This window comes from Bacillus sp. 7884-1 (assembly GCF_002272245.1).
Lineage (GTDB): Bacteria > Bacillota > Bacilli > Bacillales > Cytobacillaceae > Neobacillus.
This window is the reverse complement of record NZ_NPDD01000063.1, coordinates 1-57671: the sequence shown is the minus strand read 5'-3', so window position 1 is coordinate 57671 and position 57671 is coordinate 1. Positions and strand designations below refer to the sequence as shown.

Below are 57671 nucleotides of genomic sequence, written 5' to 3'. Positions count from 1 at the left end.
TGGAATTTTCCAAATAACTCTGGCATTCTTATTTTTGTTTTAGATACGGAAGCAGGTCAGAGAATCAAACCCGATATTGATACCCAAAGATTAGAATTGGAAGTAGGCAGAATCAGCTTATTGGTAGAAAAGGTACCTGATAAAATTATTACCTGCCCGATATCACCATCCATCTTCCTTATTGAAAGAAGAGGTATTCTTATTCAAATAGAAAAAGCATTAATTGATAAAGGATTTGAAAACGAACTTAGATTCACTAAAGATGAATTGGAGAAAAGTTACTTTCACCGATATGGCGGGTTTGAAGACATTTTTCATAAATCTGTCAGGGACATTTTTATAGACTGGAACTTTAAGGAAGATAAATCGTTAATGGCTTTTATCTTAAATTCCTAGGAAAGAGAGTCTTTCATTAAGAAAGACTCCCTTAGATTTAGAATGGTATGGTTACCGATTATTAAAGTAGACAGACAAGGCATTTGAAATGTCATCGTCTTCGCGATTGACGTGAATCGTATAATGATCACCATCAACGGAAGTGATAAAGTCACTGAATCCTTGATTTCGCAAAAAGTCGTCAATATCGGATAGATCCTCACCTTGGGTTTTAAGTGTTTTATGCCCAACAAAAACCCCATTCACATAAACTTCGTATTGATCTTCATTTAATTTCACATCACTGTTTGAATCAATATCTACATTAATTAACGGTAACATATTATTACCATTACTATCAATCATCTGAGAACCTCCTTCTGCATAATATAGTTACTATTTCCTTATAACGGGATGTGTATGAGTATTTCTGTTCTTCTGAATAAATAAAAGCTGTCCAAGTTTAATGGACAGCTTTTTTGATGGAAAAATTAATTAGGATCTTCGTTCTTTGATTTTATTCTTTAAATTATTCAACTGCTTCATTAACTGCTCATATTCCTCAAGCTCTATCTGACAGGATTGAATAACTTCAGCAACCTTATTGGTAATGGTTAACTTTTCTGCTCGAGCTTTCTCTTCTAAATAGATAAATACTTTCCTTTCATCTGCTTTAGACCGTTCTTTCCTAAGCCAGTTATTTGCTTCCATTCGTGAAACCATGGGAGTTAATGTGCCGGTGCCTAAATTCAATTTCTCTCCTAGTTCCTTTACCGTCACTCCGTCCTTTTCCCATAAAGCCAATAAGACTAAATATTGAGGATAAGTTAAACCGAAAGGCTGAAGAACACTAGAATATAACTTATTAAATTCTCCTGCCGTTTCATAGACCGCAAAGCATAGTTGTTTTTTTAATGTCATAAAGTCTTCCATACAGGCCGCCTAACTAAGAAAGTAACTTTTCTAAATCGCTTTCCATTTTTAATGGTTCAGTTGTTGGTGCATAGCGTTCTAAAACCTGTCCGTTCTGGTCGACAAGAAATTTAGTGAAGTTCCATTTGATGTTTTTGGAAAGAATTCCTTTTTTCTGTTCTTTTAAGAAAGAGAATAAAGGGTCCGTGTTTTCACCATTTACATCAATTTTTGCGAAAATTGGAAAGGTAACACCGTAATTTAATTGGCAAAACTGAGTGGTTTCATCAATATTATCAAATTCTTGATTATTGAATTGATCACATGGGAATCCTAAAATCTCTAAACCTTGGCCCTTGTATTTTTCATATAATTCTTGAAGGCCTTTAAACTGGGGAGTCAATCCACATTTGCTGGCAGTATTAACAATTAGTAAGGGTTTACCTACGTATTCCTTAAGTGATTTTTCCTGACCATTCGTCATTTTTACAGTAAAGTCATATACCGTTGTCATTGTAATTTCCTCCTAATATTGGATGGTAGAAGTAATTATATTTATATTAATCGCATACGATTCAATCTTACACGACTTAATTAAATTTGGCAATAGATCAAAAAAAGCAGTATCCCATTTATGCTGGGATACTGCTTTAATAAAATTTAGCGAATACCTTTCATTAGGCCCTGAATTTTCGGAGCTAATGCAAATAGAATAATACTTAGTACGATAGCTGCCCCGCCGATAACGCCAAAGTACGCCATTTCATTCTCAGGTGAGTAGAATTTAACGACTTGTGCATTAAGGGCTTGAGCCGCAGCGCTTGCTAAGAACCATAAACTCATGGTTTGTGCTGAGAATGCTGCAGGAGCTAATTTTGTCGTTGCGGATAAACCTACAGGTGACATACACAATTCGCCAAATACAACAATTAAATAACTAAGAACAAGCCACATTGGGCTAACTAAGGAATCCGTACCTCCAAGGTATGCCGGAATAAGAATGACAAGGAATGACAAACCAGCAAATAATAAGGATAATGAGAACTTTTGTGGTATTGTTGGCTGACGTTTTCCTAGTTTAACCCATAACCCAGCGAAGATTGGCGCAAAAATGATAATAAATAATGGGTTTAAAGATTGGAACCATGCTGGAGAAATGTCGATTCCCATCCAATCTAATTGAGTACGTTTGTCTGCATAACTTGCAAGGATTGTTGAGCCTTGTTCTTGAATCGACCAGAACATAACAGCGGCAATAAATAATGGAATATAAGCAATAATACGTGAACGTTCTACAGTTGTAGTTTTAGGGCTGCGGTACATAACGATAAAGTAAATAGTAGGAATTAAGATACCTAGGAATGTAACGATATTAATAAAGCTTGAGAACGTTAATACTCCCATTGGAATTAAAACAGCACATAAAACAGCTAGAACCACTACACCTAATCCGATGATAGTAAAAGTCTTTTTCTTTTCCGTTTTTGAAAGCGGGTTTGGAACAGTTGTACCTGCAAGACCAAGATTTTTCTTTTTTGTTAGTACAAACATTACTAGTCCAAGGAACATACCAACGGCAGCAATACCAAAGCCTAAGTGGAAGTTATAATCCATAACACTTCCGACAATTAGTGGTGCTAAGAATGCCCCAGCGTTAATTCCCATATAGAAGATTGTAAAACCTGCGTCACGACGATCGTCTGTTTCGCTGTACATTTCACCAACTACGGTAGAAACATTCGGTTTTAACATACCTGTACCAAGAACAATCAATACCATGGATACAAAGAACATTGCTACGCTTCCAGGTATTGCAAGGACAATATGACCAAACATAATCAGTACTCCACCGTAGAATACTGCTTTAGATGTACCAAAGATCCGGTCAGCTAACCAGCCGCCAATGATACCGGACATATAAACGAGTGATCCGTAAATAGACATAATGGAAAGAGCTAAGTTTTCATCGAGCCCTAATCCGCCTTTTGAGACCTCGTAGTACATATAGTAGACTAGGATGGCTCTCATTCCGTAGTAAGAAAAACGCTCCCAGAATTCTGTGAAGAACAGAGTGAATAATCCTTTTGGATGTCCAAAGAAACCTTTCTGAGGGACACTATCCACAATTTTCTGCCTATTATAATTCGACATAATTCTACCTCCCTTTATTATATTATAATACTTTCGATTGTTTTCAATTGTCAAAAACTATTTTTTTGTAAATATGATTATTATGGTTATTTATATTGTTGCAACGGGAATCTTAGTAGTGTCTAAGAGAAAAGAAAGTTTTTTCAAAATAGTAATTCTATTTTGATGAAATAGACTATTATGAAAACGATTACAAGATATTTTTAAATGTGATATAAAATGTTATCGCTTTCACTTGTGTTTTCTTGTTTAAATGGTATGATTGTATTAATAATGAATAGTGATCACATGTTACTGATAATTTTCAGGCATGGTGGTAAATAAAAAGGCGCTTCTGCCCTTTTATTGTACCCCCATGCCTTTTTTTATTTTTAAAATAAAGGAGAAATTAGTATGGTATTTAGTTTTTTAAAAAAATCAAAGTTGCAAATTATTGCGCCTGTTAATGGAGCCATTATTCCATTAGAGGAGGTACCAGATCCTGTATTCAGCCAGAAGATGATGGGGGAAGGGATAGCTGTGATTCCAACCTCTGGTAATATTCATGCGCCTGTCAATGGAACGGTCATACTCATTGCTGCAACAAAACATGCTATTGGTATTCGAGCGGACGATGGGACAGAAATCCTTATACATGCAGGATTAGAAACGGTTGCTTTAAATGGAAAGGGTTTTGTGGTAGCCGTCAATGAGGGTGATAGGATTTCAGTTGGCCAGCTGCTCATCGAGGTTGATTGGGACTATATCCAAAAACATGTGAAAAGTACGGTAACACCAATCGTGATTACAAATAGTCAGGAAAAAGGTAGGCAGTTTACTTTAACAAAGGAAGTCAATGCAATTCTAGGAAAAACTGTAATAATCTCAAGCCCCTGAGGGATATCCTATAAGTAAAGGAGGTGATAGACTTCAGATATCTAGAATGTAATCGTGTTGTTGTGTTGGCCGGCCATGGGAACTCAATTTGCTAAAAGGATAGATAATTAGTAATTTCAAGTTACAAAGCCCTTATATATATATTTTGCAGCTGTTTTAGGCTGGAAATGAAGTTATTGAATCCTGGTTATAGTGAATTGATTCAAATCTTGTAATAGTTAATAAAAAGATAGGGGGAATAAATAATGATGAAATATCTTCAAAGACTAGGTCGTTCCTTAATGCTGCCAGTAGCTGTTTTACCTGCAGCAGCGATCTTGATGGGAATCGGGTACTGGATTGACCCTACAGGCTGGGGTGCTGGCAATCCAGTTGCGGCTTTCTTAATAAAAGCAGGCGGTTCGATTATTGATAATATGGCAATCCTCTTTGCTGTTGGTGTAGCACTAGGAATGTCAAAAGATAAGGATGGCTCGGCAGCACTAAGTGGTTTAGTTGCTTATCTCGTTATTACCACTGTATTATCAACAAACTCAGTAGCTTTGCTTCAAGGTGTTGCACCTGAAGATGTGAATGCAGCCTTTGGAAAAATCGGTACTCAATTTACAGGGATTCTATCTGGTATTATCGCTGCCATTATGTATAATCGTTTCAGTCATGTGAAGCTACCAGATGCGTTATCGTTCTTTAGTGGTAAACGACTTGTTCCGATTATGACATCGGTAGCGATGTTAGCAGTGTCATTAGTCATGTTCTTTGTTTGGCCAGTGGTTTTCTCTGGACTCGTTTCTTTTGGTAAAGGGATTAGTGATCTAGGTGCAATCGGTGCAGGTATATATGGTTTCTTCAACCGTTTATTAATTCCAATCGGTCTACACCATGCCTTAAATTCCGTATTCTGGTTTGATGTGGCAGGAATTAATGATATTGGTAATTTCTGGGCTAGTAAGGGTGAGCAAGGTATTACCGGTAGGTATCAGGCTGGTTTCTTCCCAGTTATGATGTTTGGTTTACCAGCAGCTGCATTAGCCATGTACCATACTGCTAAATCTTCAAAGAAAAAAACAGTGGCTGCCTTAATGCTGGCTGCAGGTGTAGCTTCATTCTTTACTGGGGTTACAGAACCCCTTGAATTTGCGTTTATGTTCGCTGCTCCTGCACTTTATGTAACACATGCTGTATTAACAGGTATTTCATTAGCTGTTGCAGCTGCGTTCCAATGGACTGCAGGATTTGGCTTTAGTGCAGGATTGGTTGACTTTGTGTTAAGCTTAAAAATTCCAATTGCAAATCAGCCATATATGTTACTTGTACAAGGTCTAGTTTTTGCGGTCATCTACTATGTCCTATTCCGCTTCATCATTACAAAATTCAACTTAAACACACCTGGTCGGGAAGAAGAAGAAGTTGATGAAGAGTCATCAGAAGGTCAGGAAGCAGGTAATAAATTTGCTGTAATGGCTGCTAAAATTTATGAAGGTTTAGGCGGAGACGCAAATGTAACATCTGTGGACAATTGTGTAACACGCTTACGCTTAGAAGTGAAAGATATGAGTGCTGTAGATCAGAAGAAAATTAAATCTACTGGCGTACCGGGAATAAATGTTGTCGGTAAAAACAGCATACAAGTCATTGTTGGTACCAATGTCCAATTCGTAGCAGATGAAATTATGAAAATTCGTAAGGAAAAATAATGGAAAACCGCCTGGACTAATGGTCCAAGCGGTTTTTTACGTTTATCGATTTCTAATTCTTTCTATATGGATGGTTATGTAACCGAGTTCTTGTTCAGGAAGTTTGATACTATGGTTTTTCGCGAGAAGCTTAGCAACCTTCTGTGAAATTTTGTAGGAATTTGCGAATTTTTTCTTAAGCATGGCCAGCATTTCATCATCCATAATTGGCTGTGATTCATCATGGAGCCGAGATAGAGTATATCTAAGATGGGTCATTAACCGCTGGTAGGAAAGATCATCTTCCTCTATAGATATATGAAGTGAATCTTTAATGGTTTGAATCATTTCACCTATGATAGCGGTCTGCCTTAACGTTTGTTTCATATCGCCGCTCTGGGGCTTTGAAGTATGTATATGCAAGGCAATATAAGCAGCTTCATCTACAGGCATTTTAACCTGTGTCTTTTTTTCAATATGTCTGATTGCCCACATACCGATATCAAACTCTTTTTTGTAAAGAATCTTTATTTCATCAAACAGCTTATTTTTAAGATGAATTCCTTGTGTAGCTCTTTCGATGGCAAAAGACAAGTGGTCGGTAAGACCAATATGGATATGCTCATTTAATTTTAAACCCAGACATTCTTCTGCATAAGAGATGATTTCTTCCGAGATAGAGAAGTGTTCTTCGGGTATTTGCTGCAAAAGCTGTTGGAACTTTTCATTTTCCTTCATAACAAATAGCTTTTCTATTTTACCTGGATTTATGACGTCATTTTTCCGCTTTTGAAAGGCAATGCCAGCGCCAATTGCTATTTTTTCTTCATTATTGTCTGAAACCACAACCGCATTATTATTGAGGATTTTTTTGATTTTCACAAAACGCCAACTCCTTGTAAAAGCCCTTACTTCCATCTTACATTTTAAAACAAAATGGGTCTACCTTTTAAAAAACAAAGCTATACAAAACTGCATAAAGCAGGTAAACTAAAAGATAATAACCAATAATCCCAATAAGAAAGGTGGGTTTTGTTTGTCCGATAAAGTACGTTCTATACCAAGGCCACTTGTGAAAACAAACCAATGGGTCATTGTTATTAGTGCCGTTTTAACGCTAGTTTTCGGTGAGGGTTGGTTTTTAATCGTCCCATTACTTGCAGGAATATCAGGAATTGTTTTTAAATATAATCCGATAATGAATATTGCAAAGCTTTTTCTAAAGAAAAAACCAGAAGAGTATATCCAGGAGGACTGGGAGCAGCAGCAATTTAATCAAAAAATCGCTGTATTTTGTTTGGCAGCTGGGTTCATAGGTTTCCTGATTGGCTGGAATACAGTGGGGTATGTGTTCACAATTATGGTTGCGACCGCGGCATTTGTAGCTATCCTCGGATTTTGTATTGGCTGTTTTATTCATTATCAGTGGAAAATGTATCAATATAAAAGAGCAAATTAAAAAGACTGATGCGATCATGCCGCATCAGTCTTTTCTTTATTATACAACTGCTTTTGTTTTGAGTGAACGTTTTTGCCAAGTAAAGGTAATGAATAAGGTAACGATTAATAAAACAAATCCTAAGATAAATGGATAGGTAATTTTGACATCATAAAGCAATCCAGCTAATGTCGGTCCAAGTACGTTACCGATACTCATATACGCATTATTCATACCCATTGCAAAACCCTGTTCGTTCCCCGCAAGCTTAGAAATCAATGTATTCAACACCGGACGGAGAATTGAGGTGGATAGGAAAATAAATAGTGAAATGACAAAGAATAAAGTGTAGCTGGATGCGAACAGCGAAAATAGAAATCCAGCTGCGGCAACAGCGATAAATACATTCAACACAGATCGTTCACCGTATCGATTCACAATTCTATCAACAACAAAGAGCTGAACGATAACACTGACAACTCCTGTTGCTGTAACCATTATCGCAATATCCTTCGCGGATGATTGAAATTGATTATCAAGGTATAACCCTATAACCGATTCGTAGGCAATTAATCCGAAACTCATCACTAAAGTAATTATTAGCGGGATAAAATATGGCATTTTTACTGAGCGGGCAATTTTGCGAGTCATTGACTCATCCGTTAGAATTGCTGAAGTTTCTCCAGATGAAGCTGGTTTGCTCTCCTTTAAAAGGAGAATAGAAAATAAAACGGAAACAAGAGAGACAAGTGCGGATACTAGGATAGGAAATTTCAATCCGAAGCCTGCAAAGAAACCGCCAATTCCAGGACCCACAACAATCCCAAGAGACATCGCTGCTGATACTAAGCTATTCCCTTTCGCGCGTTGATCCATCGTCGTAATGTCTGCGATATAAGCGAAAATTGCTGGTACAAGCATAGCGCAGCCAATTCCCCCAACCGCACGAGAGGCGTAAAGTACCCAGATTGAATTAGAGAAGTAAAAAATGAACATCGAAAGAGTAAGACCTGCTAGTCCATAAATAATCATCTTTCGGCGTCCATATTGATCTGTCCATTTACCTGCAATTGGAGAAAAGATAAACTGAGCTCCAGCAAAGATAGCAATGAACAGTCCTGCGGCAGTGCCGCCTTGATTAATGGACTCCAAATAGGCTGGTAAAATGGGAATGATGATACCAAAACTCCCTATTGCTATAAACATGTTGATCATCAACATGGTGATTTTTTTTCGTTGATCTCCTGTCATATAAAGCCACCTTTCTCATAAAGATAACACACTTGATTATAGTGTTAACCTTTTACACTGCTTACTATCATATATAGGTATACAGGCCTTTGTCAAAGAGAAAGTTTATTTAGAAAAGATTAGGGTAGTGACTTGTTAGGAAATTGTTAAAAGATTAGTGATTTTATGATTAGATTCTGTGATATGTTCTAACTAAGAACACAGTTGGGTAGTAGATCTACCCTTGTTAAAGGGGGGTTACGTTCAATGAATAGGCAATTAAATACAGGTCCAAACATACTAAAGGAAAAAGAAATGGTTACAAAGATGATTGAGTTATATTGTCGTAGAAAGCATCAACATCGGGATGATTTATGTAAAGAATGTCAGAATTTAAAAACCTATGCGCATATGAGGCTTTCACTATGTAGATTTGGAGAAGAAAAAAGTGCCTGCTCTAATTGTTCTGTACACTGTTATAAACCAAACTACCGGCTAAAAATGAAATCGGTCATGCGTTATTCAGGACCATGGATGCTGTTGTACCATCCGGTCTATTCCGTAAAGCATTTGCTCAATAAACCCAATAAACAATTAAAAAGTGTGGAATAGCATTTTCTATGCTTTTATTTTTTGATAATTCTGTACAAACTATTTCTAGAATTTGGTATTATTTATCTAGAAGGCAAGAATATTTTGTACCAGAAGAGGAGGGAGTAGTATGACGGGGACGATTGCAGTTATTATGGTATTCTCGATTCCAATCATTGCTATTTTGACGGCCCATTTTCAGAAGCAGAATAAAATAAAATATAAAATGATTCAAGGGGAACTTGAACTAGAAAAACTAAAACATCAGAATTATTTAATTGAAACAGAAAGAATGAGACTCGAACTTGAGCATATGAAGCTAGAAGAGCCTAAAGATAATATTAAATTAGGTTAAATCCAATAAAAATAGGTTCTATCTAATAGATAGGACCTATTCTTTATTTAGCGGGTTTGGATTTTGGATTTATCTTCGTTAATGTCTCTTTATCGCAAATAACAAAAAGCTGAGCATCGTCCGGAATAGGTTCGTCGAGTTTTTGATTGATATGAAGGTTCCCTCGGTCGGCTACGAGTGTTGCTCCTTTATCGAGCAAATCCTTAAAGGCATCCCGGTACGTTTTCCATTCGGCTTGTTTCGATATTTCATACATGGATTCTTCATACTGACTGCTCATTAGCTCCGAATACATATTTGTGACTCCATGAGAAAACAGTGAACGAACGGCTGCATGCGAAATCATTTCCTGAGTTGGAATAAATTCATCCACCTTTACTCTCTTGAATAAATGGATATGTTTTTGATAAATGACTTCAGCTGTGACATGGATATTCGATTTAAGCTTTTTTTCAATCGATGTAATGGCTGTGGCAATCAGTAAAGTCTTCCCATCGACAAGCAGCGTATCTTTGGTAGCAAAATTGTCCTGTGTGATCTGATCAGCAAAGATAATAACACCCTTTGCTTCTGGTAAATTTGCTTGGAAGAGTGTTTCCTCATCGGTTGCATCGCCGCGGACATAATACAACTGTTTCTCCACCATTGGTGCCTTTTCTAAATCATCAATAATCACGATATCAACTGATTTATCCGATTTTAAAATTTCTTGAATGGCGAGCTTGGATTTATCACTCCAACCAATAAGTATAATATGGTTTTTCCCAGTATATTTCATTTTTCCACCAACTTTAAGTTTATCGAGCAGATAGACCGATTTTATGACCTTTCCAATAAAAACACTAACGAGTCCGATTCCAGTGATATATAGAACAATTGTAAAGGCTTGTCCTGCCTGTGTGACTGGCGCGAAGTCTCCAAAGCCAACGGTTGCAAGTGTTGTCAGGACCCAGTAAATCGCAGTAAGATAGGTTTTAAAAGTTTGTGGTTCTAAATACAAAGCGATGTAGGCAGCAAATAAGATATATAAAATAGCTATAGGAAAGAAAATCCTGTCTCTTAATTTGATTAAGTAATAAATTATTCTTTTAAAATGCATCCCCTGCAAATCACCCCAACCTATATTTCTTCGGATAAACTTATATTCCCAAAAAAAGCTAGAAAATAACCATGATTGGTTTTATGGATTAGAAAGCTTATAATGGTATCAATATTATTTGCCCGTGGGAGATGAAATCTGTTGCCAAACCATTCATTAAGAGAAAACAATATTGTCTTTATTGGTTTTATGGGTGCTGGAAAAACGACGATTGGGAAACTGGTTGCTAAAAAACTTTATCGAGATTTTATTGATATTGATGAAGAAATTGAAAAAGAGTATAACATGCCAATTCCAAGAATATTTGCTGAAATTGGTGAGAAAGCCTTTAGAGAAAAGGAAAAAGAATTAATCCAGAATCTATGTCACTATAAACTGAAAATTATCTCAGTGGGGGGCGGAGCATTTCTTCAGGAAGAAATCCGAAAGGTATGCCTCAATTCTAGTATCGTATTTTATTTAGATATTACCTGGGATGCTTGGAAGAATCGATTAAATTCGATTATTGACAGCCGTCCGGTTCTGCAAGGTAAGTCAATGGATGAAATAGAAGAGTTATTTTATAAAAGAAAAGAAATTTATAAAAATAACTATCACTCAACAATTGAAATAAGCAATCAAAATATGGATGAATTAGCTGATAGCATTGTAAAAACCCTGAAATTATCTTGGGAATTGCATGAGACCAAGTAAAAGGTTCGAGTGGAGTGGAGGAGAAGATGAAAAGAAGTGTTACCGTTAAGGGGATAACGATTGGAGAAGGAGCTCCGAAAATATGCGTTCCTATGGTAGGTAAAACGATACCAGAATTAATAGAGGAAGCAGAGTTCCTAAAAACAACAGATCTAGATGTAGTAGAATGGCGTGTTGACTTTTTTGATGATGTGGAGGATTTGGAGAAGGTTAAAGTTGCATTGAATGAAATTCGTTCTATCCTGCATGATATACCGCTTGTTTTCACTTTCCGCAGTGCAAAAGAAGGCGGAGAAAAGGAAGTTAGCACGGAATACTACTTTGACTTAAATAAGGCGATGGCAGCCAGCGGCCAAATTGACATCGTTGATATTGAACTATCCAATGATGGTGAAGAGATAAAGTCGGTTATATCCGCAGCACATGACAACAAGGTGTATGTCATTATTTCAAATCATGATTTTGATAAAACACCGGATAAGGAAGAAATCATTAGTCGGTTACGCAAAGCACAAAACTTAGGCGGTGACCTTCCGAAAATTGCCGTCATGCCAAAAAGCGCAGCTGATGTTTTGACCCTTTTAGATGCTACCAATACTATGAATGAGCAATACGCGGACAGACCGATTATTACGATGTCGATGGCAGGAAAAGGAGTTATCAGCCGCTTGGCAGGTGAGATATTTGGATCCGCCTTGACATTTGGCGCGGCTAAGAAAGCGTCTGCCCCTGGGCAGGTGCCTGTCACCGAATTACGGAACATTTTATCACTCATTAATAGAAGTTTATAATTGTTTCCTTTCACCAAAGGGATAAATATCTAGTTCACTTAGGCAGTAGCCCTGTAATTTAAGACAGAACATGAGAGATCCTCATGACTGTCTATTTTTTTGCATAAATTAGTAAATTTCCTAGGTTTGGGTTGGTTCATTAAAGACAGTTGTCCATAGATTCTAGTGGATTTATTGAAGAAAGGGGTACAAACCCAATGCCTGTGCACGTCATGATACATATAAATAAAGTACACTCTGACAACAGGGATAGATGGAAGGGGGGGACATGAGCGGACTTGGACCTTGAGGAGGTAGAGTCATCTCATGGGACATCATGAAGAACTAACTAGATTGGAAGGCGAAAAAAATGATTCAACCTATGGTTTGGATGACCATTTTAGCTTTTGTGGCTACACTCATCTTTATTCTGTGGAGACCTAGAGGAATTAACGAAGCCATTCCTGCCACAATAGGTGCGATATTTGTTTTAATCAGTGGAAGTGTTTCGCTTACAGACCTTGGAGTTATTACCGAAACCATCTCGGGTGCAGCCATTACCATTATGGCAACCATCGTTATGGCAATTGTTTTAGAAAGTTTTGGATTTTTCAATTGGGTGGCAGAGAAGCTCGCTGCAAAAGCGAAGGGGTCTGGTATCCGCTTATTCTGGTATGTTAACCTTTTATGCTTTCTCATGACACTTTTCTTCAATAATGATGGAAGTATTTTAATCACGACTCCGATACTTGTCATGTTATTGAACAATATGGGGTTGAAAAATCATCAGAAGATACCTTATTTATTATCAGGTGGTTTAATTGCAACTGCCTCAAGTGCTCCCATTGGTGTCAGCAATATCGTCAACCTCATTGCTTTGAAAATAGTAGAAATGGACTTGTGGCTGCATACCGCGATGATGTTTGTACCAGCAACGCTCGGTCTTTTGTTACTTGTAGGACTTCTGTTTCTTCGCTTTAAAAAAGTGATACCAAAAACGGTTCCTGTTAAAGTAACCGGCTTGACTAAAGCAACCTATCATCCACTTAAACCTGGACCAACTTATTCCTCTGAAAAGGAAAGAACTCGGTTTATGCGAAATGTTCTGCTCTTCGTATTTGCCGTACGTCTCAGTCTTTTTGCCGCATCATACTTTGCCATTCCTGTTTCGGTAATGGCAGTCATTGGGTCCCTTATCCTTTTAGGATGGAGATGGGCATATTTAAAAATATCACCGGTCGATATGCTGAAAAAAACCCCATGGTATATTCTCGTATTCGCCTTTAGCATGTATGTCATTATTTACGGTCTGCATAATATCGGTTTGACAGATTTGCTTATTGATTATATGCGTCCAATGGTATCGGGAAGTCTGCTCCATGCGAGTGTCATGATGGGGGTACTATTAACGGTTCTGTCTAACATCTTTAATAATCACCCGGCACTCATGGTCGGAACGCTTACGTTAATGAATATGGACCTTAGCCCGCTAGCCTTAAAAGTCTCCTATTTAGCAAATGTGATTGGAAGTGATATGGGGTCATTATTACTGCCAATGGGGACGCTCGCAACGCTAATGTGGATGCACATTGTTAGAAAAGGAAAAGTCATTATTACATGGTGGGAATACGTAAAAATCACCTTTGTTGTCATTCCACCAGCGACGTTGTTTACTTTAGTTGTTTTATATTATTGGGTTTCATGGTTATTTGGAGGAGCCCTTCAGTAAAGAGAAGATACGAATAAAAGGAGAATATAAATGAATGCGTATAACGAATTAATGGGGAAAAATATTGAAATAGAGATTTCCGGGGGGAATTTTCATACGGGGACTTTGGTTGATTCAGGATTGGATATTCTTGTTTTATATGTGGGTAGAAGTCAAAGGTTCCATTACATTCCAGTCGTTCATATTCAACGGGTGAAAGAAGCAGAACAAGACCAAAATTCAATTGTGTATGAACCGCCTTCAGAAAAACCGATTGAACCTGATTCCCTTTCTATTTCATTTCGTGGAATATTGACGAATGCCAGGGGAAGGTTTGTAGAGGTATATGTAACCGGTAATAAATCCATACACGGCTATTTGACGAGTATCATGAACAATCATTTTGTCTTTTACTCACCTGTATTCAAAACCGTGTTTATTTCGATGGATCATGTTAAATGGCTCATTCCCTATCCAGATCATAGTTCACCCTATTCCATCAACAATCAGACCCTTCCAGCAGCTCCTGCCTCCATTCCATTAGCGAGAAGTTTTGAAGATCAGTGCAAAAAATTAGAAAATCAGCTTGTTGTTATTGATGGTGGTGACAGCAGTGAAAAAATAGGTTTACTTCAAAAGGTCTCGAATAACCAATTAACACTCATTACGGCAGAAAGGGATATCGTTTATCGAAACTTAGAGCATGTCAAAACGATACATTTCGCATGAATACTATGGGAATTAAGTCGATTATTAGAAAGAAAACAAAAAGTAATCCAAGCTTGTATGGCTGACAAGGATGGATTACTCTTTCGCTCAAGCGCGAGAATATTGAACCGTGGTATAAGGGGGACCGCGGTTTTTTTTGTTATACTTATGGTAGTAATAAAATATGATTTGATCATTCACTTTGTTCAGGATTTAAGATAAAAATGTTGTTAAGGGGAATTGTAATGTGGAAATTTGCTCATAGCGGATATAATCAACCTAACGCTGATATAATTCATTTATCGCGGATATATCTAATTAAGAGCACCAACCACTCCAAAAAAGGGAGGAAAAAGCTTGCCTCATAAGCTATGGATAGCAGTAAATAGTATTTTAATTGTGTTTTCGTTTATTTATATTTGGTTTTTCCGTCCGCATGACAGCAATTTGGTAATAATCGCTCAGTTTCTCGCACAAATGGCAATGATTCTGTTTTTAGTTAATATCAATATGTATTTCATCTTTTTAGTGATACGCAAATCTTCCGTTAGACAGATAAAGATACGTCTTGCCAGATTCTCAAGAGCCATGATGAAATGGCATATTAAGATAGCAATCACCGCTACAACGATTATTATTAGTCATGCGGCAATCAATTTATATGAAATTGCACCAGTTATCGGGTTTGGCGACCCAAAACTAGTCAGTGGCTATCTAGCCATATCCATCCTGCTTTTTACATTATCTGCAGGTTATTTGCGCCATAAAAAGTCATCTGGATTTAGACGAAAGTTCCATCTGACGACTGCGATGGTGTTTTTTCTAGTTTTCCTTATACATATGTTTATTCCAATATAATGGAGGTAGGAACTTGCAATGAAGCCGACTGAGGGTAATAAACGAATAGATATACTCGATTATTTACGGGGCTTTGCATTACTAGGTATCATTCTTGTGAATATCCTGCCGCTCTTGGCAGTTAAAATGCCTGAACCGGGATCAGCGGATGCAATTTATCAACGATTTCTCTTTTTATTTGTTGAGGGCAGATTTTATACACTTTTCTCGTTTTTGTTCGGTGTTGGCTTTTATCTATTTATTTCAAGAGCGAACTCGAAGGGGAAAAATGGCTATGTTTTGTTTTTAAGAAGAATCGCAGCTCTATTTATCTTAGGCTGGTTCCATGTGAAATTTCATCCTGGAGAAGCGTTAACAGTTTATGCGGTTACTGGGCTCCTTTTACTCCCATTTTATAAAGTGAAAAAAGAAATTAACCTTGGTATTGCTCTAATATTCCTGATTGCCTTGAGTTTCATGGCATTTAAACTATTTATGGTGGTACCGTTAATGCTTCTTGGGATTACTGCAGGTCAATATCGACTATTTGAAGATTTGGCAGAAAAGTTAAAAAAGGTGTCAATCTTTACAGCTCTTTTGCTAATCGTAAGTATTGCGGGGCTTATTTATCAATTTCAACATGTTCCGGCTTATCCATTTGGTTTTTATTCAGGAGTGGATGAAGCAACTTACCAATTTTTAAGTATAGGAATCATGATTGGGCCACTTGTCTCAGCTTTATATGTTGGGGTCCTGATTTTGCTGTTGCAATTACCGTTTGTTCAAAAGCTGTTATCCCCTTTGAAAAGCTATGGGCGGATGGCGTTGACAAATTATATATTTCAAACTGTCTTTATCTACTTAGCTGCTTATCTATTCAACTTGTTTGAGTCATTAACCTATCTCCAATCTCTGATTCTTTGTCTAACGATTTATGTTATCCAGCTTATCTTTAGTGTCATCTGGCTTCGATATTTCCAATATGGTCCTTTGGAATGGATTTGGCGTATCGTCACTTATTTAGAGGTTCCATCAATGAGAAAACGAGTAAAAGAAGGACCTGCATCCTAGCATGCAGGTCCTTTACTCATTCATCTGTTTGTTCTTTACGGATATAATCCGAGTACTGCATGATGGATAAGGTGTTATCCATTCTTTCTTGAAGTCGATTGGTATTCTTTGTTTTCTTCATTGTTTTTCGGTCGTAGATCGACGCAGGAAGCTTTGCACTTGGTGCTGTGTAAAAGGTTTTATCGCTGATAAACGAACCCCCAGGCAGGTAATAACGCATTCCTAACAGATTCTTTTTATAGTGAAAAAGATTGTGCCCGATCATTTGTGAATCATGTTCTATGCCTAGCAAGTTTAATAGAGTCGGCATCAGGTCAATTTGACCTCCAAGATGGGAATAGGTTTCACCCTTAAAGAGACCAGGTACCGTAAATAAAACCGGTACAACAAAGCGGTCCTGCATATTGTATTCATGTCCTAGGACTTCTTTTAAAAGAATTTTATCGTTATCGGTAACGGGTGCACCGTGCAGGCCAGAGTGATCACCATAAATCAGAATCACCGACTCATCGTAAATACCAAGCTTCTTTAACTGATTAATGAATAACCCAATTTGTTCATCCGTATAACGAACAGATTGGAAGTAGTTGCCGACGTAGGTATCCTTATAGTTTTCCGGCAAGTCTAGAAACTCATATTCCTCTGGCATTTCAAATGGTGTATGACTTGTGAGTGTGATGATGTTGGAATACATCTTGTCGTGTGTCTTCAGCTGTTTTGGCAGCTGTTCCCCAACAAAGCTAAACAGCACTTCATCTGCAGGACCGAAGCCAATTTCCTTTTCGTCAGGAATCTCGCTGCTTGTATAGATATAATCAAATCCCAGTGCTGGATATAATTTATCGCGATTCCAATAAGTAATATCATCAGCATGGTAGGTTGCAGCACCGTAGCCGTTCTTCTTCAGCGTCCAAGCAAGTGCTGGAATTTCCGTACCCTCCAAGGTATTTACTGTGGGATCCATGCCTTCCGGATACAAGGAAGTATGCATGAGCCATTCTGCGTCTGATGTATTACCAGCTCCAATTTGTTGATACACGTTATCGAAATAAGCACTTTCTTTTATAAGAGCATTTAAATACGGCGTGATTTCCTGTCCATTAATTCTTTGATTGATGGTGAATTCCTGCAAGGACTCCACTTGGATAATAAAAACATGACGGTTTTTTGCAAGCCCAAAGGTGTCGTGTTTATCAGCAGGAACAAAGGTATTGCCTTTTAGCTTTTCAAGCTCCTTTTCTGACAGGTGCTCTTGACTGGCAAAAGCTGTTCCAAGGCTGTTTTCATAGGCCTGAACGAATTGTGATTGGATATAGCCATGCTTTTTTGCAAAATAAGAAACATCAATCAATGGATAGCGAAAAGCGATAATCGTCATAATGAGTCCAATACAGCCAAAGCCAATGGCAAATCTTTTTGCCGAAACAAAGGATGCTGCGTTTTTCTTGAAGTACCAAATAAGTGGAAGGACCAAGACAACATCTAAGAAAAATAAAAAGTCATATGGACTTCCGAGGAGGGCAACGGTTCCGCCAACGGAGTTTGATTGATAGATTTGTTTGACGTCGTAATAGGATGGAACGGTTGAGAAATAGCGAGTATAATAAACGACGACGATAAACAGAACCGATAAGAATAGGTTATAAAGCCAAATAGCTAACCAGGTCCGTTTTTTAAAAAAGATCATAAGGGCTGATAAAGCAAGGGCCCACATCGGAAACTCAACAAGGATGACATGAAAAAATGATGTGTTTTCAAAAACTACAACCTGAAATGCATAAATTTTTATAAACAAAACAACCAATAGTAATACAATTGGATGAAGAAAATCGGAAACTGAAATCTTATTCATAAAAAACACCTCTATAAGATACTCTTCTCTCGTGAATAACCCTTCCTTATCGACCTTCTGGTCAGATTGAAGAAGAGGCTTCCTGTTTCATCGACCGTAGCATAGTGGGAATTTCCCAATATGTCTTACACAGTCTCCATAGGCGTAGATTATACTGATTGGACATAACCTTGCCCTACAGTTTGTGATATTTAGTTTGTCACTAGCAATTCATCTAAACCTCTCTGTAAGATGTTCAGACTTGCGTTATAATCCCTATCTAATACCGTTCCGCATTTCGTACAGACATGAGTACGAATGGAGAGGGATTTCTTTACTCGATTGCCACAACAAGAACAATCTTGTGAAGTGAAATTTGGTTCTATTTTTATAAGTACACCGCCATGCTTTTCGCATTTATATGCCAACATATTACGGAACATACCCCATCCGGAGTCAGAAATAGACTTTGACAATTTTCTGTTTCTAACCATATTTCGGATATTTAGATTTTCTACAGAAATAACTGAATAGTCTTTCGATAGGTTGTAGCTTAGTTTATGAAGAAAATCTTTGCGTTGGTTTGCTACTTTCTCATGTAATTGTCGAATTCGTTGTACCTGTTTGATGTAGTTGGCAGAACCTTTTTTCTTTTTAGAAAGGGTGCGTTGTGCTTTCTTTAGTTTTTTTTCTTTCTTGCGAAGAAACCTAGGATTCTCGTACTCTAAGCCGTTAGAAAGAACGGCATACTTATTTAGTCCAACGTCAATTCCTATTGAGTTACTCGTATCAATAATAGGTGATATCGCTAGTCTTTCGACACAGAAAATAGCGTACCATCTTTTACCTTGACGTTTGAGGATAAGTTGTTTGATTGTTCCTTCTATGGGTCTATGAAACAGAATATCTATTTTGCCTAGTTTTGTATTGTATAGCTTGCTATTATCAGAAAAAGACATGGCCATCCTTTTGCCCTTATTATTGGATCCAAATTGAGGAAACGTCATACTCGTATAATCTTTATACTTTTTTTGTTTGGGATATTTTGCATCTTTACGAAAGAAATTATCAAACGCCTTTTTTAACCGTACAAAAACTTCCTGTATAAGTTGAGAAGGTACTTCTTTTAGAAACGGATATTTCTTCTTATCAGAAGTTTGTTGTCTTTGCATGTCGTATCGATTGTATTTTTCTTTGGCTTTTTTATATTTGCGTTCTTTGTCTAGAAGTGCAGAATTGTAGGTTTGACGACAGAATTGTAGCCAACGGTCTAACATTTCTCTTTGTTTTTCTGTTGGAAAAATCTCGTGTTTTTGATTCAACAACACTGTCATCACCTCCAGTTATTTTTGTCCTTGCGTTTCAATATATTGTTTTAGAATTCCTAACGGTGCTCCACCTACAGTTAGCAGGCAATAGCTTTGAGACCAAAAGTATTCTTTCCATAATTTCTGTCTGATTTTAGGAAATTCATTTTTAATCTTTCTTGAACTGGCACTTTTATAAGCATTAATGAATTTTGAAAGCTCTGTATTAGGCTTAGCTGTAATAAGAACATGAACGTGGTCAATATCGTGATTCCATTCTTTAATAGTAATATGATACTTTTCCCCAATATTTTCAAATATGGTTTTTAATCTTGTTGAAATAGTATCATCAATTACACTTCTTCGATACTTCACAACCATGATAAGGTGATAATTTAACTTGAATACTGAATGATTATTTGTGTCTAATTTCACTGTTTTAACCCCTATTTTATTATACGACTGAGCAGTGAAGAACACAAAGCAAAGCCTTCGGCATACGCTAACCGAAATTCATCCCCTCCCTATCCTTGAGCTTGAGGAAGGGGAATTCTTTCGGAAATTCGTTAAACTTATCAAAACTCTACAATTCTATCAACTAATAGTAGAGAAATAAATATTAATTTTCTGAAACCTTGGTATTCCGCTGAAATAAATTTTCCAATATGATATGATTATGCAGAATTTTGGCAAAAATAACTTTATAACGTTCTTAGGGAGGAATAAGATGGAGGTTAATAATCAAGAGGGGTCAGTGACGCTTCCAACAGGAAAGCCTGCAGGAAGTATTTTTAGCAATAGAATTGTTTTAGCTATTATGTCTTCAAACTTTTTACTGCAGTTAGGAATTTGGATAAGAAACTTTGCCATTTTACTTTATGTTACCGATATTACTAATAATAATCCGGTATATGTTTCATTAATTTCTGTAGTTGAATTTGCACCGATCTTTATCTTTTCTTTTATTGGCGGAACATTTGCAGACCGTTGGAAGCCTAAACTAACAATGGTTTGGTGTGATATGTTATCTGCTGTCTCCATTGGGTTAGTGTTGTTAGCACTTCTATATGGGTCTTGGCAGGCAATATTCTTAGCAACACTCGTTTCAGCCATTCTATCACAGTTTTCCATGCCTTCGGCAATGAAGCTATTAAAGCAGCATGTTCCTGGTGAGCAATTACAATCTGTTATGGCCATGTTCCAATCGTTGATGGCAATTTTTATGGTAATTGGTCCTGTTATAGGAACACTCGTCTATCAAAGGTTTGGAATCTACGTATCAATCGGCGTTATGGGAGCGATGTTTTTACTTTCCGGGCTTGTATTAATGTTCCTTCCCCGTGATTTAGAGAAGGAAAAATCGAATGCTGAGAATAATTTTAAGAAAGAGCTCGCTGATGGTTTCCGCTATGTCCTATCCAAAAAGATATTAAAATCAATGGGCAGCGTTTTTACAGTTTGTGGTTTAGCGGTGGGACTGATTTCACCCCTTGCGATATTTGTAACAATGGAGAAATTGCAAATGCCAAAAGAGTTTCTACAGTGGTTATTAATGGCAAATGGTGCTGGTATGTTACTTGGCGGCGGAATTGTTATGGCTTTTTCCAAGAAAATTTCTCCGCAAAAGCTCTTGGCACTTGGAATCTTTGCAAGTATGTTTTTTACGATTGGGGTAGGCTGGTCTACCAGTGTTGTATTGACGCTTGTTTTACAAGTATTAAACGGCATGTTCTTCCCATGTATTCATATTGGAATTAACACGATTATTCTTAAGTATACAGAAGAAGCGTTCATAGGGAGGGTAAATGGTGTACTTAATCCATTGTTTATGGGAACGATGGTAATTGGAATGTCAGTGGCAGGAGTAATAAAAGTTCCCATGACGTTATCTGGGGTCTACACCCTTTCAGGTATATTATTTTTGCTTGGTGCTTTACTAATCGTTCCTCTTTTTAAAATAAAAGAGGAGGGGGCAAATCTGTCAATGACAGAGAAGCAGCCTCAGGTCTAGGATGAAAAAGGTGCGTTAAGCTTAGCTTAATGCACCTTTTTTGTATTTTCTTGACTTGTTAGTTGTTGTTCTGCAAATTCACGGTATAAATCATGGAATTGTGTTAATTCGTGATGGGTGCCAATTCCAGTTACTCGCCCTTTTTCGATAAAAATGATCTTATCCGCATCCACTATGGTTGATAGGCGGTGAGCAATGACAAAGGTAGTACGGCCTTCCATTAATCGGGATAAAGCCTGCTGCACAATTCCTTCTGATTGGCTGTCTAAGCTTGCCGTTGCTTCGTCCATCATTAAAATCTTAGGGTCACGTAAAAAGGCTCGTGCGATGGCAATGCGCTGTCTTTGCCCGCCAGAAAGTTTTACCCCGCGTTCACCAACCTCTGTGTCTAATCCATCCAAAAAGGATTTAATAAATTCACTTGCATACGCCATCTCACAAACTTCCCAAAGCCGTTCATCAGAAATAGATTCATCACTCGTCAGCCCGTAACATAAATTTTCGCGGATGGTTCCTGCCATCATCGCACTTTCCTGTGAAACATAACCAATTTGACTGCGCCAGGTTTCAGCTGATAAATCAGTGATTGGGATATCGCCAACTATTATTTTGCCTGAGGTCGGTTCGTAGAAGCGTTCAAGTAAGCCGAACATGGTAGTTTTCCCGCCGCCGCTTGGTCCTGCAAATGCAATCATTTCCCCAGGCTGGGCTTCAAATGACACATCTTCAAGAACAGGTTCATCTTCACTATAGGAAAAAGAAACATTCCTAACTAGAATAGGTTTATTACCGATGTCTAATTCCATTCCTTTTTGTCCTTCTTCAAGAGGAAGGTTTAAAATATCAATAATCCGTTCGGTGGCTCCTTTTGCTTTTTGTAATTGTGTAAAGAACATAGCGAAGCTTGTAATTGGAAAAATAATTTGAAAAAGATAAAGTAAGAATGCAACAAGTGACCCGGTGGACATCGTTCCATTTGCCACTCGCATGCCTCCGTATCCAATAATCATCACGATTACAATCATGACAACAAGGTACATGGTGGGAGCGATTAAAGCCGTAATCCGTGCTTCTTTTAAACCAAACCCTAGTAATTTTTCGATTCCTGATAATCCTTTTGTCTCTTCATGCTTTTCTGCTGTTGAAGCCTTCATTAATCGGATTTCGCTCAACGTTTGTTGAATATTACCGGTAAAGGTGGCCGTTTCATCCTGTAAACCACGAGAAATCTTCGCCATCTTCCTGCCAAGCGGCATCATAATAATAAAGGTAAGAGGAACAGATATTAACATTAATAATGTCATTTTCCAATCCATAATCAGGAGAATTGTAATGGCGCCGATAATCGAAATAATACCTGTAATGAATTGTGGGAAGTGATTTGAAATTAAATCACGGACAATACTCGTATCGTTGATAACACGGCTGACGGTTTCACCACTGGATTGTTTATCAAAATAGCTTACGGGTAAACGGATTAATTTGACCCACATCCGTTCACGGAGCCGGGCGACAATTTTTTGACCAACAAAGCTTAAAAGGTAAATCGATACCCCGTTTATGACCGCTTGGAAAATAAAAGCTGCTCCAATTCCAATCATAAGCGGAACACTTAAGGAGGATACCGAGAAGCCATCTACTAAGTTTTTGGTTAGTACAGGAACAAGAAGGCCCGCAAGTGTGGTAATTAGGCTTGCAGTCAATCCGATACCTAATGCAAGCTTGGGGATTTTGGCGGATAAAATAAGCGAAATAAATGGCTTTAAACCATCTTGTTTAGGGTTCATTATGTATGACTCCATTCCAAAAAATGACTTCAATTAGCATGATACTTACATATGAAGTGATATGCAAATGATATTTTGATAAGATGGAGCAAGGTAAAGAAAGAGAGGAAATATAGATACGATGAATGAATCAAAAACAATAACAAATTCAAATACAGCGAGTGAATCCAAAGCATGGTTGTACGTTATAATTGCAGGATTTCTTGAGGTGGTCTGGGCAAGCGGGTTTAAATATGATGAAGTTCCTTCCCTTGTTGTTCTTATAGCCATTTTATTAAGTTTTGATTTAATTATTAGAGCTACAAGAGTTATTCCGGTTGGGACGGTATACGCTGTTTTTGCCGGGATTGGTACTATAGGAACTGTCATTGTCGAGGTTATCTTTGAAAATGGCTCTGTCAGTCCATTAAGAATACTCCTTATTTTATTACTGTTGGCTTGTATTATTGGCTTGAAATTAACAAATAAGGAAGGTGAGATTTAATGGATTGGCTGATGCTTATTTTAGGAGGATGTTTTGAAGTTGTTGGGGTTATCGGTTTGAAAAGAACGGCCGATAAAGGTAACATTGTGAATTATCTCATACTAATTGGAGGATTTATTATGAGTTTCCAGCTGCTCGTTCAAGCAATGGAAACGATACCGCTATCAACGGCCTATGCCGTATGGACAGGGATTGGAACGGTTGGGGCAGCAGTTGTTGGAATGGTATTCTTTAAGGAATCAAAAAGCTGGCTTCGAACAGCGTGTATTCTAGGAATTATTTTCTCAGTCGTGGGTTTAAAGCTCGTTCATTAATAAAACATCTCTCGAATAATCGGGAGATGTTTTCGTTTAATGCGTAGTTAACTTTTCAAGCTCTGAAAATACAGCTTCGTAATCCTCTTTTTTATCTGCTTTAAAGGAAGTGTTGATATAGGTGATCATTCCATCTCTATTGATAACAAAGACGGAGCGGATGGCGACTTCACCTTTTTCGTTAAACACCTTGTAATCTTTGATTGTCTGCCTCTTCCAATCGGAAGCTAGAGGATAGGGCAATGTCCCCATACTGGCAGCAAAAACTCGGTGCGAGTGAATATGGTCGGCACTGATTCCAATCACCTCTGCACCTAACTGTTCAAATCTTTTGTAGTCCTCTTTCCAAGAGGCGATTTCTTTAATTCAGCCTGGAGTAAAATCCATTCCATAAAAAGCAACCACCAGATTCATCTTTCCTCGATACTCTGAAAGAGATAGGGGGTCCTTTGTGGTTGCGGGTAATGAAAATTCAGGGGCCATGTCCCCAACTTTCAAGTTTGCTTCCAAGAAAAATCACTCCTTTCTAAAAATTATATCCATTGCTAGGTTTTCCATTATCAAGAAAAAATAGACAAAAAAAAGATGGTGACAGGCACCATCTTTTTTTCAATACGTTATAGCCTGGCTTCCGAATTGGGCCCAGCTTGTTACAAAGTTTTGAAAATCTGCAGATCTATTTTGGTCGGGAAAAAAGGGATCATTAAAATACACATGGTTTTCATCATACCCCGTTACAAGGACCGAATGGACTTTTCGCGTGATTTTGATTTCACCCTCATTTGTAGTCCAAGTTACCCAGTGTTTCTCCGGTAAATAGGTATATGTGCTGCCGACTATCACCCAAACGGGTTTACCATCGTTAAGCTTTTTTTGCACAGAAGAAAAAGGATCTCCGGTTATATTATCAATTTGGTTCGGGAGGTATTGATTTGCAAGGTCCTCGATGACCTCATGATAAACACCTAATCCAGGTTCATTATAGGTGTACATATTGCCGACAAATCCTTGATGGGGATTTCCATAAATGCCATCACTTAGATAGGGTACCTTGGGTATTTCATCTGCAAGAGTGAGCTTGTCAACTGGAACTCCTGCAAAATTTAATAACATTGCCAGGCTGGTCACTTCACAGCCACGTGGAAGTTCAGGAAATTGCATTAATGCTGGAACGGATAATAATATGCTTTCTTTCATAAGGGTCCCCTTTTGATATACAACTACTGTCCGATCCACGTGAACATCCGATTTATATTCTGCGCTCGTTTTTATCGGAGAGATAGAAGCATAGTAGATGGGAAAGATTAAAAGGAGGCTTACCAATGCTATTTTTGGGGGTTGATGATTTTTCATGTAAGGAGCTCCTTTTCTATATCTCTAACTATCTAAGATTCTAGAAATTAATGCAGTGACCGCTGAGGCTAAGCTATTACTTTTTACCTAATTATTACTAATTCCCCATTGAAAGGGATTTCTCCTCCAAATAGTATTTTAATCCTTAAGGTAAAGCACTCTATTGAAGATTTACGAGGTTAAAACCATATTTATGTCACAAATTATTCAGAAATCAGTGAAAATAGTTCTTGATTGTTTATTGACTATACAAATTACACTGTTTATAATCAAATGTATAGGACGTTGATAATGATTTTCAATGTCATTTATTTTTGTTTCTAAGTGATAAGAATTCTCGATTAGAATGAGAATGAGAGAATAATAGAAATGTTGGGGACTGCGATGATGAAGAAAAGATATTTACTACTAGGATTAATACTCTTATCTGCTGTTTCCTTGTTTGTTGGGGTCAGCAGTATATCACCATTGGACTTGTTAGATTTCCAATCTGAGGAGACCCAGATTTTCCTTATCAGCCGACTGCCAAGGCTAATAGCAATCCTGCTTGCAGGAGCTGGGATGAGTATTGCAGGTTTGATTATGCAACAGCTCAGCCGAAACAAATTTGTTTCACCGACGACGGCAGGAACTCTTGACGCAACAAGGCTTGGTATCCTTGTTTCTATGCTGTTGTTTGCAAATGCAACCATGCTTGAAAAAATGGCAGTAGCCTTTGCTTTTGCACTTGCAGGTACATTTTTGTTTATGCAAATTCTTGATCGAATCAAGTTTAAAGATGCTATTTTCATCCCGCTTGTTGGGTTGATGTTTGGGAATATTTTGTCCTCTGTAACGACTTTTTTCGCGTATCGTGCTGACGTCATTCAAAATATGTCTGCTTGGCTTCAGGGTGATTTTTCAATGATTATGAAGGGAAGATATGAACTCCTTTACATAAGTCTACCGATATTAATCATTGCTTATTTCTATGCTAACCGTTTCACTGTGGCTGGTATGGGTGAGGACTTTTCAAAAAATCTTGGGCTTGCTTATCGCCGGATTGTAAATATTGGTCTGATATTGGTTGCACTGGTGACCACGACGGTTGTTTTGACAGTGGGAATCATTCCGTTTTTAGGCTTGATTATTCCGAATATCATATCCATTTTCAAAGGCGATCATTTACAAAAAACATTGCCGCATACCGCACTCCTAGGAGCTATATTCCTTCTGATTTGCGATATATTGGGCCGGGTGCTCATTTATCCATATGAGATTTCGATCAGTCTCATGGTTGGTGTAATCGGAAGCGGAATTTTCTTATTCTTACTGTTCCGGAGGAAGGCATATGCGTAACTCATTAAAATTGGTCATACTCGCACTGATCGCTGCGGGAGCTTGTGCCATCTATTTATTTCATGATTTAAACGGCAGCTTTGGATACGCCCTGCCAAAACGAACGATAAAAGTGCTGGCAATGGTTTTAACAGGTGTAACAATCGCTTATGCAACGGTTGTGTTTCAGACGATTACCCATAATAAAATCTTAACACCGAGCATCATGGGATTGGATTCCCTATACATGCTCTTACAAACATTAATTATTTTCTTTTTGGGCTCCGGTCATATGTTTATCGTCAATAAACAGGTGAATTTTTTACTCTCTGTTGTCGTAATGATCGTATTTGCACTCTTTTTATATAAGTTTCTATTTAAAAAGGGCAGTCAGCCAATCTACTTTTTATTACTTGTGGGAATCATTGTAGGAACGTTTTTCTCTAGTATCTCTACTTTTTTCCAAGTGTTGATTGATCCAAATGAATTTCAGATTGTTCAAGACCGCATGTTTGCGAGTTTTAATAATATTAATTCAGACTTAGTCTGGCTGGCTATTATCATCGTTACCCTTGTGATGATATATGCATGGCGTTTTTTAAGGTATTTAGACGTCTTGTCTTTAGGCAGGGATACAGCGATTAATTTAGGGGTTCCGTATGATTCGATTGTCAAGAAAATGCTTGTAATTGTTGCAGTTTTCATTTCAATTTCAACTGCATTGGTAGGACCGATTACCTTTTTCGGATTAATTGTAGCCAATCTATCTTATCAATTTTTCAAAACATACAAACATACCACCCTGATAACGGGCTCGATTCTTATGAGTATCATCGCCCTGGTTGGCGGACAATGGGTGGTTGAAAGAGTCTTTACTTTTTCAACAACGCTAAGTGTCATTATTAACTTTATTGGTGGAGTGTACTTCATCTATTTACTTCTAAAGGAGAGGAAAGCTGCATGATACAGGTCCGAGCTTTGTCAAAGTTATATGGTAAAAAGTCGGTCGTTGAGGATGTAACCGTTGATATTCAGCCGCGGAAAATCACGAGCTTTATTGGTCCAAATGGAGCAGGCAAATCGACTTTACTATCAATGGTAAGCCGTCTTCTTGATTCAGATACTGGTGAAGTGCTGATTGACAAATTTGATGTGAAAAAGATGAAGTCTAATGATTTTGCCAAGAAGGTTTCGATTTTAAAACAGTCCAATTACATGAATGTTCGTTTGACGATTCGTGAACTAGTATCCTTCGGACGTTTTCCTTATTCTAAGGGACGATTAACAGAAGAAGACGAACGGATGGTTGAGCAATCGCTTGAATATATGCACCTAACCGATATGCAGGATAACTTTTTAGATGAGTTATCAGGTGGTCAAAGGCAGCGCGCATTTATCGCGATGGTTATCGCTCAGGATACAGAGTACATTTTGCTTGATGAACCCTTAAACAATTTAGATATGAAGCATTCCGTTCAAATTATGAAAATACTGCGCCGTCTGGTTGATGAGCTTGGTAAAACTGTTGTCATCGTGCTTCATGATATCAACTTTGCGTCTGTTTACTCCGATCGTATTGTAGCGATGAAGGATGGTAAGGTTGTGAAAGATGGACCTACAGAAGAAATTATTGAATCAGCCGCATTAAAAGAGATTTACGATATGGATATTCCCATTCAGAAAATGGATGGCTGCAGAATTTGTGTTTATTTTAGCTCATGAAAAAAGGAGAGATTTAGGGATGAAAAAGTGGAGTTTTTTAGTTTTAATGGCATCAATGATTTTATTATTAGCAGCTTGTGGGTCAAAGGAAGAAAGCAAAACAGAAACAACCGATGCAAAACCTGCAGCGGCTGAAAAAATGACGATTGAACATAAGTATGGCAAGGTGGAAATTGACAAAAATCCAGAGAAAATAGTTGTTTTTGACTTTGGAATTTTAGATACACTAGATGAACTTGGTGTGGAAGTAATTGGAGTTCCACAGACAGCAGTCCCTGCCTACTTAGAAAAATACGCTGGTGAAGGATATACGAACGTTGGAAGCTTAAAAGAGCCTGATTTTGAAGCGATTCATGCGATGCAGCCGGATGTTATTTTCATCACTACGCGCCAAGCTGAATTATACGAACAGTTTGCAGAAATTGCTCCAACTGTTTATGTGGAATTAGATTATACAAAATACATGGAGTCATTTGAGAAAAACATGAACCTTGTTGGTGAAATTTTTGACAAGAAGGATGAAGTGGCTAGCAGAATAGAAGAGATTAAAGCAAGTGTTGATGAGTTAAATAAAAAAGCTTCTGCACTTGATAAAAAAGGGTTAATCGTCTTAGCAAATGAAGGAAAAGTAAGTGCCTATGGACCAAGCTCACGTTTTGGCGTCATTCATGATGTATTTGGTTTCGGAGCAGCAGATGAGAAAATTGAAGTATCAACGCATGGTCAAAGCATTACCATGGAATACATTATGGAGACAAATCCAGACGTATTGTTTGTCATTGACCGTAACACAGCAGTAGGCGGCGAAGCCGGTGCTGAAAAAGTAATTGAAAATGAACTTGTCAAAAAGACAACTGCCTTCAAAGAAAATAAAATCATCTACTTAGATCCAGATGCTTGGTACCTAAGCGGAGGCGGACTACAATCTGTAAAACTTATGGCTGAAGAAATCGAAGCTGCATTATAAAATTACGAGCCAGGTATCCTACCTGGCTTTACTTTTAGGGAGGGTTTTTATGTTTTATCAAATTAGAAGAATTGTAGTGAAAGAGGGATTTAGTGAGCAGGTAGTCGAGAACTTTTCAAATCGTGGCGGCTTGATGGCTCAGCGGCCTGGATACATTGGAAAACAGATTTTGGTGAAAAAGGTTCGTCGCGGTGAAGAGGAAGTAATGGTTATGATTCAATGGGAATCTGAAGAGGATTGGAAAAATTGGGAGAAGAGTCCAGAGCATATCGCCGGTCATAAGGCGAAGCCCAAGGCAGAGAAGCCTGAGTATGTTGTTGAATCCAGTCACGATCTTTATTATGTAAAAGGATAAATTATGAATGACGTCAAAAGAGGCTGACATGAATGGTCACATGCTGTGATCGCATTCTGTCAGCCTCTTTTGTTTTATTTCTTTTCAATCTCCACGTTATTTTCTTGTGCCAATTCATCTAACTTTTTATTATAGTCTTCAATTTGCAGACGACCTTCTTCTAATAATTGGTTGGCTTCTTCAATCATATTTGAATCTTGTTTCTCTATAGCTTCTTTAATTTTTTCAAAGGCACTTAGCTGAAGATTTGCTCCAGAAAGGTATATCTCATGGATTTCTTTCAATTCATCACTTTCAATATTTGCGCTCTCTAATTCATTAATTAATTCAGTGTAGTTCGGAATTACCTCGTTAACCAGGGCATCATGCATGGTTGGGTCATCCTTATAATTCGCCCCTGCAACACCCTCATATGCCGAAACAGCCTTATCCTCCAGTTCCTGTGCAGTCTTCAATTCCTTATTTATATAATTCAAAATGTCGTCCTGAACCGGCCCCCCGCATCCAGCCAAAACAAGTAAACAACCAAAAACCACCAGAGCCAACACGCGCTTAACCATAACTCCACCTCCACCCGACCATTATATGAGCGAATGGAAGTCCACTATGTATGAACAAAATCGGAATGATTTTGTAAAAAACAATTGTATGCCTAACAATCTTTATGCAAGTCCAACATTTGATAAAGAGACAAGAATAATTATGGATAAGGATGGATTGAAAATGGCAAAGAGAAACAGAGGAAAGACAATAAACTACCTGCCATCTAGAGGCCGAGGGACATGTCCTTTGTGTGGGAGGACAAGAATTAAGCTGTTATATCCGTATAAAACAGAAACAAACCAAACCATTAAGGTATGCAAAAACTGCCGGATTAAATAACATAGAGGTTGCCTGATTCAATAATGAGTCAGGCTTTTATCATTTATGCAGGGTTTCCAACTATACAAAGCGAAATACATATATCATATCAAGTTATGAGGGGATGGTTGGATGGCTTATACAGAAAGGGAAATTATAGCTCAGTCGGATTTTTATCATGTTAGTAATGTAAAACTATATGAATATCTGGATGACGCGCGTTCTGAATGGTATAAATATAGTGTATTTATTGGTGTAGAATCAGTTTTAGTACATATTAGTGCTGATTTTAAGAAAGAAATCTTCGACCGAGACCGGCTCCGGATTTTAACAGCGCTTGAACGGGTGGGGAATACTAGCTTGACACTCAAGCAGACAGTGATGAATCAGCGTGATGAACAGGTCGTTACTGCTGAGGTTGTTCTAGCGACAATTGACCGCGAAAAAAGGACGAAAGTTACCGTTCCAAATGAAATTCGCAAGCTTATGGAAGAGCCTTTAGATTTAAAACTCCATTTATTAAACAAAAATCCTTAGGATTCGATTCCTAGGGATTTTTAAATACTTATTCAAATTTTGGTGACATGCATGGTGTTGAATAACCATAACAGCGGAAACCATGCTTTTCAAGAATGGGTTTGCTCATAGAACTGGCATCGACCGTAAGTAACGGATAACCGCACTCAACAGCTTCACGTGCACGGATCGCTAGGAGCGAACTGTAAAAGCCTTTCTTGCGGTAATCAGCTAAGGTTGAACCTCCCCAAAGACTTGAAAATGGTGTGCCTTCATGATGATACATCCAAGCTGCACTAACTAATTTTCCATCAACAAAGGCCCCATAGAGGGAAAGGTTAGCAGAACTGTCATTAAAATCCCGAATAAGACGCTCACCTAAATCCTGGTGATTGTGGTTCCAAACTTCATCCTCTAGTTTGATAATTTCCCAGATTTCCTGTTCCGTCATAATTTTTCTTACTTCCGGAAGAATCGGAATAGGAAGCAGCTGATTTGTTTCAGTTAAGTCAGAAATCATGAGTGCCTCGGATTCTTCTAGTGTAAAGCCCTTTTTTCGCAGTCTCTCTATTAAATCTAAAGGTTGATCGTAATCAAAAACCTTCCACTCGAATTGTTGCTTTAAGTTTTTATAATAAGCAATTTGCTCCTCTATGACACGGTCGGCATTCGTTTCATCCATTTTCGAATAAGAGATAAACCCTGGTTCAGTCGTTAACGAAACCTTCCTAATAACAGAATCGGTCCGTTCCATTAGAGAATCTGGCTCAATCAATTCAATCCGTAAGTGTTGATTATAGAGATTTAAAATTGTGTCTCTGTCCATAAAAACCCTCCTTATAAAAATTAATCATATATTAATTTTTTCCTAGTTAATAGATGTTTTATTTTGATATTTCGATAGATTTGCGATGGTGGCAATGATGGTGACAGGCACCGCCCGTGGACAGTGTCCACCTCAGGCGGACGCTTCAAACAAAAAAGGGATTGGCACCAGATTTGGTCCCAATCCTTTTTTGATTTATAGAGAGTTTTTGGATGATATTTTTGATAGGAAAGTATTCAAATGGATAATTTTTTAATCATCTAACCATAATAAATAGCATTTACTACATCTGGAGGAAAATGGAATATGGAACTTTTGGTAAAGTGGATATTTATGATGGTTATCAGCTTATCCCTTATTTTGACGTCCTCTTTTAGTACCAGCAGAGCCGCCACTGTGAATGAAGGAAATGGGGAAATTAAAAATATTATATTTCTTATTGGTGATGGGATGGGGGTTTCCTTCACATCAGGATATCGTTACTTAAAGGATAACCCGGCCACCATAGAACTAGAATCAACAGAATTTGGCCCGTATCTTGTTGGCCAACAGACGACCTTTCCAAATGATCCCAGGTATAATGTGACTGATTCTGCTGCTTCGGCAACGGCGATGGCGACCGGTGTAAAGACCCATAATGGAGCAATTGGAATAGGAAATGATCACTCAAAATTAAAATCAGTCCTTGAAGCTGCAAAGGAAAAAGGGAAAGGAACAGGGCTCGTTGCCACTGCGCCAATTACCCATGGTACCCCTGCAGCCTTTGGTGCGCATGTTGCCCAAAGGAAAAATATGAGCGCGATTGCGGATGATTATTATGATGATTTAGTAAATGGTAATCATAAGATAGATGTATTACTTGGCGGTGGATCAGGCTGGTTAATCAGGAAAGATAGGAACTTAGTAGAGGAGTTTGCTAAAGATGGCTACAGCTATGTAACAAACCTCGAGGAGATGAAGAACGACCATAATCCCCAGGTGTTAGGGTTATTTGCAAATGGCGGCCTCCCGAAAATGATTGATCGACCAAAGAGCGTTCCTTCCCTAGCGAATATGGCAGGTTCAGCGATAGAGAGACTCAGTAAGAATGATAATGGATTTTTTCTAATGATTGAAGGAAGTCAAATTGACTGGGCAGGACATGACAATGATATTGTAGGTGCTATGAGTGAAGTGGAAGACTTCGAAAAAGCATTTAAAGTCGCTATCGACTTTGCAAAAAAGGACGGACGTACATTAGTGATCGCAACAGCTGACCATTCAACAGGGGGATACACGATAGGGTCACATGGGCAATATAATTGGTTTAGTTCTGTGGTAAAAGCAGTGAAGCGGACACCGGATTATATCGCTATGAAAATAGCTAAGGGAGCAAATGTGAAAGATACGTTAACGAAATATATCGACTTTCCATTAACAAGTAACGAAATAAAATTAGTCGAAAGTGCAGCACGAACACAAAAAGCAAAAAACATCGACAATGTCATTGAAGAAATCATTAACATTCGTTCCTTCACAGGCTGGACAACAAAAGGACACACAGGTGAAGATGTAAACGTTTATGCCTTCGGACCAGGAAGTGAACGCTTCAAAGGGCAAATCGACAACACCGACCACGCCAAAATCATCTTTGACATTCTGAAGTGAGGCTGGTTCCTGAGGTTGGTGCCTGTCACCGAGCGATTTTACTCGGTGACAGGCACCGCCCGTGGACACTTTCCACCTCAGGCGGACAGTCCTTTCTGTAATTGTTTGCTAATTTCTTCACATTCGGGTGCTATTTTTTAATAAAACCAATTTTATAATGGTGATAAGATATTAAAACCAGAGGAGCACTCTAAATATGAAGAGAATCGTGAAAGGCGCAGTTATTACTTTATTAATATGTATTGGATTGTCGGCATGTGGGGAGAAGGAGAAGGTAAAGGCTCCGACTAATCTTCCATCAGAGAAGCAGGAGGCAGTGCAGAACAGTGAGATTACTCCTGAAGAGCTTCTAGACAGCCTTCGAAATCATACGACGCTTATACCTATAGGAGGTATACCGATTCCAGAGGATAACCCGATGAAGCCCGAAGTGCTTGAACTTGGACAAGCGTTATTTTTTGATCCGAGACTTTCAGGGAATAATCAAGTTAGCTGCGCAACTTGTCATGACCCGAATTTGGGGTATGGCGATGCAAAACCGACCTTTGATAAATATACAGGCGGTAATGGAGCAAGGAACAGCCCAACTGTAATTAACTCCGGTTATTACACGTCCAACTTTTGGGATGGGCGAGCGGCATCTCTAGAGGAGCAGGCATTGGGTCCCATTCAAAATCCCAATGAGATGAACCAGCCGCTGGATGAACTTATTAAAGAGTTATCAGCCATCAAAGGGTACCAAGAACGTTTTCAAGCGGCTTTTAACGACGGAATAACAGAACAAAATATTGCAAAAGCTCTAGCTGCTTTCCAAAGGCAAATTGTTGTAAAGGATACTCCTTACGACAGGTTTCTGGAAGGGGACACAGAGGCATTAACGAAACAAGAGGTCAGCGGTCTCCGATTGTTCACAGGAAAAGCCCTTTGTGTGACCTGTCACAATGGACCAAACCTTTCTGATAACAATTTTTACAATATTGGTCTCAATACTGAAGACGAAGGCCGAAAAGCGGTTACAAAGCAAGAAGAGGATTTAGGCCGAATTCGCACGCCTGGATTATATGGAATTACGCATACTGCACCATATATGAGGGATGGCAGTCTTGCTACACTTGAAGAAGTAATTGATTACTATGAACGCGGCGGCGATGACCACCCCAATAAGAGCTTTTTTATCCAAAAATTCATGAGTCCTATTGGCTTAACAAACCAAGAAAAAGCAGATTTATTGGCCTTTATAAAAACCCTGGGTGGAGAGCCGCCGATTTTTAACAAACCAGAACTTCCATAATAAAATAAATGCCTGAGCCCCAATAATCAGGGGCTCAGGCATTTATTTTATGGATGTTTCCAACATTTTAATGACCTTTTTGTATTGTTTAATAGAGGTTAGTTTGCCAGTATAGGAAACTTGGTTCTGATTATCTAGAGATATGAACATGATTGCGAGCTTCGGAAAAAATTTCTTGGACCGAAAACGAAGGTCTTTCCAGTATATAAAATAGCCGTTTTTTCTTTTTTGAACAAAGGGGTAGGCAAAATGGGTGCTTTTAAGGAAGTTATCCACCTGATGATCCATACTGCTGTTTAAAACCAATCCTGGATAGTCTATTTTCTTTGAAAAAGTATGCTCTATCCATAATTCTCCTTGCGAATAAGACCCAAATAAAAAATCCTGAGTTGTTTCAATCATAATATTCCAGTGGAAAGCTGCTGTTTTAGGAATCATTTTTATCTGCAACGCATTTTGGAAATGCTGGCTAAGCTTCCATTTCGTATATTGAGTAGATAGAAACCGAATGAAAAGGTAAAAGACAATTCCTAAATAAACGAAAGAAAAGACTCTCCCTGTATCAAAAAAAGGAAGCAAACTAAATCCGAGGACATGGAGCATAATGATATATGGATCAACTAAAGGAAGGAAATCTAAGGACAGCCATTTTTTAGAAAACGGGCGTAATGCCTGTGTACCATTTACATTAAACAAATCTAAAAGAACATGTAATGTAACGGCAAGCAAAATCCATAAGAATAAGTGGGAGATAGAGTTGACTTGGAAGAATGGCAAAATAGCTGAGGTAGTAAGTATGCTCCATATAGGGATTGCCGGCAATGAGTGTGACCACCCCCGGTGATTTCGATAATAACTGCCTTTTCCCTTCAAACGATACATAAAGTCAAAATCAGGTGCGTTAGATCCCACTACTGTTCCGATTAGGACGGCTGCCGATAAGGCACTATTGTTTGTAACCACAGGATCAATTTGAGCAAGAGCACCAAGGCCGAAGCCAATGATAATGTGAGAAAATGTATCCATTACTTTTCCCCCTTAGCTTCAAGCATATATTTTTTTGGCGGGTTCATTGATAACATTAGAATATTGGTTAATAACGTCTTCAAAAATCTGATCCCATTTTTGTGTAAGTGCATACTTTCTAGCGTTTCTCGCCATTTGAACTCGTAAAGGTTCATTGTCTAACAAGTGAAGAATATTTTTGATAAAATCCTCTGCATTCCCCGGTTCACACAAATATCCGGTAACGCCCGTCGAAATAATATTTTTCACTCCGCCCGCGTTCGCCCCAATCACAGGTGTCCCACTTGCAAGAGCTTCCAGAACAACATTTCCAAAGGTTTCAGTGGGTGAGGGAAAAACAAATAGGTCTGTTGCTGAATAGGCCTCGGCTAATTCAACACCTTTCAAATAGCCAGTAAAGGTCATATTTGGAACTTCAGTCATTTTGAGCTCGTCAAGTAGCGGTCCATCGCCCGCAATGAGCCAATGTACTTGGTCATTTATTTCAGGAGGTAAAGAGCCAGCGACTTTCATGAGCGTTTTTAAATCCTTTTCTGGGGCCAGTCTGCCAACATAAGTAAGAATATATTTCTCAGAAATGGAGAATCGTTTGCGGGTAATTTCTTTTTTGTAATAAGGATGGTAGCCTTGGCAATCTACACCTCTTGGCCAGATTTCTAGGTTCCTGAAACCACGGTTATTTAATTTTTCAAGCGTATCCATTGAAGGTACAAAGAGTTTTTTAAAAGAACCATGAAACCATTTCATATATTTCCAAAGTGGTTTTGCTAAGAATTGAAGGTCATAAAAATGTAAATAGTCATTGAAATCGGTGTGATAGGAGCCGACAAGGGGAATATTTAGTTTCTTTGCAAAATAAACACCGGAAAGACCAACAGTGAAAGGAGTGGCAACATGAATCAAATCTGGAGAAAATTGCTCTAGTTCCGCCTTAAGCTGCATGATGTTAGGAAATGCCAATCTACATTCAGGATAAAGGAAAAAGGATAGACTTTTTAATCGGTGAATATGATCTGAAATATATTCATTTGAAACGGAAATAGGTGCAAAAACCTTATAGGAAATATGTTGAGATTCAAGATAGTCAGTAAATTTTTTGAGTGTATTTGCAACCCCGTTTACTTCCGGATAAAAGGTATCTGTGAAAATAGCAATTTTCATCTTAGCCCCTCCTGTTGTGAAAATCCGAATCATTTCTAGGATACTAAATAAAAACAGAGACTTCCGAAGCTCGCTCCTAGAATCCCCCCTGCAATAACGTCCGAAGGATAATGAAGCCCTAAATAGATTCTCGATAATCCTACACCAAGCCCTATAGGAAGAAGAACAATAGCTAATAAAGGTATATGGATTAAAAATGGAGCAATAACTGAGAAAACAGCTGTTGTATGACCAGATGGAAAAGAATGATCTTTCAAAGGATTAGGTAAGATTTTTGTTGTTTCAATTTGTAGATAGGGCCTTTTTCGCGGGAAAAGCTTTTTAACCAGTTGAACAGGTATATGACTTAGAGCTAAGGCGGCAGCACTTGAAATCGCTGTAAGTCTAGTTTGATTCGATGTAAAGATAATGAGTAATAATGTGGTTACACTGATAAAGAGAGCACCGCCAATTTGAGTAATCGTACGGAAAAGGAGATTCATAATCCTTTTATCAAAATGGCTATTAATCTGTTGAAAGACTTTGCATTCCAATTGATATAAGGTTTGGATTTTTCTCATCATGACAGTGTCTCCCTTAATTTAATGTTGTGGGGCACGCTTTTCACTTTCAATAGTTGGTCTGCCAATCGATACGTAGGTAATCGGGTACTTCTCCATATCTTTAAGGGAATAGCAATTTCGGCCATCGAAAACTATTGGTTCCTTCATATAGGCCGCGTACACATCCAAGGGAAGGTGCTTTATTTGATCCCATTCTGTTGCAATGACAGCAAAATCGGCCTCTTTAAGTGCTTGACGAATATTGGTTGTATACTCAATTGAATTTCCTATAAGCTTATGTGCTTTGGGAATTGCCATCGGGTCATAGGCAGTAATCACTGTGCCTTCTTCGAGTAATTCTTTAATAATTGTTAAAGAAACAGCTTCACGGATATCGTCTGTTTCTGGTTTAAAAGCAAGACCAAGCAAGGCTGCTTTTTTTCCTTTAAGTGAACCGACTCTTTCTTTTGCCTTCATCACTAGAAGGGAGTGCTGATACTGATTTACCTTAATGACGGACTCAAGCAATTCGAAGGGATGATGGACATTACCTGCCAGCTGAACGAGTGCTTGTGTGTCCTTTGGAAAACATGAACCTCCATAGCCAATTCCGGACTGAAGATAAGAAGTCCCAATCCGTTTATCCAATCCCATCCCATAAGAGACTTCCTCAATATTTGCCCCCACTTTTTCGCAGAGATTGGCAATTTCATTGATAAAGCTTATCTTCGTTGCAAGAAAGGCATTGGAAGCATATTTAATCATTTCTGCACTCCGAATATCTGTGAAGAGTATCGGGATCTTTGATGGAAGGTAGAGCTGTTCCATGATTGATGCTGCTTCAGGGTTATCTGCGCCAATTACGATTCGATCCCCTAAAAAGAAATCCATTACTGCTGAACCTTCGCGAAGAAATTCAGGATTGGATACTACATCAACCTTGAGGTGACGAGGCTTTCGCTGTTGGAAAATTTGCTTGATCATATCATTTGTTCCAACGGGAACGGTGCTTTTTGTACAGACAATTACGTCTTTCTGTATTGTGTTAGCAATGGTATAAACAGCCGCATAAATATAAGATAAATCAACTGCCCCATCTCTTTTTTCAGGAGTTCCAACTGCAATAAAAATGATATCGGCCTCTGAGTATGCTTGGTTCGGGTTTGTAGTAAAGAAAAGTTGACCGTTCGAGAGGTTCTTATCTAATAAAGGTTCCAGTCCAGGCTCAAAGAATGGGATGTGTCCTTTTTCGAGCATTTCTATTTTCTCTTTTTGAGTGTCTATACAGGTTACTTGATGCCCAGCTTCAGCAAAACAAACTGCTGTAACTACCCCAACATTTCCTGCTCCTGCAACTGTAATCTTCATCATATCCCTCCAAATAATAGTGGTTTGTTATATTCTATCTGAGTAATTTGAATTTTTTCTTAACCTAGTGTTAAGAGAGTGTAAAGACTTTGTATAGTTTGAAGGGACCCAGCACTTGTTCGCATTAATAAAGTAAAGACCTGAGCCCTGGTGCGTTTTTTGGTGAACGCAACATGGCTCAGGTCCCTATTTTGTGTACCGATTTGCATAGCTGGAGGCAACGAAGGCATTAGGTTTAATCTTTGGTTCCACACCCATCGACTCCATGCGGGCCACCATTTCTTTAACAAACTCACTGGTTTTGTTGCGTTTTCCAGAACCAATATCAATATGGCCCTCCATCGTGAAAGTTGCCCCCTGATAGACAAAGGGAAGGACGATATTGATTAACCGATCCTTTCTTTCCTCAGTAAATAATGCAACGATGTCCTCCGTTAATGAAAGTTCAAAGGAAATTCTCTCATGCAGATGAGTCATTTTTCTTGGGATTACAATCTTCCTTATGCAAGCCCAAGCCCCTTTACCCGCATTTTGAATGACAATACCCGTAATAAAAATGGTATGCCTTTTATGAACCTGTGAATCCGTCCCGACCATCAACCGATAATTCCCGCTTGGCGCTATGTTCATGAACTTTACAATGTTTTCGAATACCTCTTCAAATGACATGCTTTTCTCACGAAGATTCTGAAACGAATAATCAAAAACCTGATAATTTTTCATTTAGAACACCACATCTTTCCTTTCTAGAAGTAATGACTCTTACTTTCTTAATATTATTTTATGGAATAAAAATTATTCTTGTGCAACAGGAATTGGACATGCAGCATACAAAGTTGTCCCTTGTGATGTACACAATAACTAAAAGGTTTAGAGGATTATACATGAAAGAAGGTTAACTTTTCGTAAATATTGTGTGAGATTTGCTTTGAGTAATCAAAAAAACAATAAGACTGTCCACCTGGGGTGGAAAGTGTCTTTCTGTGGTGCCTGTCACCTTTTTAAAAAACATTGTAGGAACAAGTTCTTTTGATGTAATATGACTTTATTAGTTTTTTTTTTGTGGATAGGAGTGCGTAAAGTTGGCAGAAAATTTTGAAAGACAGATTTTGACCTGGTTTGATCATTTCCATGCTCATCCCGAGGTTAGTTGGAAAGAGGTTAAAACATCCCAAGCAATTGCAGATATTTTAGATAATCTTGGCATAGAATACACTCGTTTTTCTGATGTAACCGGGCTTATAGCGGAATTCGGCGAGGGAGAAGAAGTGATAGCAGTCCGGGCGGAAATAGATGCTTTATGGCAGGAGGTGGACGGAGTTTGGCAGGGGAATCACTCCTGTGGTCACGACGCTATTATTTCAATGGTGCTTGGAGCTCTTCTTTATTTGAAGGATCAGCGTCTCACTAAAAGGCTGCGTTTTATTTTTCAACCGGCTGAGGAAAAAGGAAATGGTTCAATTGCGATGATTGAAAGGGGGGCTATCGATAACGTCAGCCACTTATTCGGTATCCACCTTCGACCAATAGAAGAGCTTCCTATGGGACGAGTTTCTGCCTCGATTCATCACGGAGCGGCAATCTTTCTAGAAGGTAAAGTCCTCGGTGAAGATGCACATGGTGCCAGGCCTCACCAAGGTAAAAACGCTCTTGACGTGATTGTTGGACTGCATCAGTTCGTCAAATCAATTTATCTATCACCGTTTGAAGCCTATTCTGCAAAACTTACAAAAGTTATCGCTGGCGGAGAGAGCTTAAACATTATCCCAGGTTCTGCGGAATTTGCAATTGATGTCCGGGCGCAGAAAAATGAAGTTTTAGAAAAACTGAAGGATCAAATAGACCATGGAATGAACAGCTTAAAAGACCTTTATGGGGTGGATATCGAATGGAAATGGAGCGATTTTACTCCTGGTGCTGAGGTTTCTGCTGAAGCCGCAGCGATCGCCGAAGAAGCTATTCTGAGTGTTGCGGGCCATGAGGCGCTTTCACCGCCAGTAATCACTTCCGGAAGTGATGATTTTCATTTTTATACTATAAAGAATCCAAAATTGAAAGCAACGATGATTGGTGTGGGCGCTGACCTACAACCAGGATTACATCATCCAAAAATGACCTTTAACCCATCTGCCCTTGACCTTGGGGCACGGATACTTGCTGAAACACTGCTCAGGGCATAAAAATAGGATTGCGATGCATATCATGCATCGCAATTTTTTTGTCTAAATTATGAATAATTTTGATTGACGTAAAATTAACCTATGTATAAAATGTAATTACCGACTATTTAACGACAATTACTAATTTTCTAACAAGTAAGCGCTAACAATATTTACTATCTAATTTGGGCGGGGGAATGTGTATGAAAAAAGAGATGAGTTTTAAAATGGCTATGTTACCACTTTTAGTCATGATTGTGGTAATGGGGATTACGATCATCGTCCTTGAACAAGGACCGCATATTCCATTAATAATCGGAACATCAATTGCGGCCATCGTTGCTTGGCGCTGCGGTTATAAATGGTCAGAAATTGAGGAAATGATGTATAAGGGGATTCGCTTGGCTCTGCCTGCAATCGTTATCATCATTCTCGTTGGCTTAACAATTGGTGCCTGGATTGGCGGCGGAATTGTAGCAACCATGATTTATTATGGATTAAAGATCATTACCCCTTCACTATTTCTTGTTTCAATTACAGTAATCTGTATGATTGTATCATTGGCAATTGGAAGCTCTTGGTCAACAATGGGAACAATCGGTGTAGCGGGTATGGGAATTGGCTTAAGTATGGGAATTCCAGCACCAATGATTGCGGGTGCTATTATTTCTGGTTCTTATTTTGGCGATAAAATGTCCCCGTTATCTGATACTACTAATCTTGCATCCGGTTTAACTGGAACAGATTTATTTGTGCATATACGTCATATGCTTTATACTACCATTCCTGGTATCGTAATCACTTTGGTGATATATGGATTTATGGGCAGGAAGTTTGGTAATGAAGGAATGGATTCTGCTAGTATTGATAAAACGTTAGGAGTTCTCCAAGAAAGCTTTGTCATTTCACCATTTTTATTACTAGTTCCATTATTAGTTATTATTTTGGTCGCAAAGAAGGTACCGGCTATTCCGGCATTGATTATTGGTATTACACTTGGATTTCTCTCGCAGGTAGTTATTCAGGGCGGAGACGTTTCATCTGCAGTCGCAGCTCTGCAGAGCGGGTTTGTCATTGATACAGGTAATGAAATGGTGGACAACCTGTTTAACCGCGGTGGTCTTGATTCGATGATGTATACGGTCTCAATGACAATCGTAGCAATGACCTTTGGTGGAATTCTAGAGAACTCTGGAATGTTACAGGCTATTGTTAATCAGATTCTAAAATTAGCGAAGTCAGCTAGAGGTGTTGTTGCTTCAACTGTCGTTTCCTGTTTCGCAACAAATGCAACATGTTCTGAACAATATATTTCGATTGTTATTCCATCACGGATGTATGCAAAGGCCTATCGTGATAAGGGTCTTCATTCAAAAAATCTATCGCGGGCACTTGAAGATGGCGGTACACTTACCTCCGTGTTTATCCCTTGGAATACATGCGGCGTATTTATCTTTGGTACCTTGGGTGTTCATGCGTTAGATTATGGTCCATATGCAATTTTTAACTTGATCGTACCAATTATTTCTGTGATTTATGCACTGACTGGAATAACGATTACAAAATTGACTGATGAAGAAATGCTTCAGGTTAAAAAAGAAGACGAAACCGTCTCCGCTTAATAAAATAAGGAAAGTTCACCTTAAAGGGAACTTTCCTTATTTTTTATTAATATGCTGGCATGTTAAGTTCATAAATTGCTCTTGGACGGCCTTGGTGGTACACCATTTCTTCGCCGACAACCTTTACATAACCGTTATCAGCGAGCTTTTTTACAATTCTTTCGGTGGAACGGCGGGTCACCTGAAGATAGTCGGCCAGGTCAGCAGTTGTAAATTGTAAGGACTGCCTTGATTTACTGAACTCAATAATTTTAGAAAGATTGCCAGGACTTAGCTTTGTTTCCTTTGCAATGTTTAAAAGCTCGGGATGGTCATTTTTTAAACTATGTTGTTTATGCTCATATGGGAAGGGTCCAACTAATTCCTTGTCTTCGGTTAGAATATAACCACATTTTGAGGACAATTCTTTTTCTGCAAAACGCAGGGCAATTTTAGCATGTTGATCTGCTTCTTTCAACGTTAATCCGTAACCAAAACCGACTAGAAGAGGACCTTTCCATTTTTCTAAAAAATCGATGACGCGATTTCTATCTATTTCCCCCCGAGTACTATATAGGGCAAATAGGGTTCCGTTTAATGGTTGAACATATGCGTTAAGCAGGTGAGCAAGGGTATTAATTTGGTCCTGCTGATGGTTTTGGAGTGAAAGGTAACCAACAGCGACTTGAGCAGCTTTACTCTTAATAAGCTCCCCTTGAGCTTTTGCTGATTGCAAACCGCGAATCAAGGAAACCTGCGGATCAGCCATTCGAATGGCAGGAACACCAAGAGAGTGGAGTCGATCATAAACCGCATGTACACTTGTTAATGCAATTTTCGTTATGCCTTGCTCCCAAAGATTGTAGTGAAATTGTACAATACTATCTAAATTGAAACAGTCTTCAAGCAATTGTTGTTTAAAATCCATAATCTGCAGCGATTCAATCCTAATTTCACTTTCAGAAAGAACATTACGAATGATAGAAGCATCATACAAATCAATAGATATTCTCTCAAGTGGTACATTCCTATTTTGTGTAATAGCTAATAAAGAAGCAGCAATTGTTATTTCATCCTGAGTTAGAATAAGGGTTGGATATGGCAGGTTGTCGAAGTGCTTTTTTGAAAAATAGTAAGGAAGAGCCCCTGAGAAAAAAACAACATCACAAGGCTTTAATTTTCTAGTAAGCTCGGCAGCTTCCTGTGGATGTTGATATATATAGGGATCAATTGTAATATCAGTCATTTGACTGGAGGCGCTTACAATTTTTTGCAAAAATTCACTCGAGCCGAAGACAGCAATTTTCGTAGCCATGTTTAACACATCCTAATTAACGTCTGTATAACGACAACTATATCATATTATTGTTTGGAGAGGAATGACTATTATGAAAATTACGTCAATTCAACTTTTTGCCATCCACTTACCTCTAAAAGAACCATTTATCGTTAGCTACCACACCTATAATCATATGCCGTCCATCATTGTAAAGGTCACAACGGATGAAGGAATTGTTGGGTATGGTGAGGGAGTACCGGATGAACATGTGACAGGCGAGACTTGGGAAAGCACTTTTGAAATGATTAAAAATACCTTAGGCCCAGTCCTGATAGGTCAAAACCCGATGGAGATTGAGCGAATTCACGAAGTGATGAACAAGGCAATTTATGGAGCACCAACGGCGAAGGCAGCTATTGATATTGCTTGTTTTGATATAATGGGGAAAAAGTTGCAACAGCCAGTTTATCAGCTTATTGGCGGGCGTTATCACGAAGAATTTCCGATTACCCACGTGCTTAGTATTGCCGAACCTGAAGAAATGGTTGCTGAAGCTGCTTTAATGATGGATAAAGGCTATCAATCTTTTAAAATGAAGGTTGGAACAAAAGTTAGCAAAGATGTTGAACGAATTAAAGCGGTTCGTTCGCAAGTAGGGGAAGACATTGCCATCCGTGTTGATGTGAATCAAGGATGGGTAAATAGCGCCACCACCATTACTGCAGTGGAGCAGTTAAAGAGCCTTGGGCTTGATTGGCTGGAACAGCCGGTTGCTGCCGATGACATCGATGGAATGGTCGAAGTAAAGTCGAAAACGATGATTCCGCTGATGATTGACGAGGGTTTAAAGGGAACACGGGATATGCGGGAGATTATACAAAAGCGTGCCGCGGATAAAGTGAACATAAAACTAATGAAATGCGGGGGTATTTATCCGGCTGTAAAGCTTGCACACCAGGCGGAGTTAGCGGGAATGGAATGTCAGATCGGTTCAATGGTCGAATCCTCAGTTGGTTCGGCGGCAGGGTTCCATGTTGCTTTTTCAAAGAAAATCATTACAAGCGTCGAGCTGACAGGGCCATTGAAATTTTCTAGAGATGTTGGCAATTTGGTATATGATGTACCATTTATCCGGTTAACGGAGAAGCCTGGGTTAGGGGTAGAAGTTAACGAGGAAACGCTGAAAGAGCTAACCGTTTTTCAAGGTTTTGTTCAATGAAGGAGGGACTGTTCTTGAGGTGGATATATGAAGGAATACTTAGAAATGGGAATGTACCCTATAAGGTCCGAAAATTGGGTGTTGAAGACTTGGAAGAGATTTTAGAGGTGCAGAAGCTAGTTGTACAAGCAATGGAAAGCCCAAGAGTACTTCAGCCTCTGTCGGAGGATGAATATCAGTATATTCTAGAGGGTAAGGGCTTGATGATTGGTGCATTTACAGGGAATGAAATGATTGCCTTTCGAGCACTGCTCATTCCGCCAATCGATGAAGAACACTTAGGACGGGATATTGGTTTGGAAGAAAATGAACTGCCAAAGGTTCTCTATCAGGAGATTTCGAATGTACTTCCTGCATTCCGTGGAAATCAATTGCAAAAAATACTGGCCGGTGTAATTATGGAAGAGCTAAGTAAGGAGAATTACTGTTACCGCTACATTTGCTGTACAGTTGCACCATTCAATATTCCAAGTTTAAAGGATAAGTTTTCTCAAGGGATGCGAATCGCAGCCCTCAAAGAAAAGTACGGCGGCAGCTTACGCTATATTTTTGTAAAAGACCTAGAAGAAAACAGAAAGAAAGCAACTTTAATCCAGGAAAGCACCCGAATAAAGATGGGGGATACAGAAGGTCAAAAAAGGTTAATCCCCCAAGGCTGGCGCGGTGTAAGGATGGAGGAAGAAGAAGGCGAACATTGGTTGGTTTATGTACGGTGACAATGTACGGTGACAGGCACCACTAATGTACATTTGTACGTCTGGGGTGGACAGTATGAAAGAGCTGACAATGGTCAGCTCTTTTCGTTTTAGGCTCTTTTCGTAAATATTGTTGTTTTTTGTGCCAGACCCTGGAATAAGGACTAATCCTTATAGCTGCTCATGAGATTTGTCCTCAAGACCCTGGATTAAGGACGAATCCTTATGGAGGAACGTAAGATTTGTCCTCAAGACCCTGGATTAAGGACGAATCCTTATGGCGACTCATGAGATTTGTCCTCAAGACCCTGGATTAAGGACGAATCCTTATGGCGGTTCATGAGAATTGTCCTCAATCCCATCGATTAAGGTGAATCTTCCTTGCCGCATTCAGGCTGGTTTGGTAAATTCGAAGGCAATCGAGACCTAATCAGCTGCCTTTTTAAAATCCTAGAATTAAATCTGTTTGAAAACAACAATCAATGCTAAAACAGTTTAGTTTTATAACTGAGATTTAATTTCTTTGATTTGCTCGATATGCCGTTCTTCGTGAAGATAGATCAATTCCACCCATTGATCTAGCGGCGTGTAACCAAAGAGTGGGTGCTTGGTTGATTTTTCGGCTAAAATAGACTTGTCTTCTAGTTGATTATAAAACTCCAAAAATAGGTTTCTTGAATTATTTAAGAGTTCTTTAATCTGTTGGGAATCCAACGGCTCGTCGCCAGGCGCCACTATATCGGGTGCTTTTGCCTTCTGGGTGCGGTCAACTGCCAGCTGAACAGGCTTCGGCTCCGCCTTTTTTCCATTGACTTTATTAAGTCCATAAATGATTGCTTGTGTAAAGGCACTTTCTGTTAAGTACAAATGATGGCATACCTGGGCAACACTCCATGTAACCTCATCAGGTTTCTTATTCAGCCTTTCATAGCTTAAACCAGAAATTTCTTTTAACAACCTATTCCTTGTTGCAATTAGTTCCTCCACTACATCGATACTCATGGCATATCACCCCTCAAATAGACATTCAATATTGTTTATATTCACCTTTATAAAAAATATTCCTTCTAATCAAAATGGAAAAATATTACTGATTTTTAATTGTTATGTGAACAACAATAGTGTATGATACATAGTATAAAGTATAGTGTATGACGTACAGCATAAAAGCAAAGGAGGTGGATGGATGAATGAGTACCTTATTAAATTCACTAACTACTGAGCTAAGGAGAGGGACATTAACATTGGCGGTGTTAAGTCAGCTGCGTACACCACAATATGGATATTCCCTTGTCCAATTATTAGAACAATGTGGGATTTCGATTGAACAGAGTACACTATATCCGTTGCTTCGCCGCCTGGAAAAACAAGAGTTAGTCACAAGCAGCTGGGATACAACTGAAAGCAGACCACGCAGGTATTATGTGTTAACACCATATGGTATCGATATCTTTCAGCAATTAAAGGAAGAATGGGAAAAGACTTCGCAAGAGCTTTCCCTATTATTAAAAGGAGAGGATAACTGATGAGAATGATCGACCTTTATATTCAAGAGGTTACTCGCAGGCTCCCAGAGAAAAGTCGAGAGGATATTGCACTCGAGCTTCGTTCAACAATTGAGGATATGCTTCCGGATGATTACACTGAGGATGATGTTAAGCCGGTCCTTGAAAAAATGGGGAATCCGGCAATCCTGGCGAGCGGATACCTAGATCGTCCCATGCATTTAATAGGTCCGCGCTACTTTGATGTCTATATCAATCTGCTAAAAATAATTCTCCCCATTGCTGCAGTAATTTCCCTGATTTCATTGATAGCCAATACGATTATTTCCTATTCTGGGGAGGAAGCAGTTTTAAATGTACTATTAGACGTAATAGGTTTAGGAATTTGGGGAATAGTGAGCACCGGTATTCAAGTGTTTTTCTGGTTAACGGTGGTGTTTGCGATTATTGAACGAACAGACCATAAGAATAGTCAGACGCCATTAACAGCATGTTTTAAAGAGTGGACGCCTGATGACTTAAATAATATTCCTTATATTCCAAAGGAAAAAGCTATATCAAAGGTGGAAGTGTTTCTTGGATTGCTTTGGACAGCAATCTGGGCAAGTGTCTATTTCAATGCAGCTAGTCTTCTAGGAGTCTATGAAAAAGGAAGTAATGGTCTCGAATTTGTAACGCCAACCTTCAATCAAGAGGTTCTGTTGTCCTACTGGCCATTGGTGGTGGTTGTTGTTGGGCTGGAGATTGCCTTAGACTTGTATAAATTGACAACGGGTCAATGGACTAGAAAAATTGCAGTGCTCAATACGGTTATGCATGGTGTCTCCTCGCTTGTATTTATCGTCATCATTAGCAACAATCAATTATTTAATCCAGCATTTGTTACCTATATGACTGATCTATTTAGTCTCACTGGTGATTTTGATAACTGGTTTTCCTGGGGAGCGATATTTTCATTCCTATTATTTGCTGTAGTTGATGTATACCAAGGCTTTCGAAAAGCTAATATAAAAAAATAACAAAAGGCATCATCCAAATGGATGGTGCCTTCATCATTAATTCTCCTGTTGTACCGTACGAAGTTGATTGTTTTTTATATAGAAGATGATAGTGATAAGAATGGTTAGTCCACCATAAAGGACGCACATTAACTGTAGTCCGATGAAATCCAGAAAGAATCCAGTTAAAAGCAGCACGATTTGGAAGCCAATCCGGTCAAGCATATTACGGAACGAGAAAAACCTTCCATGGAAATCCTTCGGTACTTTTGTTTGAAATATAGTAGATGCTGTTGGATAGAAGCAGCCAACAGAAAAACCAAAAACCAGAAATGCTGCTATTGTTACAACGGTAACATCCGCAAAATAAAGCAGAAGCTGAGACAGACCGACGAGGATCGAGCTGCTAAATAAAATGGTGTAAGAAGATAGTTTGTCACTTATTTTTTTAATGAAGAACGCACCAATCATAAAGGAAACGCCTTCAGCTGCATAAATCCAGCCTTTGATAGCGGAACTATCCTGAAGTTCACTGATGTTAATCACCAAAAGGTTGAATCCGCCTAGAAACAAAAGTGGAACCAGTGTCATCAATAGGGTCATGAAGACAACCGGAAGACCCTTTATCACAGGTAATACATCTTTAAAACTCGATTTTCCATTGGTATTCTTCTTTGCTGGAGAAATATTATTTTCCTCAAAGTTTAAGAACCAAGTTAGGATAAGTAATCCTAGGTAGGCAACTAATGAACCGATATAGAGCATGGATAAGGGAAGGAGTACCAAGAGAATCCCAGCAACGGCCGTACCGATGATCCGTGAAAGGGTGGATACATTCATATGAACTCCATTAAGCTGGAGTAAATCCTTATCTTTAACAATAAGAGGAATCGCTGCTTGCAGTGCTGGAAAATAGAAGGCAGCAGAAATCTGAATCGAAACAAAAAATACAAGCATCCACCAAACAGATCCTGTAGCTATCGCAATTAGCATGAAGACGACACTGATCGTACGCAATAACCCCGACCATAGCATGACTGTTCTTTTACTTTTTTGGTCTGTAATTTTGCCCGCATAAGGGCCAACGACAATACCTGCTACCAGCCCAGTAGCCATAAGAAGTGATTTTAAGAAATCAGAAGGTATCTTTTCCTGCATGAATTCTAAATTTCCAATAATCCCAAGCCATAAGCCAAGACCAGCGATAAATTCCCCTGCCAAAATAATCCATACATTTCTGTTTTTCCACATAAGCTGGCCTCTCAATCATTTAAATTAATTCTCAAACACTATCATAATCTAATTGTTAATAGATTAGAATAGCTACTTTTTCTTTTAAGAGAAGTACAAATTCTTTTTAAAAATTTATATTAACTGTCCACCTTTCACCAAGTTTTCACCATTGTCATATAAACTTCAAACTATCAAGAACGAAAGGAGGAAAAATAGCGATGAATACTAGAGTTAAACTAGCCATTTTCTGGGGTGTGATGATTACGTCAGCACTGGTTGTAATTAATTTCTTTCTGCATTTCTTAGGAGGAAATCAAACCAATGTTGTGTTCCAAAATGGGTTTCGACGTGAAGGCCGGGGGCACCATGGCGGAAGGGGACCCCACCAGTTTATGAATGGCCCTCATCACGGCGGAGAATTTTCATGGCTTGGACTCTTATTATTTCTGATTATTGGACTAGCCATTGTAGTTCTAATCGTGAGATGGGTTAGAAGGAAAGCAAAAAATTCAGCTATGCAACAGTTTATTGAAACACCTGTTACAGGTTCACATATTCCAATCGTCAATCAAAATGCAAGCATGCTAGACCAGTGGGAAAAAAATATAAGCAAAAAAGGAGAATAATGAAAATGGGTATATTTAAAAGAGTAAAAACGATCACGAAGGCTGAAATTAATGGATTATTAGATGGGATGGAAGATCCAATTGCAATGTTGAATGAATATTCCCGAGAATTGGAACAGGAAATTCTAAAGGGTCAAAAAGCGTTATCACAACAATACCTTGTGGAGAAAAAACAAGCCCTTTTACTGCTAGAAACAGAAGAATTGATAGCAAAAAGAACGCGCCAGGCGAAACTAGCCATTGAACAAGAAGAGGATACAATTGCGAAGCTAGCGGTTCAGGAAAAGCTGCTTCATGAAAAACAGTATAACCTGTATCAGCAGCAATTGGAGGCAATCAAAGAACAGACCCAAATCTTAGTAGAAAAATTGAATCAGTTGAAGGAAACCTATAATGAATTACAGCATAAGAAAATTTTATTAGCTTCCCGGGCAAATGTGGCTCAGTCGATTAAACAAATTCAAAAAGCGACTGTTTCCTTTCAAACGGATAACATTGCAAGAGGAGTTGCACGTGCAGAGGAGCGTATTATGTTGATGGAGGCTCAGGTACAAGCGGGCAGCCAGTTCACCAGCCCTTTAGCCCAGCATGATGCTGTTTTCCAAAACTATGTAAGAGAAGAAGAACTCGAAAAGGAACTTGAAAAACTAAAACAAGAAAAAGTGACGTTGTAAGGCTGACGGGAAGAAGGAAGCACTCTTAGCAGGATTGGTGCTTCTTTTTCCTTTGGCTGTGTTAGATTGGTCTGTTGATTTGCCTGGAGCGCAAATCAACAGACCAATCTAACACAGCCTTTCTTTATAAAAATGGAAAGGAGAATTCAACGTGAGTACTACCAGCCTCATACTGTTATACTTGGCGGCAGCGCTGGCCATTAGCAGGCTTCCTATGTTTAGAGTTTATTTTTCCCTATGTAATACACTAATAGAAAAGATTATTCATGTTTTAGCAGTGGTTGCCACGAAAGAAGGAAAATCTAATAAAATTAAATTATATAAAAACGGCTCAGGCGAGACAACAAGTATTGTCAATTCGAAAATACAGAAGGTAATGATCGTTTATATTGGCTATACGGGTACATTATTACTAGCAATGGGGTTATTTTATTTACTGTCATTGAATAAGTTTCATTTCGTTTTTTATTTCTTTATCGCTCTAATGGTAATCTCTATTTTACTTTGGATTCGCAACCTTTTTGGGATTTTGTGGGCGTTATCATTTGTTGCGCTATTAGCTGTACCACTGTATTTCAGAAATGAATTAGCTTTTATGCATATAAGTATCTTTTTATCCTCACTTATTCTCATTCAAGCCATTATAAATGCCTTCCAAGTAATAAGACAAAGTTTTAGGACTGAAGGAAAACAGGGCGCTTTAGCAAAAATTGCAAGGATACCAGCTATTATTTGTGGAATCGCCTTACTTGGCCAGTCGCTCTATGCAGCATATTTTATTTTCAACGAAGTTCTCAATTTTAAAGTGGCTATGATAAGATTTGAGTTGTTAGAAATCATCCAGATAATGGACAAGTTTATCACCTGATTAAAAGGAGATTCTAAATCATGAAGATCTTATTAGCAGAAGATGATTCACAGCTAGGTGAATTGATTGTATATATGCTAACGAAAACTGGATACAAGGTAGAGTGGGTAATGGAAGGGGAAGATGCCTATTATTACGCTTCCAATACACACTATGATGTATTAATCCTTGATTGGATGATGCCAAACGGTGATGGGGTTGATGTCTGCCGCCGATTACGGAAACAAGGATATTCAGGTGCTATCCTGATGTTGACTGCAAAAGATACAGTGGAAGACCGGATCGAGGGATTGGATTCCGGAGCGGATGATTATCTTGTTAAGCCTTTTGAAATAGGAGAATTGCAGGCACGCTTACGGGCTCTTTCACGGCGTAATTATGCCCCTATTTTAGAAGAGGAAATTACGTTACAAGATCTAGTTCTAAATCGAAACGGTCATTTTGTCCGATTTGGGATTGAAGAAATTCAATTAAGTCCTAGGGAGTACCAGCTATTAGACTTATTGGTCCAAAATAAAGGACAAGTCATCCCGCGTGAAGTTATTCTTGAACGAATTTGGGGGTTGGATTCTGACGTTGCGCTTAAAACGATTGATGCAACCGTTAAGCTTATCCGAAAAAAATTGGATAAAGTAGGAAAACAAGAGTTGATTCAAAGTGTAAGAGGGGTAGGTTATAAGCTTGAAAACTAATCTGCTTTCATTCTTCCGCTCATTAACAAACTTTGGTGAGAAGGATGTCTTTAAAAGTACCCAAGGCAGGCTTACCCGTATCTATAGTGGGCTGCTGATTTTATTTCTTATTATCTTTATTATGATTGTTTATTCCGTACTTTATTTTAGTATTTTGAGGAATCAGGAGACTGAACTTGAAACATTAGTGAATCAGGAAGCGGGTTTTTTAGAGGATTATTTAACGACAAATGAAAAAAGTGATTTTCGCGGGATTCAAAATCAAGAGGTAGTGTTTGCCGGAGCCAACCAGCTTTTTTATTATGTTGTGAATTCAAATGGAGAATTGATAATGGGAAACGAAGCAGATCAGCGAACCCGATCTGCTATATTAGGGATTTTGAATGGAAAGGTTTTGGACGATGGAGACATTCTTAAGGAAACAATTCATCTAGAAGGAAGCGAGAAAGGCAGAGGAAAACCAGGCGAATTTTTTCAACGCAGGCCCGAGAGAGACATCACCCTGATGATTGCCAGCGAGTCGATTTACGATAATGGCCGCTTTGTCGGCAAATTGTTTATTGGTAAGGATATTTCCTTTGCCTATCAGCTTTTCCATTGGCTATTGATCATCCTTTTAGTAATTGGAATTGTGTTTGTAGGTGTGGCATTACTTATTAGTGCAGCCATGTCTAAAAAAGCAATGATTCCGATTAGCAGAGCTTTTACTAGACAGCGGGAGTTTGTGGCAGATGCATCGCATGAATTACGAACTCCCTTAAGTGTGTTGTTATCTTCATTAGACGCAATAGACATGACAATTGATACGAAGGAAGAAGAATTTGCTGGTAAGCTGTTGTCCAATATGAGGCAGGAAGTGAAACGGATGACAAGCTTGGTAAGTGACTTGTTAACGCTAGCACGTTCAGATTCAAATATCATCGAACGGAGAACTGAGACGTTTGACTTTCTTCCTCATGCTGAGAAAGCGATTGAATCTGTCCAGCCACTAGCAGATTCAAAGCAGATTAGGCTCCATTTAGAGGCTCCGGATTCACTGATGGCAACGGGAGATTCGCAGAGATTATCGCAACTGCTATATATACTGTTAGACAACGCTATTAAATACACACCAGGTAATGGAGAGGTATGGCTCTTACTAACAAGGGAAGGTAATGAGCTTTGTATGAAGGTTAAAGATACGGGGATAGGGATTAAAAAAGAGGACCAGGTTCACATCTTTGAGCGTTTCTACCGTGTAGATAAATCGCGTTCACGACAAATGGGAGGACATGGGTTAGGACTTTCCATTGCAAAATGGATTGTGGAAACACATAAAGGAACCATTAACATTTCAAGTGAAGTAGGAAACGGTACTGTATTTACAATTCGAATCCCTATTAATCATTTAATGCCTGATCCTTTTATTTAGGGTCAGGCATTTTTGGGTGGACCAATTGAAAGATGTTTGCTAATAGAGACGGTTAGTTTCAATATGACAACGGACAAAATGACATAATACCATGGATCCCACCAGACCTGGCTGTGGAGAATTCCTGCTTTTTGCAGGAGAATGTTCACCGTAAACATCAAAAGGGGTGTCAAAACATATTTCACCCATTTAAGCTTCCAATGACGTTTGGCAATCCATACGTAGAAAATACTGGCGCATATATAAAAGAGGGCACTAAAGGCAGTAGTATCTTGGGAGAGATTGTCAAACCAACACAGTTCATAATATCTATTTGACAAAAACATAATAGGCATAATATGCAGAGAACCAGAGAAGGGACTAACAATTAAAAACAGGAATATTGAATGCAGGAACCCGTTTAATGGATTCGATAACAGTTGATGGAACACTTTTGCTAATGGGAAGTAGACAAGTAATCCAAAAGATGTGAAACCAATCTTCCACCAATTATGGGAATAGATATGTAGCTTCAGAAATGTCCATTCAATCCCTGCAAATAAGCTAATAAAAAAAAATATCCATATCCAATTTTTTCGCAGAGTAGCAATAAAAGTAGCGACAACAGGTAATGCCAAGGCATTTGAGGCAATTGCCCCCATATTACTATCGTAAATAGTATCGTGCTTAATTAGTTTAGGATAATACTGATAACTTTGTCCAAAGTTGTAAATCGCTGCTTCTATAAGATATCCAAGACCCACTATGGTGACAAAAAGCAATAAACTTCTGCAGCTTCTTGTTTTTATATACACATAAATTAACAGAAGAATACTTAAGATACCTAATCCGAGATACCAGTAGGAATTAAACTCCATATTTATATCTCCTTCTGTTTATTATTGTTAGCAGGTAGTATTCATCAAAGTGAAAAATTTATTCAAATTATTAGAATAAAAAAAACATATTATTCCTACTTGACTGATAGGAATATATGTATTAATATTTTCATAGACTAATTAACGCAACAAAGAAATACATATAAATAAAAGGGGGAAATAAGATGAATGCAATTCTTATCATTGTGAATGTTGCAGTATTGCTTTTACTCATGGTTGGTTTGCGCCTAATGGCAAAGAAACATGTATCATTCTCAAAACGTGTATTCACAGGTTTAGGTTTAGGACTTATCTTTGGTTTTATTATTCATTTAATTTATGGTATAGACTCTGAGGTTACAACGGAATCCATCGCGTGGTTTAATATTGTAGGATCCGGTTATGTTAAGTTACTACAAATGGTGGTTATGCCGCTTGTATTCATTTCAATCGTAGGAGCTTTTACAAAATTAAAATTAACGAAGAATATCGGAAAGATCAGTATCCTTGTAATTGGAATTTTACTTGGAACAACTGCTATATCTGCAGCAATTGGAATTGGAACATCATTAGGGTTTGGTCTTGATGGTATCGAATTGACTGAAGGTGAAGCAGAAATTGCACGAAATGCTGCATTAGAGGAAAGAGTTGTCACAGTTGAAGCAATGACCATTCCTCAACAAATCCTTGAGTTTTTCCCAGCAAATCCGTTTGCGGATTTAACAGGTGCTCGAGCAACTTCAACGATTGCAGTTGTTATCTTTGCAGCTTTTATCGGAATTGCTTACCTTGGAGTAAAGCGTAAAGAGCCAGAACATGCTGAACTTTTTGCGAAAATCATTGATTCTCTCTATTCAGTAACGATGAGAATTGTTACGTTAATCCTTCGTTTAACGCCATATGGCATTTTAGCAATCATTACAAAGGTTGCAGCAACAAGTAACTATGACGCTATTGTAAAATTAGGTAAGTTTGTTATAGCTTCTTATGTAGCACTTATTCTTGTATTTATTGTTCATTTATTGTTATTAGCAATCGCAAAGATTAACCCAGTTAATTTTGTGAAAAAGGCTTTACCAACTTTAACATTTGCGTTCACTTCTCGTTCAAGTGCAGGAACACTGCCGTTAACGATTAAAACGCAAACAAAAGACTTAGGTGTTTCTGAAGGGATTGCAAACTTTGCAGGTTCATTTGGATTAACGATTGGTCAAAACGGATGTGCTGGGGTTTATCCAGCAATGCTAGCGGTTATGGTTGCACCAGCAGCTGGTATTGACCCACTTAGCCCAGGATTTATTATTTCACTAATTCTTGTAGTTGCCATTAGCTCATTCGGTGTAGCAGGTGTTGGTGGTGGTGCGACCTTCGCAGCACTAATCGTACTATCTGTTATGAACCTTCCAATCGCGATTGTGGGTCTTCTAATCTCAGTAGAACCACTAATTGACATGGGACGTACAGCGCTAAACGTAAGCGGATCAATCACATCCGGAGTCCTAACAAGCAAAGCAACAGGTGAATTTGATAAAGAAGTATATCAACAACAAAACATTGTAGAAGCATAGAATATAGTGATAAATATGGGTGACAGGCACCACTCGTGGACACTGTCCGTGTGGTATGGACACTTTAGGATTTACTGGATAGTCATGATGACTATCCAGTTTTTTTATAGGTTAAAGTCTAATTAAACGGTTGATTAAATCGGACGGTAAACTAATCAAACGTTTAATTGAATCGGCTGCTAAACTAATCAAACGTTTGATTAAAAGGTTAGGAAGTCTTGGTATTACTCGGTTTTATTGATAATATTGGATTTGAAAGATGTTCAGGGAGGTTTTAAGAATGATTACGAATATTGCAACAGTAGCAGTTTATGTGGAGGATCAGCAAGAGGCAAAGGATTTTTGGACAAACAAGGTGGGTTTTGAAGTAAAAGCAGAGTTTCCTATGGGACCCAATGCACACTGGCTGGAGGTAGGTCCACAAAATGCAGGCACGCACCTCGTCATTTATCCTAAATCAATGATGCAGGGACATGAAAACAGGATGGCTTCGATTGTGTTTGCTTGTGACAATGTCATGGAAACGTATGAAAAAATGAAAGCAAATGGAGTGTCTTTCCAAGGTGAGCCTAACACCATGCAATGGGGTACCTTTGTGCAGTTCAATGATGAAGATGGTAATGAGTTTTTATTAAAGGGGTAAATTGTCGTATTATAGGTTATTATTGTAATTGTTTACCATTAACTTTGCTGTTATGATTGAAGTAGTTATAGAGAAATGGAGGTTTTCCACATGAAGTATCGCAGATTAAGATTCCAAATTTTGAACCGTTAACTAAATAACGTTCAAGCTCTGCCAGTGCGTGCGGAGTAAATGGGATTGGTCTGCCTTATTTTTAAGGAAACCTTTATTTTACGGTAGGTAAAAAAGAGGGGGCGAGTCTACCCTCTTTTTTGCTGTCTTTAAAAATAATAATGAATACGAATAATACCTGCATTAACACAGTTCAGGTATTTTCAAGCAGGGGTCCATACAAAACCAGATAAGTCATTATCGGGTATTTTTTGTATTGTCTTTTCCATTTACGTAAGCACAGGCGGGCAGCCCTGTGTTTTTTATTTTTCCAAAAGGCTGTGTTAAATTAGGCTGTTGATTTGTGCTCCAGGCGCTTC

60 protein-coding genes (1 of these 60 running past the window's edge) are annotated in these 57671 nt (G+C 38.5%); 36 read left to right on the top strand and 24 right to left on the bottom strand.

Annotated elements, in window-relative coordinates:
• A protein-coding gene (locus tag CHI06_RS08380) for a DUF2294 domain-containing protein (protein ID WP_095247974.1) crosses the window boundary here: on the top strand, positions 1 to 396 show its 3' portion. 285 nt of this gene lie to the left of the window's left edge; the window shows 396 of its 681 coding nt (coding positions 286–681); the start codon falls outside the window, past its left edge; it ends in the stop codon at positions 394 to 396.
• Positions 397 to 447: 51 nt separating this feature from the next.
• Here the strand turns inward: CHI06_RS08380 and CHI06_RS08375 are convergent, their stop codons facing one another.
• From CHI06_RS08375 to CHI06_RS08360, 4 genes are all read right to left on the bottom strand, one after another.
• Entirely contained in the window at positions 448 to 741 is a 294-nt protein-coding gene (locus tag CHI06_RS08375; protein WP_257009205.1) for a hypothetical protein, read from the bottom strand.
• 129 nt (positions 742 to 870) lie between these two features.
• Positions 871 to 1308 (bottom strand): MarR family winged helix-turn-helix transcriptional regulator, encoded by a 438-nt coding sequence (locus CHI06_RS08370; protein ID WP_095247973.1) that lies wholly within the window; start codon positions 1306 to 1308, stop codon positions 871 to 873.
• Positions 1309 to 1321: 13 nt separating this feature from the next.
• Positions 1322 to 1801 carry a glutathione peroxidase gene (locus tag CHI06_RS08365; RefSeq protein WP_095247972.1) on the bottom strand — a complete coding sequence of 160 codons (480 nt, stop codon included), beginning with the start codon at positions 1799 to 1801 and terminating at the stop codon, positions 1322 to 1324.
• A gap of 146 nt (positions 1802 to 1947) precedes the next feature.
• The gene (locus CHI06_RS08360; protein ID WP_095247971.1) at positions 1948 to 3438 is read right to left on the bottom strand and encodes a peptide MFS transporter; all 1491 of its coding nucleotides are present in this window, start codon (positions 3436 to 3438) and stop codon (positions 1948 to 1950) included.
• Between the two features lie 393 nt (positions 3439 to 3831).
• Between CHI06_RS08360 and CHI06_RS08355 the strand changes: the two genes are divergently transcribed.
• Together CHI06_RS08355 and nagE are read left to right on the top strand one after the other, a co-directional pair.
• The gene (locus tag CHI06_RS08355) at positions 3832 to 4314 is read left to right on the top strand and encodes a PTS sugar transporter subunit IIA (RefSeq protein ID WP_095247970.1); all 483 of its coding nucleotides are present in this window, start codon (positions 3832 to 3834) and stop codon (positions 4312 to 4314) included.
• A 245-nt stretch (positions 4315 to 4559) separates the two neighbouring features.
• Positions 4560 to 6008 carry an N-acetylglucosamine-specific PTS transporter subunit IIBC gene (gene nagE / locus CHI06_RS08350; protein WP_095247969.1) on the top strand — a complete coding sequence of 483 codons (1449 nt, stop codon included), beginning with the start codon at positions 4560 to 4562 and terminating at the stop codon, positions 6006 to 6008.
• Positions 6009 to 6050: 42 nt separating this feature from the next.
• Here the strand turns inward: nagE and CHI06_RS08345 are convergent, their stop codons facing one another.
• Positions 6051 to 6869 carry a PRD domain-containing protein gene (locus CHI06_RS08345; RefSeq protein WP_095247968.1) on the bottom strand — a complete coding sequence of 273 codons (819 nt, stop codon included), beginning with the start codon at positions 6867 to 6869 and terminating at the stop codon, positions 6051 to 6053.
• A gap of 154 nt (positions 6870 to 7023) precedes the next feature.
• Between CHI06_RS08345 and CHI06_RS08340 the strand changes: the two genes are divergently transcribed.
• The gene (locus tag CHI06_RS08340; RefSeq protein ID WP_095247967.1) at positions 7024 to 7446 is read left to right on the top strand and encodes a DUF4395 domain-containing protein; all 423 of its coding nucleotides are present in this window, start codon (positions 7024 to 7026) and stop codon (positions 7444 to 7446) included.
• 39 nt (positions 7447 to 7485) lie between these two features.
• Here CHI06_RS08340 and CHI06_RS08335 read toward each other — a convergent pair whose 3' ends face one another.
• Positions 7486 to 8676, bottom strand: a complete 1191-nt coding sequence (locus CHI06_RS08335) for an MFS transporter (protein ID WP_095247966.1) — start codon at positions 8674 to 8676, stop codon at positions 7486 to 7488.
• Between the two features lie 246 nt (positions 8677 to 8922).
• Here CHI06_RS08335 and CHI06_RS08330 point away from each other — a divergent pair, with 246 nt between their 5' ends.
• Both CHI06_RS08330 and CHI06_RS08325 read left to right on the top strand, forming a co-directional pair.
• On the top strand, positions 8923 to 9267 hold the full coding sequence (locus CHI06_RS08330; RefSeq protein ID WP_095247965.1) for a nitrous oxide-stimulated promoter family protein: 345 nt from the start codon (positions 8923 to 8925) through the stop codon (positions 9265 to 9267).
• Positions 9268 to 9376: 109 nt separating this feature from the next.
• Positions 9377 to 9601, top strand: coding sequence for a hypothetical protein (locus CHI06_RS08325; protein ID WP_095247964.1), 225 nt, complete (start codon positions 9377 to 9379; stop codon positions 9599 to 9601).
• A 43-nt stretch (positions 9602 to 9644) separates the two neighbouring features.
• Here CHI06_RS08325 and CHI06_RS08320 read toward each other — a convergent pair whose 3' ends face one another.
• Entirely contained in the window at positions 9645 to 10700 is a 1056-nt protein-coding gene (locus tag CHI06_RS08320) for a potassium channel family protein (protein ID WP_095247963.1), read from the bottom strand.
• A gap of 189 nt (positions 10701 to 10889) precedes the next feature.
• On the opposite strand from CHI06_RS08320, the gene CHI06_RS08315 reads away from it, so the two are divergent.
• The 6 genes from CHI06_RS08315 to CHI06_RS08290 all read left to right on the top strand — a co-directional run bounded on the left by CHI06_RS08315 (position 10890) and on the right by CHI06_RS08290 (position 16487).
• The gene (locus CHI06_RS08315) at positions 10890 to 11393 is read left to right on the top strand and encodes a shikimate kinase (RefSeq protein ID WP_095248047.1); all 504 of its coding nucleotides are present in this window, start codon (positions 10890 to 10892) and stop codon (positions 11391 to 11393) included.
• 26 nt (positions 11394 to 11419) lie between these two features.
• Entirely contained in the window at positions 11420 to 12184 is a 765-nt protein-coding gene (gene aroD, locus CHI06_RS08310; protein WP_095247962.1) for a type I 3-dehydroquinate dehydratase, read from the top strand.
• Between the two features lie 349 nt (positions 12185 to 12533).
• Entirely contained in the window at positions 12534 to 13892 is a 1359-nt protein-coding gene (locus tag CHI06_RS08305; protein ID WP_095247961.1) for an arsenic transporter, read from the top strand.
• A 30-nt stretch (positions 13893 to 13922) separates the two neighbouring features.
• The gene (locus CHI06_RS08300; RefSeq protein ID WP_095247960.1) at positions 13923 to 14600 is read left to right on the top strand and encodes a DUF2642 domain-containing protein; all 678 of its coding nucleotides are present in this window, start codon (positions 13923 to 13925) and stop codon (positions 14598 to 14600) included.
• A 336-nt stretch (positions 14601 to 14936) separates the two neighbouring features.
• Positions 14937 to 15437 carry a hypothetical protein gene (locus CHI06_RS08295; protein ID WP_095247959.1) on the top strand — a complete coding sequence of 167 codons (501 nt, stop codon included), beginning with the start codon at positions 14937 to 14939 and terminating at the stop codon, positions 15435 to 15437.
• Between the two features lie 18 nt (positions 15438 to 15455).
• On the top strand, positions 15456 to 16487 hold the full coding sequence (locus CHI06_RS08290; RefSeq protein ID WP_095247958.1) for a DUF418 domain-containing protein: 1032 nt from the start codon (positions 15456 to 15458) through the stop codon (positions 16485 to 16487).
• Between the two features lie 16 nt (positions 16488 to 16503).
• Here CHI06_RS08290 and CHI06_RS08285 read toward each other — a convergent pair whose 3' ends face one another.
• The 3 genes from CHI06_RS08285 to tnpA form a co-directional block, all read right to left on the bottom strand.
• Entirely contained in the window at positions 16504 to 18339 is a 1836-nt protein-coding gene (locus tag CHI06_RS08285; RefSeq protein ID WP_095247957.1) for an LTA synthase family protein, read from the bottom strand.
• A 191-nt stretch (positions 18340 to 18530) separates the two neighbouring features.
• Positions 18531 to 19652 (bottom strand): RNA-guided endonuclease InsQ/TnpB family protein, encoded by a 1122-nt coding sequence (locus CHI06_RS08280; protein WP_095247956.1) that lies wholly within the window; start codon positions 19650 to 19652, stop codon positions 18531 to 18533.
• A 9-nt stretch (positions 19653 to 19661) separates the two neighbouring features.
• Positions 19662 to 20060 carry an IS200/IS605 family transposase gene (tnpA, locus tag CHI06_RS08275; protein ID WP_095247955.1) on the bottom strand — a complete coding sequence of 133 codons (399 nt, stop codon included), beginning with the start codon at positions 20058 to 20060 and terminating at the stop codon, positions 19662 to 19664.
• Between the two features lie 292 nt (positions 20061 to 20352).
• Here tnpA and CHI06_RS08270 point away from each other — a divergent pair, with 292 nt between their 5' ends.
• Positions 20353 to 21636 (top strand): MFS transporter, encoded by a 1284-nt coding sequence (locus CHI06_RS08270; RefSeq protein ID WP_095247954.1) that lies wholly within the window; start codon positions 20353 to 20355, stop codon positions 21634 to 21636.
• 26 nt (positions 21637 to 21662) lie between these two features.
• On the opposite strand, the gene CHI06_RS08265 is transcribed toward CHI06_RS08270, so the two are convergent.
• Positions 21663 to 23423, bottom strand: a complete 1761-nt coding sequence (locus tag CHI06_RS08265; RefSeq protein ID WP_095247953.1) for an ABC transporter ATP-binding protein — start codon at positions 23421 to 23423, stop codon at positions 21663 to 21665.
• A gap of 121 nt (positions 23424 to 23544) precedes the next feature.
• Between CHI06_RS08265 and CHI06_RS08260 the strand changes: the two genes are divergently transcribed.
• Both CHI06_RS08260 and CHI06_RS08255 read left to right on the top strand, forming a co-directional pair.
• Positions 23545 to 23907, top strand: a complete 363-nt coding sequence (locus CHI06_RS08260; RefSeq protein WP_095247952.1) for a DMT family transporter — start codon at positions 23545 to 23547, stop codon at positions 23905 to 23907.
• Positions 23907 to 24221: a DMT family transporter gene (locus CHI06_RS08255; protein WP_095247951.1), complete on the top strand. Its 315-nt coding sequence runs from the start codon at positions 23907 to 23909 to the stop codon at positions 24219 to 24221. Before CHI06_RS08260 ends, CHI06_RS08255 begins: the two co-directional genes overlap by 1 nt.
• 36 nt (positions 24222 to 24257) lie before the next feature.
• Here the strand turns inward: CHI06_RS08255 and CHI06_RS30415 are convergent, their stop codons facing one another.
• Complete coding sequence (locus CHI06_RS30415; protein WP_257009215.1) at positions 24258 to 24704, bottom strand: peroxiredoxin family protein; 447 nt, start codon at positions 24702 to 24704, stop codon at positions 24258 to 24260.
• 126 nt (positions 24705 to 24830) lie between these two features.
• Positions 24831 to 25574 carry a C39 family peptidase gene (locus tag CHI06_RS08240; RefSeq protein WP_095247948.1) on the bottom strand — a complete coding sequence of 248 codons (744 nt, stop codon included), beginning with the start codon at positions 25572 to 25574 and terminating at the stop codon, positions 24831 to 24833.
• 387 nt (positions 25575 to 25961) lie between these two features.
• On the opposite strand from CHI06_RS08240, the gene CHI06_RS08235 reads away from it, so the two are divergent.
• The 5 genes from CHI06_RS08235 to CHI06_RS08215 are packed head-to-tail and all read left to right on the top strand — an operon-like array spanning position 25962 to position 29935.
• Positions 25962 to 26912 (top strand): ABC transporter permease, encoded by a 951-nt coding sequence (locus CHI06_RS08235; protein WP_095247947.1) that lies wholly within the window; start codon positions 25962 to 25964, stop codon positions 26910 to 26912.
• Positions 26905 to 27855: an iron chelate uptake ABC transporter family permease subunit gene (locus CHI06_RS08230; RefSeq protein ID WP_095247946.1), complete on the top strand. Its 951-nt coding sequence runs from the start codon at positions 26905 to 26907 to the stop codon at positions 27853 to 27855. The genes CHI06_RS08235 and CHI06_RS08230 overlap by 8 nt, the downstream gene beginning before the upstream one ends.
• Entirely contained in the window at positions 27852 to 28613 is a 762-nt protein-coding gene (locus CHI06_RS08225; protein WP_095247945.1) for an iron ABC transporter ATP-binding protein, read from the top strand. The genes CHI06_RS08230 and CHI06_RS08225 overlap by 4 nt, the downstream gene beginning before the upstream one ends.
• Before the next feature lie 19 nt (positions 28614 to 28632).
• On the top strand, positions 28633 to 29580 hold the full coding sequence (locus tag CHI06_RS08220) for a siderophore ABC transporter substrate-binding protein (protein ID WP_095248045.1): 948 nt from the start codon (positions 28633 to 28635) through the stop codon (positions 29578 to 29580).
• Positions 29581 to 29629: 49 nt separating this feature from the next.
• Positions 29630 to 29935, top strand: coding sequence for an antibiotic biosynthesis monooxygenase family protein (locus CHI06_RS08215; protein WP_095247944.1), 306 nt, complete (start codon positions 29630 to 29632; stop codon positions 29933 to 29935).
• Between the two features lie 74 nt (positions 29936 to 30009).
• Here CHI06_RS08215 and CHI06_RS08210 read toward each other — a convergent pair whose 3' ends face one another.
• Positions 30010 to 30495 carry a hypothetical protein gene (locus CHI06_RS08210; protein WP_095247943.1) on the bottom strand — a complete coding sequence of 162 codons (486 nt, stop codon included), beginning with the start codon at positions 30493 to 30495 and terminating at the stop codon, positions 30010 to 30012.
• 433 nt (positions 30496 to 30928) lie between these two features.
• On the opposite strand from CHI06_RS08210, the gene CHI06_RS08200 reads away from it, so the two are divergent.
• The gene (locus CHI06_RS08200) at positions 30929 to 31333 is read left to right on the top strand and encodes an acyl-CoA thioesterase (RefSeq protein ID WP_095247941.1); all 405 of its coding nucleotides are present in this window, start codon (positions 30929 to 30931) and stop codon (positions 31331 to 31333) included.
• Positions 31334 to 31361: 28 nt separating this feature from the next.
• Here CHI06_RS08200 and CHI06_RS08195 read toward each other — a convergent pair whose 3' ends face one another.
• Positions 31362 to 32138 carry a GNAT family N-acetyltransferase gene (locus CHI06_RS08195; protein ID WP_095247940.1) on the bottom strand — a complete coding sequence of 259 codons (777 nt, stop codon included), beginning with the start codon at positions 32136 to 32138 and terminating at the stop codon, positions 31362 to 31364.
• A 306-nt stretch (positions 32139 to 32444) separates the two neighbouring features.
• On the opposite strand from CHI06_RS08195, the gene CHI06_RS08190 reads away from it, so the two are divergent.
• Both CHI06_RS08190 and CHI06_RS08185 read left to right on the top strand, forming a co-directional pair.
• On the top strand, positions 32445 to 33785 hold the full coding sequence (locus CHI06_RS08190) for an alkaline phosphatase (RefSeq protein WP_095247939.1): 1341 nt from the start codon (positions 32445 to 32447) through the stop codon (positions 33783 to 33785).
• 196 nt (positions 33786 to 33981) lie between these two features.
• Complete coding sequence (locus CHI06_RS08185; protein WP_095247938.1) at positions 33982 to 35076, top strand: cytochrome-c peroxidase; 1095 nt, start codon at positions 33982 to 33984, stop codon at positions 35074 to 35076.
• Between the two features lie 42 nt (positions 35077 to 35118).
• Here CHI06_RS08185 and CHI06_RS08180 read toward each other — a convergent pair whose 3' ends face one another.
• The 5 genes from CHI06_RS08180 to CHI06_RS08160 all read right to left on the bottom strand — a co-directional run bounded on the left by CHI06_RS08180 (position 35119) and on the right by CHI06_RS08160 (position 39896).
• The gene (locus CHI06_RS08180) at positions 35119 to 36102 is read right to left on the bottom strand and encodes a metal-dependent hydrolase (protein WP_095247937.1); all 984 of its coding nucleotides are present in this window, start codon (positions 36100 to 36102) and stop codon (positions 35119 to 35121) included.
• 18 nt (positions 36103 to 36120) lie between these two features.
• Complete coding sequence (locus tag CHI06_RS08175; protein WP_095247936.1) at positions 36121 to 37263, bottom strand: glycosyltransferase family 4 protein; 1143 nt, start codon at positions 37261 to 37263, stop codon at positions 36121 to 36123.
• Positions 37264 to 37298: 35 nt separating this feature from the next.
• The gene (locus CHI06_RS08170) at positions 37299 to 37826 is read right to left on the bottom strand and encodes a phosphatase PAP2 family protein (protein ID WP_095247935.1); all 528 of its coding nucleotides are present in this window, start codon (positions 37824 to 37826) and stop codon (positions 37299 to 37301) included.
• A gap of 18 nt (positions 37827 to 37844) precedes the next feature.
• The gene (locus CHI06_RS08165; RefSeq protein ID WP_095247934.1) at positions 37845 to 39173 is read right to left on the bottom strand and encodes a UDP-glucose dehydrogenase family protein; all 1329 of its coding nucleotides are present in this window, start codon (positions 39171 to 39173) and stop codon (positions 37845 to 37847) included.
• A gap of 186 nt (positions 39174 to 39359) precedes the next feature.
• Positions 39360 to 39896: a ribonuclease H-like YkuK family protein gene (locus tag CHI06_RS08160; protein ID WP_095247933.1), complete on the bottom strand. Its 537-nt coding sequence runs from the start codon at positions 39894 to 39896 to the stop codon at positions 39360 to 39362.
• Positions 39897 to 40282: 386 nt separating this feature from the next.
• On the opposite strand from CHI06_RS08160, the gene CHI06_RS08155 reads away from it, so the two are divergent.
• Both CHI06_RS08155 and nhaC read left to right on the top strand, forming a co-directional pair.
• Positions 40283 to 41353 (top strand): amidohydrolase, encoded by a 1071-nt coding sequence (locus tag CHI06_RS08155; RefSeq protein WP_257009202.1) that lies wholly within the window; start codon positions 40283 to 40285, stop codon positions 41351 to 41353.
• A 182-nt stretch (positions 41354 to 41535) separates the two neighbouring features.
• A complete protein-coding gene (gene nhaC, locus CHI06_RS08150; protein WP_095247931.1) occupies positions 41536 to 42954 on the top strand; it encodes a Na+/H+ antiporter NhaC in 1419 nt (472 codons plus the stop codon).
• Positions 42955 to 43000: 46 nt separating this feature from the next.
• On the opposite strand, the gene CHI06_RS08145 is transcribed toward nhaC, so the two are convergent.
• The gene (locus CHI06_RS08145) at positions 43001 to 44248 is read right to left on the bottom strand and encodes a transcriptional regulator (RefSeq protein WP_095247930.1); all 1248 of its coding nucleotides are present in this window, start codon (positions 44246 to 44248) and stop codon (positions 43001 to 43003) included.
• Between the two features lie 73 nt (positions 44249 to 44321).
• Here CHI06_RS08145 and CHI06_RS08140 point away from each other — a divergent pair, with 73 nt between their 5' ends.
• The gene (locus CHI06_RS08140) at positions 44322 to 45431 is read left to right on the top strand and encodes a mandelate racemase/muconate lactonizing enzyme family protein (protein WP_095247929.1); all 1110 of its coding nucleotides are present in this window, start codon (positions 44322 to 44324) and stop codon (positions 45429 to 45431) included.
• Positions 45432 to 45445: 14 nt separating this feature from the next.
• A complete protein-coding gene (locus CHI06_RS08135) occupies positions 45446 to 46147 on the top strand; it encodes an N-acetyltransferase (RefSeq protein ID WP_095247928.1) in 702 nt (233 codons plus the stop codon).
• A gap of 480 nt (positions 46148 to 46627) precedes the next feature.
• Here CHI06_RS08135 and CHI06_RS08130 read toward each other — a convergent pair whose 3' ends face one another.
• Positions 46628 to 47128: a DinB family protein gene (locus tag CHI06_RS08130; RefSeq protein WP_095247927.1), complete on the bottom strand. Its 501-nt coding sequence runs from the start codon at positions 47126 to 47128 to the stop codon at positions 46628 to 46630.
• A gap of 188 nt (positions 47129 to 47316) precedes the next feature.
• Between CHI06_RS08130 and CHI06_RS08125 the strand changes: the two genes are divergently transcribed.
• Positions 47317 to 47652: a PadR family transcriptional regulator gene (locus CHI06_RS08125; protein ID WP_095247926.1), complete on the top strand. Its 336-nt coding sequence runs from the start codon at positions 47317 to 47319 to the stop codon at positions 47650 to 47652.
• Positions 47652 to 48650 (top strand): HAAS signaling domain-containing protein, encoded by a 999-nt coding sequence (locus tag CHI06_RS08120; protein WP_095247925.1) that lies wholly within the window; start codon positions 47652 to 47654, stop codon positions 48648 to 48650. Before CHI06_RS08125 ends, CHI06_RS08120 begins: the two co-directional genes overlap by 1 nt.
• Positions 48651 to 48686: 36 nt before the next feature.
• Here CHI06_RS08120 and CHI06_RS08115 read toward each other — a convergent pair whose 3' ends face one another.
• The gene (locus tag CHI06_RS08115) at positions 48687 to 49880 is read right to left on the bottom strand and encodes an MFS transporter (RefSeq protein ID WP_095247924.1); all 1194 of its coding nucleotides are present in this window, start codon (positions 49878 to 49880) and stop codon (positions 48687 to 48689) included.
• Positions 49881 to 50080: 200 nt separating this feature from the next.
• On the opposite strand from CHI06_RS08115, the gene CHI06_RS08110 reads away from it, so the two are divergent.
• The 5 genes from CHI06_RS08110 (at position 50081) to CHI06_RS08090 (ending at position 54133) form a co-directional block, all read left to right on the top strand.
• On the top strand, positions 50081 to 50488 hold the full coding sequence (locus tag CHI06_RS08110; protein ID WP_095247923.1) for a hypothetical protein: 408 nt from the start codon (positions 50081 to 50083) through the stop codon (positions 50486 to 50488).
• Between the two features lie 5 nt (positions 50489 to 50493).
• Positions 50494 to 51162, top strand: a complete 669-nt coding sequence (locus CHI06_RS08105) for a PspA/IM30 family protein (RefSeq protein WP_095247922.1) — start codon at positions 50494 to 50496, stop codon at positions 51160 to 51162.
• Positions 51163 to 51313: 151 nt separating this feature from the next.
• Positions 51314 to 52030: a M50 family metallopeptidase gene (locus tag CHI06_RS08100; protein ID WP_095247921.1), complete on the top strand. Its 717-nt coding sequence runs from the start codon at positions 51314 to 51316 to the stop codon at positions 52028 to 52030.
• Between the two features lie 20 nt (positions 52031 to 52050).
• Positions 52051 to 52722, top strand: coding sequence for a response regulator transcription factor (locus CHI06_RS08095; protein ID WP_095247920.1), 672 nt, complete (start codon positions 52051 to 52053; stop codon positions 52720 to 52722).
• Positions 52712 to 54133, top strand: a complete 1422-nt coding sequence (locus tag CHI06_RS08090) for a sensor histidine kinase (protein ID WP_257009201.1) — start codon at positions 52712 to 52714, stop codon at positions 54131 to 54133. Before CHI06_RS08095 ends, CHI06_RS08090 begins: the two co-directional genes overlap by 11 nt.
• Positions 54134 to 54135: 2 nt before the next feature.
• Here the strand turns inward: CHI06_RS08090 and CHI06_RS08085 are convergent, their stop codons facing one another.
• The gene (locus tag CHI06_RS08085) at positions 54136 to 54990 is read right to left on the bottom strand and encodes a hypothetical protein (RefSeq protein ID WP_095247919.1); all 855 of its coding nucleotides are present in this window, start codon (positions 54988 to 54990) and stop codon (positions 54136 to 54138) included.
• Between the two features lie 185 nt (positions 54991 to 55175).
• Between CHI06_RS08085 and CHI06_RS08080 the strand changes: the two genes are divergently transcribed.
• A complete protein-coding gene (locus tag CHI06_RS08080) occupies positions 55176 to 56558 on the top strand; it encodes an L-cystine transporter (protein ID WP_095247918.1) in 1383 nt (460 codons plus the stop codon).
• A gap of 280 nt (positions 56559 to 56838) precedes the next feature.
• Positions 56839 to 57201, top strand: coding sequence for a VOC family protein (locus tag CHI06_RS08075; protein WP_095247917.1), 363 nt, complete (start codon positions 56839 to 56841; stop codon positions 57199 to 57201).
• The last annotated feature ends 470 nt before the right edge of the window (positions 57202 to 57671 follow it).

Bases quoted from the DNA above. Each gene is read 5' to 3' on its own strand.
- aroD (WP_095247962.1), top strand. From the start codon at position 11,420: ATGAAAAGAAGTGTTACCGTTAAGGGGATAACGATTGGAGAAGGAGCT.
- CHI06_RS08290 (WP_095247958.1), top strand. From the start codon at position 15,456: ATGAAGCCGACTGAGGGTAATAAACGAATAGATATACTCGATTATTTA.
- CHI06_RS08165 (WP_095247934.1), bottom strand. From the start codon at position 39,173: ATGAAGATTACAGTTGCAGGAGCAGGAAATGTTGGGGTAGTTACAGCA.
- CHI06_RS08265 (WP_095247953.1), bottom strand. From the start codon at position 23,423: ATGAACCCTAAACAAGATGGTTTAAAGCCATTTATTTCGCTTATTTTA.
- nagE (WP_095247969.1), top strand. From the start codon at position 4,560: ATGATGAAATATCTTCAAAGACTAGGTCGTTCCTTAATGCTGCCAGTA.
- CHI06_RS08130 (WP_095247927.1), bottom strand. From the start codon at position 47,128: ATGAGTATCGATGTAGTGGAGGAACTAATTGCAACAAGGAATAGGTTG.
- CHI06_RS08325 (WP_095247964.1), top strand. From the start codon at position 9,377: ATGACGGGGACGATTGCAGTTATTATGGTATTCTCGATTCCAATCATT.
- CHI06_RS08235 (WP_095247947.1), top strand. From the start codon at position 25,962: ATGAAGAAAAGATATTTACTACTAGGATTAATACTCTTATCTGCTGTT.
- CHI06_RS08225 (WP_095247945.1), top strand. From the start codon at position 27,852: ATGATACAGGTCCGAGCTTTGTCAAAGTTATATGGTAAAAAGTCGGTC.
- CHI06_RS08075 (WP_095247917.1), top strand. From the start codon at position 56,839: ATGATTACGAATATTGCAACAGTAGCAGTTTATGTGGAGGATCAGCAA.
- CHI06_RS08240 (WP_095247948.1), bottom strand. From the start codon at position 25,574: ATGAAAAATCATCAACCCCCAAAAATAGCATTGGTAAGCCTCCTTTTA.
- CHI06_RS08285 (WP_095247957.1), bottom strand. From the start codon at position 18,339: ATGAATAAGATTTCAGTTTCCGATTTTCTTCATCCAATTGTATTACTA.
- CHI06_RS08335 (WP_095247966.1), bottom strand. From the start codon at position 8,676: ATGACAGGAGATCAACGAAAAAAAATCACCATGTTGATGATCAACATG.
- CHI06_RS08215 (WP_095247944.1), top strand. From the start codon at position 29,630: ATGTTTTATCAAATTAGAAGAATTGTAGTGAAAGAGGGATTTAGTGAG.
- CHI06_RS08370 (WP_095247973.1), bottom strand. From the start codon at position 1,308: ATGGAAGACTTTATGACATTAAAAAAACAACTATGCTTTGCGGTCTAT.
- CHI06_RS08260 (WP_095247952.1), top strand. From the start codon at position 23,545: ATGAATGAATCAAAAACAATAACAAATTCAAATACAGCGAGTGAATCC.
- CHI06_RS08115 (WP_095247924.1), bottom strand. From the start codon at position 49,880: ATGTGGAAAAACAGAAATGTATGGATTATTTTGGCAGGGGAATTTATC.
- CHI06_RS08315 (WP_095248047.1), top strand. From the start codon at position 10,890: ATGGGTGCTGGAAAAACGACGATTGGGAAACTGGTTGCTAAAAAACTT.
- CHI06_RS08105 (WP_095247922.1), top strand. From the start codon at position 50,494: ATGGGTATATTTAAAAGAGTAAAAACGATCACGAAGGCTGAAATTAAT.
- CHI06_RS08190 (WP_095247939.1), top strand. From the start codon at position 32,445: ATGGAACTTTTGGTAAAGTGGATATTTATGATGGTTATCAGCTTATCC.
- CHI06_RS08355 (WP_095247970.1), top strand. From the start codon at position 3,832: ATGGTATTTAGTTTTTTAAAAAAATCAAAGTTGCAAATTATTGCGCCT.
- CHI06_RS08140 (WP_095247929.1), top strand. From the start codon at position 44,322: ATGAAAATTACGTCAATTCAACTTTTTGCCATCCACTTACCTCTAAAA.
- CHI06_RS08160 (WP_095247933.1), bottom strand. From the start codon at position 39,896: ATGAAAAATTATCAGGTTTTTGATTATTCGTTTCAGAATCTTCGTGAG.
- CHI06_RS08220 (WP_095248045.1), top strand. From the start codon at position 28,633: ATGAAAAAGTGGAGTTTTTTAGTTTTAATGGCATCAATGATTTTATTA.
- CHI06_RS08145 (WP_095247930.1), bottom strand. From the start codon at position 44,248: ATGGCTACGAAAATTGCTGTCTTCGGCTCGAGTGAATTTTTGCAAAAA.
- CHI06_RS08255 (WP_095247951.1), top strand. From the start codon at position 23,907: ATGGATTGGCTGATGCTTATTTTAGGAGGATGTTTTGAAGTTGTTGGG.
- CHI06_RS08085 (WP_095247919.1), bottom strand. From the start codon at position 54,990: ATGGAGTTTAATTCCTACTGGTATCTCGGATTAGGTATCTTAAGTATT.
- CHI06_RS08080 (WP_095247918.1), top strand. From the start codon at position 55,176: ATGAATGCAATTCTTATCATTGTGAATGTTGCAGTATTGCTTTTACTC.
- CHI06_RS08180 (WP_095247937.1), bottom strand. From the start codon at position 36,102: ATGGATACATTTTCTCACATTATCATTGGCTTCGGCCTTGGTGCTCTT.
- CHI06_RS08300 (WP_095247960.1), top strand. From the start codon at position 13,923: ATGAATGCGTATAACGAATTAATGGGGAAAAATATTGAAATAGAGATT.
- CHI06_RS08200 (WP_095247941.1), top strand. From the start codon at position 30,929: ATGGCTTATACAGAAAGGGAAATTATAGCTCAGTCGGATTTTTATCAT.
- CHI06_RS08230 (WP_095247946.1), top strand. From the start codon at position 26,905: ATGCGTAACTCATTAAAATTGGTCATACTCGCACTGATCGCTGCGGGA.
- CHI06_RS08270 (WP_095247954.1), top strand. From the start codon at position 20,353: ATGGAGGTTAATAATCAAGAGGGGTCAGTGACGCTTCCAACAGGAAAG.
- CHI06_RS08305 (WP_095247961.1), top strand. From the start codon at position 12,534: ATGATTCAACCTATGGTTTGGATGACCATTTTAGCTTTTGTGGCTACA.
- CHI06_RS08360 (WP_095247971.1), bottom strand. From the start codon at position 3,438: ATGTCGAATTATAATAGGCAGAAAATTGTGGATAGTGTCCCTCAGAAA.
- CHI06_RS08120 (WP_095247925.1), top strand. From the start codon at position 47,652: ATGAGAATGATCGACCTTTATATTCAAGAGGTTACTCGCAGGCTCCCA.
- CHI06_RS08330 (WP_095247965.1), top strand. From the start codon at position 8,923: ATGAATAGGCAATTAAATACAGGTCCAAACATACTAAAGGAAAAAGAA.
- CHI06_RS08095 (WP_095247920.1), top strand. From the start codon at position 52,051: ATGAAGATCTTATTAGCAGAAGATGATTCACAGCTAGGTGAATTGATT.
- CHI06_RS08280 (WP_095247956.1), bottom strand. From the start codon at position 19,652: ATGACAGTGTTGTTGAATCAAAAACACGAGATTTTTCCAACAGAAAAA.
- CHI06_RS08125 (WP_095247926.1), top strand. From the start codon at position 47,317: ATGAGTACCTTATTAAATTCACTAACTACTGAGCTAAGGAGAGGGACA.
- CHI06_RS08110 (WP_095247923.1), top strand. From the start codon at position 50,081: ATGAATACTAGAGTTAAACTAGCCATTTTCTGGGGTGTGATGATTACG.
- CHI06_RS08365 (WP_095247972.1), bottom strand. From the start codon at position 1,801: ATGACAACGGTATATGACTTTACTGTAAAAATGACGAATGGTCAGGAA.
- CHI06_RS08175 (WP_095247936.1), bottom strand. From the start codon at position 37,263: ATGAAAATTGCTATTTTCACAGATACCTTTTATCCGGAAGTAAACGGG.
- CHI06_RS08170 (WP_095247935.1), bottom strand. From the start codon at position 37,826: ATGATGAGAAAAATCCAAACCTTATATCAATTGGAATGCAAAGTCTTT.
- CHI06_RS08195 (WP_095247940.1), bottom strand. From the start codon at position 32,138: ATGGACAGAGACACAATTTTAAATCTCTATAATCAACACTTACGGATT.
- CHI06_RS08185 (WP_095247938.1), top strand. From the start codon at position 33,982: ATGAAGAGAATCGTGAAAGGCGCAGTTATTACTTTATTAATATGTATT.
- nhaC (WP_095247931.1), top strand. From the start codon at position 41,536: ATGAAAAAAGAGATGAGTTTTAAAATGGCTATGTTACCACTTTTAGTC.
- CHI06_RS08320 (WP_095247963.1), bottom strand. From the start codon at position 10,700: ATGCATTTTAAAAGAATAATTTATTACTTAATCAAATTAAGAGACAGG.
- CHI06_RS08210 (WP_095247943.1), bottom strand. From the start codon at position 30,495: ATGGTTAAGCGCGTGTTGGCTCTGGTGGTTTTTGGTTGTTTACTTGTT.
- CHI06_RS08375 (WP_257009205.1), bottom strand. From the start codon at position 741: ATGATTGATAGTAATGGTAATAATATGTTACCGTTAATTAATGTAGAT.